Source organism: uncultured Dokdonia sp., assembly GCF_937910895.1.
Lineage (GTDB): Bacteria > Bacteroidota > Bacteroidia > Flavobacteriales > Flavobacteriaceae > Dokdonia.
The window spans coordinates 1-40,448 of record NZ_CALEMI010000030.1 but is presented as its reverse complement, the minus strand read 5'-3'; the positions used below and the strand labels follow the sequence as shown (position 1 = coordinate 40,448).

The 40,448-nt window shown below is 36.1% G+C and carries 28 protein-coding genes, 1 tRNA gene and 1 pseudogene; 10 read left to right on the top strand and 20 right to left on the bottom strand.

The window, feature by feature from the left end:
• The 14 genes from Q0505_RS03285 to prfB all read right to left on the bottom strand — a co-directional run.
• Window positions 1-1,077 (bottom strand): putative inorganic carbon transporter subunit DabA (locus Q0505_RS03285; protein WP_299208739.1); only part of this gene is annotated, 1,077 nt, incomplete at its 3' end.
• A complete protein-coding gene (locus Q0505_RS03280; RefSeq protein ID WP_299208736.1) occupies window positions 1,077-2,561 on the bottom strand; it encodes a proton-conducting transporter membrane subunit in 1,485 nt (494 codons plus the stop codon). The genes Q0505_RS03280 and Q0505_RS03285, both read right to left, overlap by 1 nt.
• Window positions 2,562-3,425: 864 nt before the next feature.
• On the bottom strand, window positions 3,426-5,168 hold the full coding sequence (locus tag Q0505_RS03275; RefSeq protein WP_299208733.1) for a CocE/NonD family hydrolase: 1,743 nt from the start codon (window positions 5,166-5,168) through the stop codon (window positions 3,426-3,428).
• A gap of 187 nt (window positions 5,169-5,355) precedes the next feature.
• Complete coding sequence (locus tag Q0505_RS03270; protein WP_299208730.1) at window positions 5,356-6,813, bottom strand: S41 family peptidase; 1,458 nt, start codon at window positions 6,811-6,813, stop codon at window positions 5,356-5,358.
• A 376-nt stretch (window positions 6,814-7,189) separates the two neighbouring features.
• Window positions 7,190-7,265 (bottom strand) — tRNA-His (locus Q0505_RS03265).
• 112 nt (window positions 7,266-7,377) lie between these two features.
• Window positions 7,378-8,451 carry a M28 family metallopeptidase gene (locus tag Q0505_RS03260; protein ID WP_299208727.1) on the bottom strand — a complete coding sequence of 358 codons (1,074 nt, stop codon included), beginning with the start codon at window positions 8,449-8,451 and terminating at the stop codon, window positions 7,378-7,380.
• Window positions 8,452-8,574: 123 nt separating this feature from the next.
• A complete protein-coding gene (gene dnaN / locus Q0505_RS03255; protein ID WP_299208724.1) occupies window positions 8,575-9,693 on the bottom strand; it encodes a DNA polymerase III subunit beta in 1,119 nt (372 codons plus the stop codon).
• 119 nt (window positions 9,694-9,812) lie between these two features.
• Window positions 9,813-11,477 carry a gliding motility-associated ABC transporter substrate-binding protein GldG gene (gene gldG / locus Q0505_RS03250; protein WP_299208721.1) on the bottom strand — a complete coding sequence of 555 codons (1,665 nt, stop codon included), beginning with the start codon at window positions 11,475-11,477 and terminating at the stop codon, window positions 9,813-9,815.
• 39 nt (window positions 11,478-11,516) lie between these two features.
• A complete protein-coding gene (gldF, locus tag Q0505_RS03245) occupies window positions 11,517-12,230 on the bottom strand; it encodes a gliding motility-associated ABC transporter permease subunit GldF (protein ID WP_299208718.1) in 714 nt (237 codons plus the stop codon).
• A 203-nt stretch (window positions 12,231-12,433) separates the two neighbouring features.
• Window positions 12,434-14,866, bottom strand: coding sequence for an outer membrane beta-barrel protein (locus Q0505_RS03240; RefSeq protein WP_299208714.1), 2,433 nt, complete (start codon window positions 14,864-14,866; stop codon window positions 12,434-12,436).
• Window positions 14,867-14,960: 94 nt separating this feature from the next.
• A complete protein-coding gene (locus Q0505_RS03235; protein ID WP_299208711.1) occupies window positions 14,961-15,314 on the bottom strand; it encodes a hypothetical protein in 354 nt (117 codons plus the stop codon).
• A 50-nt stretch (window positions 15,315-15,364) separates the two neighbouring features.
• Entirely contained in the window at window positions 15,365-15,706 is a 342-nt protein-coding gene (arsC, locus tag Q0505_RS03230) for an arsenate reductase (glutaredoxin) (protein WP_299208708.1), read from the bottom strand.
• Between the two features lie 47 nt (window positions 15,707-15,753).
• On the bottom strand, window positions 15,754-16,371 hold the full coding sequence (locus Q0505_RS03225; protein WP_299208705.1) for an HAD family phosphatase: 618 nt from the start codon (window positions 16,369-16,371) through the stop codon (window positions 15,754-15,756).
• Window positions 16,372-16,443: 72 nt separating this feature from the next.
• A protein-coding gene (gene prfB / locus Q0505_RS03220) for a peptide chain release factor 2 (RefSeq protein ID WP_299208703.1) occupies window positions 16,444-17,548 on the bottom strand; the annotation gives its coding sequence in 2 pieces (ribosomal slippage) (window positions 16,444-17,484 and window positions 17,486-17,548; 1,104 coding nt in all).
• A gap of 247 nt (window positions 17,549-17,795) precedes the next feature.
• Here prfB and Q0505_RS03215 point away from each other — a divergent pair.
• The 3 genes from Q0505_RS03215 (at window position 17,796) to Q0505_RS03205 (ending at window position 22,551) form a co-directional block, all read left to right on the top strand.
• Entirely contained in the window at window positions 17,796-20,195 is a 2,400-nt protein-coding gene (locus tag Q0505_RS03215) for a zinc-dependent metalloprotease (RefSeq protein ID WP_299208701.1), read from the top strand.
• Window positions 20,196-20,249: 54 nt separating this feature from the next.
• The gene (locus Q0505_RS03210) at window positions 20,250-21,269 is read left to right on the top strand and encodes a GntG family PLP-dependent aldolase (RefSeq protein ID WP_299208699.1); all 1,020 of its coding nucleotides are present in this window, start codon (window positions 20,250-20,252) and stop codon (window positions 21,267-21,269) included.
• Between the two features lie 175 nt (window positions 21,270-21,444).
• The gene (locus Q0505_RS03205; RefSeq protein WP_299208697.1) at window positions 21,445-22,551 is read left to right on the top strand and encodes an OmpA family protein; all 1,107 of its coding nucleotides are present in this window, start codon (window positions 21,445-21,447) and stop codon (window positions 22,549-22,551) included.
• A gap of 219 nt (window positions 22,552-22,770) precedes the next feature.
• Here the strand turns inward: Q0505_RS03205 and Q0505_RS03200 are convergent, their stop codons facing one another.
• From Q0505_RS03200 to Q0505_RS03180, 5 genes are read right to left on the bottom strand one after another with little or no spacing between them, the layout of a single operon-like run.
• Window positions 22,771-23,952 carry an aspartate aminotransferase family protein gene (locus tag Q0505_RS03200; protein WP_299208695.1) on the bottom strand — a complete coding sequence of 394 codons (1,182 nt, stop codon included), beginning with the start codon at window positions 23,950-23,952 and terminating at the stop codon, window positions 22,771-22,773.
• A 16-nt stretch (window positions 23,953-23,968) separates the two neighbouring features.
• Window positions 23,969-25,861 carry an OstA-like protein gene (locus tag Q0505_RS03195; protein ID WP_366519364.1) on the bottom strand — a complete coding sequence of 631 codons (1,893 nt, stop codon included), beginning with the start codon at window positions 25,859-25,861 and terminating at the stop codon, window positions 23,969-23,971.
• A 43-nt stretch (window positions 25,862-25,904) separates the two neighbouring features.
• The gene (locus Q0505_RS03190; protein ID WP_299208693.1) at window positions 25,905-27,179 is read right to left on the bottom strand and encodes an adenylosuccinate synthase; all 1,275 of its coding nucleotides are present in this window, start codon (window positions 27,177-27,179) and stop codon (window positions 25,905-25,907) included.
• A 7-nt stretch (window positions 27,180-27,186) separates the two neighbouring features.
• On the bottom strand, window positions 27,187-27,639 hold the full coding sequence (locus tag Q0505_RS03185) for a transcriptional repressor (RefSeq protein WP_299208691.1): 453 nt from the start codon (window positions 27,637-27,639) through the stop codon (window positions 27,187-27,189).
• A gap of 29 nt (window positions 27,640-27,668) precedes the next feature.
• Complete coding sequence (locus Q0505_RS03180) at window positions 27,669-29,873, bottom strand: bifunctional (p)ppGpp synthetase/guanosine-3',5'-bis(diphosphate) 3'-pyrophosphohydrolase (protein ID WP_299208742.1); 2,205 nt, start codon at window positions 29,871-29,873, stop codon at window positions 27,669-27,671.
• 155 nt (window positions 29,874-30,028) lie between these two features.
• Between Q0505_RS03180 and Q0505_RS03175 the strand changes: the two genes are divergently transcribed.
• Together Q0505_RS03175 and Q0505_RS03170 are read left to right on the top strand one after the other, a co-directional pair.
• A complete protein-coding gene (locus Q0505_RS03175; protein ID WP_299208689.1) occupies window positions 30,029-30,973 on the top strand; it encodes a calcium/sodium antiporter in 945 nt (314 codons plus the stop codon).
• Between the two features lie 193 nt (window positions 30,974-31,166).
• The gene (locus tag Q0505_RS03170; protein WP_299208687.1) at window positions 31,167-31,307 is read left to right on the top strand and encodes a hypothetical protein; all 141 of its coding nucleotides are present in this window, start codon (window positions 31,167-31,169) and stop codon (window positions 31,305-31,307) included.
• A gap of 140 nt (window positions 31,308-31,447) precedes the next feature.
• Here Q0505_RS03170 and Q0505_RS03165 read toward each other — a convergent pair whose 3' ends face one another.
• Entirely contained in the window at window positions 31,448-32,458 is a 1,011-nt protein-coding gene (locus Q0505_RS03165; protein ID WP_299208685.1) for a glutamine synthetase beta-grasp domain-containing protein, read from the bottom strand.
• A 205-nt stretch (window positions 32,459-32,663) separates the two neighbouring features.
• Between Q0505_RS03165 and Q0505_RS03160 the strand changes: the two genes are divergently transcribed.
• The 5 genes and pseudogenes from Q0505_RS03160 to Q0505_RS03140 form a co-directional block, all read left to right on the top strand.
• Complete coding sequence (locus tag Q0505_RS03160) at window positions 32,664-34,847, top strand: glutamine synthetase III (RefSeq protein WP_299208683.1); 2,184 nt, start codon at window positions 32,664-32,666, stop codon at window positions 34,845-34,847.
• Between the two features lie 457 nt (window positions 34,848-35,304).
• A complete protein-coding gene (locus Q0505_RS03155) occupies window positions 35,305-36,750 on the top strand; it encodes a hypothetical protein (protein WP_299208681.1) in 1,446 nt (481 codons plus the stop codon).
• Between the two features lie 285 nt (window positions 36,751-37,035).
• A complete protein-coding gene (locus tag Q0505_RS03150; RefSeq protein WP_299208679.1) occupies window positions 37,036-38,481 on the top strand; it encodes a curlin in 1,446 nt (481 codons plus the stop codon).
• A 108-nt stretch (window positions 38,482-38,589) separates the two neighbouring features.
• Window positions 38,590-40,029: a hypothetical protein gene (locus tag Q0505_RS03145; protein WP_299208677.1), complete on the top strand. Its 1,440-nt coding sequence runs from the start codon at window positions 38,590-38,592 to the stop codon at window positions 40,027-40,029.
• Between the two features lie 108 nt (window positions 40,030-40,137).
• A pseudogene (locus tag Q0505_RS03140) lies at window positions 40,138-40,448 on the top strand (hypothetical protein); the annotation flags it as partial.

Here is a 40,448-nt window from a genome sequence, read left to right as displayed (position 1 = left end):
ATCTTTATTGTGCTGTGGTGTCTCACATACAGTATATGCAGAAGATACGATAGGTGGGCATGATTTTCTGGTAAGACCATCCTCCATACTTGTATAGTCCATAGCGATTCCAAAGAAACCTGCATAGCCAAATGTTTCATAATTCCCTTTGGATTCTACATTTCTTCGTATCAGTTCTGAGCGCGTATCTATACAAAAGACCATTTGTGCTTCAGGAGTTGATGCAATGGTTTGGGCATCTTTTGTTAGTTCAGGTTGGTTTTCTAACGTATGAATTAGCTGATTTTGCCAACTTTTTTCCCAAGCTTTTAGTAAGATATATTGTAGTTGTTTTTCAGCATCCTCCTTTTTATTTTCTTTCTCTTTAGGTAGAATGACCATCTTAAGATGTTGTGCGATATATAAGCGTACAGCGAGATAATCCTCTAGATTAATAGGGTATTTTTGCTGCCAAAGCGAATTTGATTCTGCTCTGTAATTCATATACCCTGTCCATCCAGGTAAGGCAGCTAGATGAAAGGTTAACACCTTTGTGTATTCGTCTTCAGGAAAATCTTTTAAAACAGATGCGATCACCTCTACGCTTGTTTTTGGAATGTCTTTGCGATTCTTTATGCCTAGTTCCCCATCATAAGGTGCTAAGTTTCTCCAAGCTTGATAGAATCCTTTTTCTTTACTAGGCATATTCCATTCTGCAAGACCTTCATCCATAAAGGCAGATAACCACTTTACCATAATTCTATCCAAATCGTGATAGGCATTCTTTTCCTTTTTGGTGGTTTGTGCTTCTAAGACAGTAAGGCACTGCTCTGGTGAGTATGCAAGACCTTGCTCATTTAAAAGGATTTGTAATTCATTTTTGTTAATATCTCTTTGTTCCCAAGCTTGGCGATAGACCCATGCTTCTGGAAAAACACGTGCGTTTAATAGTTCTTTGGCGTGGTTTACTGCTTTGTCAAAAGGTAGCTTTTCATATCCTGATAATGGATTAGAAGTGACAAAAGAATATAAGGGCCACGTTGTACCAATAACCTTTGATGCTTCTTGAATACTATGTTGAATGTGTTGCTTATTCATTATGAGTTGGATTTGAAGAGTAAAATGGATTTTTTATTAGGCTGTGAAAGGTTTAATAACTTGACATAGAGCCAAGGGATTTTCTGATAAACTCCTAGTTTCATAATAAAGAAACCAATTAAGAATATAATCCCGAAAATGATCTGTACCATAGAAAGTGGTAAGGCAACGGCTATCATTGGCATATCTGACATCATAAGAGTTACTCCATTGTACAGTAAGGCATATAGGCCTATTCCTGCAAAGAAAAGTACTGGAGGTAATATGATCTTTTGAGTAAGAGAGAGACTTTTTTCCTTTACGATATTATAGGTAACCTGTCCTACGGTAATGGCTACGATCAATGTTAGGAAAATACCACTGTCTAGTTCGGCTCCTTTACCAGTGAGCACTGTAAAAAGCACAGCTCCAAGAAATCCGAATAGAAGCACTACAACAGCTTGTAGAGGCTTGATCTTAATTTCTGGTGGGTTTTGTGGTTTTGTAGCTGCAATTTCCTCTCCTGAAGATAAGAAGAGATATGCTTTATAAAAACCGTGCAAAATCAAGTGTACGACTGCTGCGTTAAAAAAACCTAGTCCACATTGCATAATCATAAAACCCATTTGAGCGATGGTAGAGCAAGCCAGTTTTTGTTTTACGTTTACTTGAAGCAACTTTGTAAATTGAGCGATAATGGCTGTAAGTCCTCCTATAATTAGTAAGATGTCCAATGTATTGGATGTAAAAAGTAAGGTAGAGAATAAGGCTAGAAGTATTCCAGACCCATTTACAAATCCTGCATGCATCAATGCTGAGGCAGGTGTAGGTGATGTCATAGCAGAAAGTAACCAGCGATGAAAAGGATAAATTGCCGATTGGATTAAGGCTGCTACGATAATAAACAGCGCAGCGATAAAAACCATAGACTCAGGTAAGTTCTCAAGTTCACTGAGGATGCCACTTATCGTAAACGTATTGCTTTGGAATGCTAAAAGTAGTAATCCAGCTGCTAGGCAGAGGCTACCAGCTAGGAAGTAACGGAGTGTAAATTTAAAAGCTTCTTGTGCTTCCTTCCATTCTGTATCTACTCCTATTAAGAGAGACATAACCCCCCCCATAAGTAACCAGCTAGCAAGTATTAGAAGAATATGATTCGCCATAACAAGGGTCATAACAGATAGTGTAAACCCAAGACATAGCCACATAAACTTTGCTCTGTAGGTAAAGCCTTTTAAATAATTTTTCGCATAACTGCTAACGATAGCACTAAAAAAGCTGACGGTGGTCCAAATAAGAAAAGTAAAGCCATTCACTTGTATCAAGTTTCCGTCTGTCCATTGAGGCATATCTGGAAAAAAATAGAGGATGTTTACTAGATTTCCTATAAACAAAAGCCATAATAAAGATGGTAATAGATTTGAAATGGAAATAGGATGCGTGGTATTACTTTTTTTGTTAAGGTGATGCCTACTGTTTTCTTGTACGTTTTGGTCAAGTATCATTTCTAGGTTTTTTGATGGATTTAAGTTATTTTTTTTACTCAAATTTGTAATTCAACGCAAGCACTTTTCACTTTGTTAAATTATCTTGGTACAAAGATTATATATTTTTAGCATAAATTTTTATTTATATTAATTATGAAATACATAAGAAAAAGTTATGTGTTAAATATTGAATATGTTCAGAAGGATAATAAAAATGTTCAGTCACAATATTTTACGAGGACTGTTGAAGGAGCTAGCAGATTTAATTTACAGTAATCTTTCAGCTTCTGTTTTTTTAAAAGTAATAACGTGAGTTCGATATGAGCTTTTCTTCTTTTTCTCCAGTATACGACAGAATGTGAATTCTGGGCGAGATGAGACGGGGGCAATTTCCGTTAAAAATTTTTGAAGCCTTGAAAACGACAAAGTGTTAGCTTTGGGCGAGGAGAAGCGATGGAAGAAACTTCTTGTGGTTTTTCGCTTTAAGCGAAAAAATACCTAAGAAATCGAAGATTCATAAGTTCCTATTAACTGAAATAGAAATCACACGCATAAAAAGCGTCTTTTCTTTTGGTTCGGTTTTCTTTGGACGAGCAAAGAAAATGAAAAAATAATCTGATTGTAAGTTGATTACATTAAATTTTTAACATAATTATACTAAAAGACTTATTAATTTCTTATGTCGAACTCACGTTAATAGGGAAGTATGAAATAGAATAGAAGAATATGGAAAGTCTTAAGATCACTTTACTCCATGACTGCATATACATCTTGTTAGTATGTTGATAGGAAATAGGAATCTTTTAAAATGACTTATATGTGCTTATCTTTAGGAAATTATAAATTGATAAGTACCATTATCACCTATTTGCTTACGCAGTTTTAATTTTTAAAAATAGGTATTTCTACAAAACTATTAGCATACCATTTTACTTTTAAAGGCTCATTTGCATCATCAATCGTTTCTTCACTAACTACTTTCCCTGTTCCGTAATTTAATTCAGAAAAGGGATTTTTGTTAACATTTACGTAAATGAGTAATCTACTTCCTTTGCTCAGTTTCTTACTTACCAAATGCGTGTTTGAAAATGGAATTGTTTCAATAGTATTTGGTTTAAGTATTTCTCTGTTTTCTATACTCTTAGCATAACTTGCCCGTCCAATGATATAAGATAAATGGAATAGTTTACCGTCAGGCATAACCTCGTATAGTGTAACTCCATAATCAAAGTCTTTTTTATTAATACTCACATTTAATTCTCCAATGAATGAGCCATTGACTAAAATGGACTCTTCTAAAGGTTTGCTGATAAAATTAAATCCATTACTCATATCCATTTCGTCTCGGATTATTGGATCTGGATAATAGTCATTATTTCCTGTAGATCTGTCTGTAAAATCTACTTCTTGAGATATAAATTCTTTTTTAGAAGGTTTTTCTGGATTTAAGGAATAGATGTCTTCAATTTTTGTATTAGTTAAATACAATTTTAAATGGTCGTTGCTCATATCTGCTATAGAAGTAGCACTTCGCCATTCATTAGCTCCCATTACTTGATAATTTATTTTATTTTTTAATTCTTTTGGTTTTTGACCTTTCCTGAAAATGTAGTCAAACCACCGATACGTTATGTCGTTTGTATTGATTAATGCATCAGAGTCTACTTTGTAACCGTTTATTTCTTCCGATCCGTTTCTTTGTGCCCCAAAATGGCTGTAAGGTCCAATAATGAGATAGTGTTCCGCATTGGCATTGTATTTATAATGTTCTCGTAAGTAATATAAACCTGAATTTTGAGAATCATTATAATACCCATCGATTGAAAGGATTGGAATATTAATTTGAGCAAAGTCGTCTTTATAAGGAGCCATCTTTTGCCAATATTCATCAAATGATGGATGACTTATCCATCGCTGAAACCATTTATTTGGAGTTCCATCAATACTGTCCATTTTGTTATAGGCAACTCCAGTTTCCCACCATTTGTTTTGCATTTCTCTAAAACGTTGTCTGTCATTTCCAGCTACTGTGTCTAAGTATTTAGTATTACCTACATAAAAAGCCCATTCGTAGTTTGGGTTAATGAAAATGTTATTTTCCATTGGTAATCCCATTCCAGGTCTGTTTGCAACGTAAGGAACTATAGTTTTAAGTGCTGGATGTGCCTTTTTTATTGAAGCCCATTGAGTAAATCCGTTATAGCTACCTCCAAACATTCCCACACGACCATCACACCATTTTTGCTTACTTATCCAATCTATAACATCATAGGTATCATTAGCATCGTTCTCATAAGGCCATATTTCATCAGGACTCAAACGTTTACCTCGCGCATAAGCCATTACACCAACGTATCCTCTATCTGCCGATTCTTTTAGTGTAGTTAAATCTCGCCCTTTATCTCTTACATAAATGGAACTTTGTAAGATTACAGCCTGCGGTTCAGTTTCTTGTTTTTTCCTAACGATTAGTGTAGAAATTTTTGCTCCATCTCTGGTCTTGATTAAAACATCTTGAATGGTGTAGTTTTCATTTGTGTTTGTTAATTGAGATGTTTCTTTCTTCTGGTTTGATGAATTACATCCTATTAGAAGAAGTATGCATAAATTAACTATTAATTTCATTAGTCTAGTTTAGAGTAGCGAATTGAAAGTACTTATCATTTCTAATGACAAGATACTTATTAAAATACAAAAAAGGGTTGAGTCTGCACCTGAACCGCTATTGCTTTTATAGACTTGTGCAACGGTTACCACTATTATATGTTTGTTTTTTGCGCCATTTGTCCATATCGGTATTTATCAATAATATTTATTGGATAAAATTTTTAAGGATATACTTCACGGGATCATTCGTTAAATCAATATAATAATCAGGCTCAACCGATTTTAAACTTTCTTCTCTGTTATTCGCTATATTATAAACTGAAGAAACTTGAAATGATAATTTTGAATTAGGTAAAGTGAAATGAGCCAAAGCAAATCCATTAAATGAACATAAATTACCTGTTGGTTGACCTATTATCTTGCCCATTTTGTAATATTTAAACATTTCAGCAAAAATCGACCCAGCTGAAAAAGTGTTGTGGTCTGTGATTAAATAAACATCGCCATTAAACCTTTTCTCTTCTGCTAGAGGCTCATTCATTTCATAATTGACCGTTATAATTTCATTAGGTTTTGAACCATAGAAAATGCTAGAATATTCATTCACTAAGTAAATAGGCTTAAACCATCTTATACTTTTGGGAACAAACTTTCTGTCAAATGCATCTTTAAATTCAGGTGTTATTTTCCAATAAGATTTTGATAATTTTCTATAAGGTTCTTTAGAAAAATATTTTGCTAAATGTTCGCCGTAACGATCAGCTCCTCCCTTGTGACCTCTAAAATCTAATATTAAATGAGATGCATTCTTTTCTTTTAAGAGCTCAAAGGATTGTTTGTAAAAAGCTTCAATTTCTTTTTCATCACCATTAAAGTCAGTTATTTTCATCAAACCAACGTTATCTTCTAAAAAATTGAAAGAGAACAAATCGTTATCGGTTGTAATTGGCTTATTACGCTTTTCCCAATTTATCCCCTTTATGACAATGGAATCTAAATGATTGGAATTAGTAATCTCGTAATGGATTTTAAATTCAGAATCCCAATTGAATGTTTTCCATAAATAAAATCCAAAATCATCAGAAATTTCATGACGTTTTAGGAATTGAGTTTCTTTAGTAGCGTGTGTAAGTAATGCATTTATTATTTCTTCATCGGTTTTTCCATTTATTGATTTAATTTCTGTCCCTAGAGGTAAATTCTGTTTTGAGTTTGCACCACTTGAAATGAGTATTTTATTATTTTTAATTTTTGCAGAATAAGGAAAAAATAGTTTTTCTTTTTTTACATAATCTGTCAATACATAACTATCTTCTGCGTAGGAATGGGCGTCATTGTATTGAATTATAACGCGGTCTATTATTCGCCAAAAACCTATGGTAGTTAAACTATCTGGAAGTTGCCACTTTATGGAATCTATTTTTGAAATGAATTTACTTTTTTCAGTAAATCGATATGGATTAGGATGTATTTTTTCGAATGTGCTTATTAGAGAATCAATATCTTTTGACATTTCTTTCTTACTCAAATAGCTATCAATATCAACAAACTTTAGAGAATCATCTAAAGGTGAATCAGAAAGTGTGGCTAGATAGCCAACTATTAGTAATACACCTATTATTGAAGTCCATAGTATTTTCTTTCTTATTCTTCCTTTTACCAAAATGAATTATTTTCCATCATTTAAAAACTGACAAACAACACGTTATAAAATATATTCTGTAGTTGATATCTATAGAAATATTAGAATATCAATTGTTTTCGTCGGTAGTATCTTGTAAATATAATTTATTTACCAATATATTTAAAGGACTCTGTATTTCACGTAAACTTTTTTGACCTACTTTGTATATAGATCATTTTTCTATTTTGAGAGTAGTGTTAACAAAAAAAGCTCCTCATTTCTGAGAAGCTTTTGCTATTTGGGTGGAAGATGGGGCTTACTTCGTCAGGCTCAGCATAAACTTCTCGCTCTTTTTTCTATTTTGAGAGTAGTATTAACAAAAAAGCTCCTCATTTCTGAGAAGCTTTTGCTATTTGGGTGGAAGATGGGGCTCGAACCCACGACCCTTGGTACCACAAACCAATGCTCTAACCAACTGAGCTACAACCACCATTTTAATTAGCGAATGCAAAGATAACTAATATGATCACATTACCAATCTTTTTATAAAAAAAAAGCTTTGTAAATTTTACAAAGCTTTCAATCTTTTCAAGATATATAGGCTTAAGGTTTCGGTGTCGCCTTGTCTACAACTGGACGCTCTTTTCGATTTACGATTTCCCAAGCCGTTGCAAATACCAGTTTTACACGTCGTTGGTATAATGGATAATTAATTTTATCGGGCGTATCAGAAATTTTGTGATAGTCTTCGTGAACACCATTAAAATAAAATATAATTGGTACGTTATTTTTTGCAAAATTATAATGATCAGAACGGTAGTAAAAACGGTTTGGCTCGTTTTCTACATTATATCGATAATCTAAATTCATATTAAAATACTTCATATTTACCGCAGCAGAGATGTTATGAAGATCGGTACTTAGTTTATCAGAACCGATAAGATAGATATAATCATTGTCATTAGGATGCTCAAAATCATTACGACCAATCATATCAATATTAAGATTAGCAACTGTGTTTTCTAAAGAATATACAGGGTTTTCTGTATAGTATTTAGAGCCATACAATCCTTTTTCTTCACCCGTTACGTGTAAAAAAAGAATAGAGCGTTTTGGTGGGTATCCATCTTTAATCGCTTGTTTAAATGCTTCGGCAATTTCTAATAAGGCTATGGTACCAGATCCGTCATCATCAGCACCATTATATACATTTCCTTTGGCATCTATTCCTACGTGATCGAGGTGTGCAGAAATGACCAACACTTCTTCTGGTTTTTCAGATCCTTTAATAAAAGCAAGAACGTTTTCAGAATCATTGAGACCGCTATTTCGTCTAAAAAACTCTTTAGGAACCTTTTGAAAATAATTGCCGTCTGGGGTACCAGAGTTAATGTTATTGTCTTTGTAATAGGTGCGTAAATACTCAACAGCCTTTTTCTGTCCTGGATCTCCTGTGTTTCTTCCTTCCATTTCATCACCAGCATATACATAAAGCATTTCTCTTAGTTCTTCTTCTGTAATGGTTTCCATATATTTAGGAAGTACTTGATCTCCATCACCTTCCAAAGAGGTCACATCTATATAGACAGGTTTTTCTGGAGTTGCAACGGTTTTTTTTGATTCTTTACAAGAAAGAAGCACAAGGCTACAACCAAGGATAAAAAAAAGGTGTTTCATTTAAAATCAGATTTTTAAAAAAGCTAAAGTACTTAAAAATAATGGGAAATTATACGGAATATAATGCACAAAAAAAGAGCGACTTCACATAAGGAAGTCGCTCTTTCGAAATTAACACTTGATCTAGTTGTTGAGCATAACAGGCATTACAAGCATAGTAACACTTTCTCCTTCGTCCAATCCGTCGATAGGAGTTAAAATACCAGCTCTGTTTGGTAATGACATTTCTAAAGAAACATCGTTGGCATTCATATTATTAAGCATTTCTGTTAAGAAACGTGAGTTAAAGCCGATTTGCATATCGTCTCCTTGATAATCACAGGTAAGACGTTCTTCTGCTTTATTGCTGTAATCAATATCTTCTGCAGAAATATTTAATTCGGCTCCTGCAATTTTTAAGCGAATCTGATGTGTTGTTTTGTTTGAGAAAATAGAGACACGACGTACAGAATTTAAAAACTGATTGCGATCTATTGTGAGTCTGTTTGGATTTTCTTTTGGAATCACCGCTTCATAGTTAGGATACTTCCCGTCGATAAGACGACAAATCAACTCTACATTGTCAAAAGTATATCTTGCGTTTGAGTCGTTGTAAGCCACAGTCACTTCATCATCATTAGATCCAAGAATACCCTTTAATAAATTAAGAGGTTTCTTTGGCATAATAAACTCAGCTGTTTGTGAAGCCGTAACATCAGTACGATTGTATTTTACAAGTTTATGGGCATCTGTCGCTACAAACGTAAGTCCATCAGAAGCAAACTGAAAAAACACACCACTCATCACAGGACGTAAATCATCGTTCCCACTTGCAAAAATGGTATTGTTGATCGCAGTGGCAAGGATACTCCCGGGTATTTTAACAATACTAGGATCTTCTAGCGATACCGCATTTGGAAACTCAGCCCCATCGGCATACGCAAGTGCGTACTTACCATGACTAGAACTTATTTCTACGGTATTATTTTCCTCTTGTGTAAAGGTAAGAGGTTGCTCAGGAAACGTTTTTAAGGTATCTAGAAGCAATCGTGCAGGTAAGGCAATCATTCCTTGATTTTCAGATTCAACTTCCAGCGTTGCCACCATGGTTGTTTCTAAATCTGATGCAGATACGGTAAGCGAATTACCGTCTAATTCAAAAAGGAAATTATCTAATATGGGAAGCGTGTTACTGTTGTTAATGACACCTCCTAAAACCTGTAATTGTTTGAGTAAGTATGAACTAGAGACTATAAATTTCATAGTAAAGTTGGGTTTGCAATGGCAAAATTTGAATTATTTGAAATTGTATTTCTGACATAAAAATACGTCTTACAAATATATTTTAAATGAGACGGTCTATGAAAGAAACTTATCAACAGCTATCTCGCGTACCTACGTTTACGAAGGACAAAAAATACACCTCCAAAAATCAGAAGAAAAACTAACGGAAGCCCTATAGTTAAGGCTTGCCACTTGTTTATGGTGTTGACGACTTTGGGAGTGTCTAGAAAAGGAAGCGCAATCTCTTTGCTCCGTATGTTAATAAGACCATTGTCGTCAAGTAGGTAATTGACTGTGTTCAGCAAAAACTCTTTATTCCCGTATTGTTTTCTGGTAAAATAATCAAAACCTAATTCTAGCGGATTTCCTTTGGAATCAACATCGTTAGAAATAAAATCACCGTCTGCAATAACGACCATTTTTGATGGGTTGGTTGCGCTTTCGCGAAAGCGTACACTGTCTAACGTAAATGGGTGTACACGGTTTTTAAAAGCCGATTCAAAAGCTCCTTCCAATAGCACAGCAAGGGGTTGCGGACCTGCCTGGTAGTCTTCTTCGGTAGGTTCTATGCCAATGTCATCCAAAGAAATCTCTTTAGGAACACCTTCTAATTTTGTGAGTACACTAGAGGTTAATAAGATCGTCTTTTCTACCGAAGGCGTATTGTTGAGTACTTCTATCTGATTGGCATATTGAAAGCGTACAGGGCGTTCTATATTGGTATTTATGGGATGTGTGTTAAACGAAGGCACCACTGGTTGATAAAACCAAGGTAATTCTTGATATTTTGATTGACTTCCATCACCAGTGGCCAAGCTCAAAGGTGCCGAATACAAATCTTTAATTAATACAGGATTGATACGAATCCCGTATTTGAAAAATAAATCATTAAGGTTCAAATCTCTCTGAAAGGCATAAGCTTTCCCATCTGCATTTCGCAAGCTATCATTTTCCATGGCCACAGCGTCAATCAGCCATAAAGAGTTACCACCATTTAGGATGTATTGATCAAGTACAAATTTTTGCTCGTCTGTAAATGCTTTGGTGGGTTTTGCAATGACTACCAAATCAAAGGTATTTTGAAGTGCTTGTAATGTCTTTTCAGGATCTTTAGAGACTGCATCCATCGGGAAAGAAGCAATGCTGTAGGTTTCTCCCAATTTTAGGAACATATCTGCAATCTTAGCATCGGGTAATTCGCCATTATCTTTAAGAACTGCAATACGTTTTGTCTTAGCGTTTAACAGCCGATTAAATCCGTCGATAAAGGCATATTCAAGGTTTTGTATGGATGCGTACACAAACTGTTCTGGAGAAGCTCCTGCAATGTTTTTAATGAGAGAGATTGGAATAGCTTTTCCATTATGATTGGCTGTTGCCCATGGGAAAAGAGTCTGCGTGGTTTGTTCTCCATTTCTTCTTACAGTCAAGGGAAGTGGTGTCATCCCAAAGCTCGCAAATTGTTGCGCTACGATATTGGCATCAGCATCATCTTCGACAGGATTTGAAATGGCAAAAGAGACATTAGGGTTGTAGTTGGAGATTTCTTCTAGTAAATAGCGGGTTTCGTTTTGAAGCTTTTTAAACTCTGGTTGAAGGTCTCCTTCTAAAAAGACATCAATAATCAGCGGACTTTGAATTTGGTCGATGATGGCTTTGGCAGGATCGCTTAGGGTGTATCTTTTGTCTTGTGTGAGGTCATACCGTTGATGCGCTAGAGATGCCAAGTAATTTACGAGGATCAATGCGATAATTGCTATCACAAGCGCGGGTATTTTTTTATACGTTTTCACGAAAGTGTATTATCTCTTTTTTTCAAGGGTATTCTTGGTTAGGTATATAAAAAATGCAATAATGCTCACAAAATAAATAACATCTCTGGAGTCTATAACACCTCTACTGATACTGTCATAATGGGTTTGCATTCCAAGATTTGTAATCAAGGGACTCGTATAACTCGCAAGACCATCGATCCCAAAATAAAAAACAAAGCAGAAAAGTACGGCAAGGATAAAGGCAACAATTTGGTTATCAGATAGGGTAGAGGCATATATGCCCATCGCAATAAAACTGGCAGCGAGAAGAATAAGACCTAAATACGACCCTATGGTAACTCCTATATCTAGATTACCCACCGGGTTTCCTAGCTGATAGATAGCAACCACATAGATAAGTGTAGGGATGATGGTAATGATCATTAATACTAGTGCTCCAAAGTACTTTCCTAAAACAAGTTGCAAGGTGGAGATGGGTTTTGTTAAGAGGAGTTCTAGAGTTCCAGTTTTTTGTTCTTCGCTAAAACTACGCATGGTAATAGCAGGAATCAAAAATGTAAAAATCCAAGGCGCTAGTTGGAAGAAAGGTGCTAAGTCTGCAAAGCCAGAGTTAGGGATATTAAATTCTCCTTCAAATACCCAAAGAAATAATCCAGTGACCACCAAAAATAAGCTAATGACTAAATACCCTATGGGAGAGGCAAAAAACGAATTGATTTCTTTTTTTAGTATCGCTAGCAAAGGATTTATTTTATAAGGGGTGGTTGATCTTGTAAATCTAATGTAGTTTTTTAAACTGTAAAAGTTTTATTTGTAAAACTACTTGATATAACAGATATAGTTTGCAAATATTTTAATAAAATCTAAAAAGAGTCACTCTCACAATGGGAATGACTCTTTTTATAAATTTTTAGGGATGTTTTTTATAGCTAAGGGAGTTTATATTACCCTTCAAAATCTTCATCTCCTCCATTAAATCCACCTTCGCGCTCTCGTTTTTTCTTTTGGTTAAGACGGTAGGTAAAGGATAGGTTGATGGTACGTTCTCTAAATTGGAACTCACTTTCTCCAGGGAAAGGAAATAAAATATCTGATCTTCTTTTACGGCTATTAAAGACATCACTAATACTCAGAGCCAGTGAAGCACTTTCTTTAAACAAATCTTTACTAAATGCAAGGTTGGTAGAAAAAATACCTTTGTTTTTACTTTGTGCTGTAACCGATGGACCTCTATAATCCATGGTTGTTTGCCAATCTATCTTTCCAGGAAGTGTGTATTTGTTGTTAAGGCGCGCTGTCCAGGTAAAGTTACTAGCTCCAAAATCAACACCATCAAATTCTCCAACAATTTCAGAATTAAACACGTTAGCATTTACATTGATTCTCCATTTTTTTGTAGGTGAGTAGGTAAGTGTTGCTTCTGCTCCAATCCTATCATTTCTAGATAAATTAACAGGTGTTCTTGTTAATACAGCTTCTTCTGTGCCATTAACAATGGTGGTTTCGCCTGTATCTAAAAATACAAATTCAAAGGTGTCTTCAGTACGTCTAAAGAAAATAGAACCATTTAAAGTTAAAGATTTACTGATTTTATTAAGATATCCTAAATCAACTCCATTTGATAAACTAGGGTTAAGATTAGGATTTCCTTGAAAAAAGGTGGTCGCACTCGTTCTTGAAGGAAATGGATTTAAAAAGAAACCACGAGGTCTTCTAATACGTCTGTTATATCCTAAACTAACCGTTTCTTTTTCATTGAGTTCATAATTCAAATTTACTGTAGGGAAGAAGTTTGTAAAATCTCTACTTTGAAAATCACTAATCGTTTGTTGGTCAATTTCAATATTAGTATACTCCATTCGTAAGCCTAATAAAAAATTAAATTTATTTATTTTACTTCCGTACTGAGTGTATAATGCATGAATATCTTCTTTAAATAGTAAACTATTAGTAAGGTCAGTATTTAATAGGAAATCTCCATTTGGATTATCTTCATCAACATAATTGTCAAATACGGTAAAATCTGTATTTAATTCTCTTATGTTTCCTCTATATCCTGCTTCAAAACGTGCATTATCTCCCAACGGTTGGACAAAATCTACTTGTGCAAAAATTCGTGTTTGATCTTCTACCGTTTCATTGGTCTCTAATTCATTAAGAGTATCTGTATTGAGGGAGATATTTCTGATATCTACAAATTCTGTTTCTTCTGAATCTTCATATTGAAATTCTACAACAAGACTACCATCATTTTCCCATTTCTTATCAAAATTTAAACTGAATTGTGAGGTAAGATCTACTTCTGTTTCTGGAGCGAGACGTTGAGATAAAAAGATGCTATCACCTGCAGTCTGAGTGATATTATTGATAGCTCCATTATCGTTATCACTATCTCTTACAACTGCAGATACAGTAATACTAGTATTGTCATCTATATAGTATTCAACACCAAAATTCGCATTAAGCCCTCCACGATCTCTCTCAAATTCACTTTGTTCTAATAGCGTTCCACTTTCTAGGATACGACTTGTAAAACTATTCCCTTCAGAACCTCTAATGTTATAACCTCCAGTAGCAAAAATGTTAAAATCACCCGTTCTGTAATTTATATTTCCAGAAAGACCACGGGTTCCAAAATTTCCGATGTTAGCTGTAACAGCGCCATTGATTCCTTGTAATTTACTACGTTTAAGAATAATATTAATGATTCCCGCACTTCCTTCGGCGTCATATCGAGCTGATGGAGAAGTAATCACTTCCACACGTTCTATAGACTCTGCTGGAAGTTGTCTTAGGGCTTCTGTGCTATTTAAACCAATAAGTCCCGATGGCTTTCCGTTGATTAAGATACGTACGTCATCATTCCCTCTTAAGGCCACATTTCCTTCTACATCTACAGAGACAGAAGGAACATTATCCAGTACATCACTCACCGTACCACCTCGTACAGTAAGGTCTGTTCCAATATTATATACTTGCTTGTCAAGTTTGAACTCTACAGTGGTTTTTTCGGCAACGATAGTGACTTCTTCTAGTGTCGCAGCATCTATCTCTAAGCTAATAGTCCCTAAAGAGGTGTCCTTGAATAGTTTTTGTGCTTTTAATGTTATAGGCTTAAAAGAGATATACTCAACCTTAATATCATATATACCAGCCGGAGTTTTGATGGAAAAAGCGCCATTAAAATCAGTAATCCCACCGTTGATAGATTGAGGATTATTGATGTCTGTTAAGGTAATAGTGGCATATTCCAGAGGAATAGCACCTTGTTTGTCTTGAACAGTTCCAGATAGTGTAATTTCTGCTCCTCCAGGAGATTGCGCTTGAAGCGAAATGGCAAAAAGCATTACGAGAATGCTTACGATGGTTGATCTCATTTTTCTTTTAAATATTTCGATCGAAATTACTCCAATAAAAAACGCCAGTTGTTAAACTGGCGTTAATCTGCGTGTTAAATAGACGTTAAAAAAACTACCCTTTTCTAATGTCTTTTGCAAGTTCTTGGAACTTTGCATATTGCGTATCATCAAGGATGTTTTTCATATTTAAATCCTCTCTATCATTGATTTTTTTAAGCTTTTCAGCTTTTACTTCTGCTGTCATTCCTGTAGACTCTTTCACTGTTTTTCTAGACTCAGCAAATACACCCATAATTTTAGTAATTGAGGCAACTTGTTGAGAAGAAAGATTTAATTTTTGAGTAAGCATTTCTACAACTCCTGTTTGTAATGCACTTTTAGTTGGTGATTTCTGAACAGATACTTGAGCTTGCGCTACCCCTAATCCTAGGAAGCAAAGAGCGACTATTGCGATTATTTTTTTCATAATGGATACGTACTATTTGTTTAGATAGAATTTAGTTTTATGGTGTGAATTTACAAAATAGATTTAATATTTGAGGGTGGGCGTCCAATAATTGCTTTTTTGCCGTTTATAACAATGGGTCTTTGTATTAATTTAGGATGTGTTGCTAGTGCTTTTATGATCTCATTATCAGTCAGTTTCTTTCCTTTGTAGCTTTCTTTCCATATAGTTTCCTCAGTTCTTACTAGTTCCATAGGTTTGATCCCTAAGGCATCAATAACTCGCTCTAAAGTAGGGGCAGGGAGTTGTTCATCCATGTATTTTATGATTTGAAAAGGTTTTCCAGAGGCTTCAACAATGGCTAATCCTTCTCGGCTTTTTGAACATTTTGGGTGGTGATAGATTTTGATCATAATGGGTTTGCTTTCGCGAAAGCGTACTAAATATTAATTTTTATTGTTTATACTGTAATTCCTAAAGTTCTTAATTGTATTTCTAATGTCACGGCATCTTTAAAATGAATCCCTTTCATACCAACGGCTTCACATCCTTGAACATTGGCATAACTATCGTCTATAAAAACTGCTTCTTCTGCTTGAATATGATATCGGTCAAGCATAAGATTGTATATAGAAGCATAGGGTTTGCGCATTTTCTCATCTCCAGAAACAAGAATTCCTTCAAACCATTGTAACCAAGAGAATTTTGCAATTGCCTTAGGCCACGTTTCTCCGCTCCAATTGGTTAGTGCTAGGACTCTATATTTTGGATTATCTACTAATTTTTTTAGAATAGAAAGTGTGCCTTCGTGCGTAAATCCTAACATTTCTTCCCAACGTCCATAATACATTTTTATAAGCGCTTCATATTCGGGAAATAAAGCAATACGTTCTTGTGTGGCTTGCGCTATAGGATACCCAGCATCTTGATTCACATTCCAAGTCCAAGCACAAACATGCTCTAGAAACCAGTCCATTTTGGCACGATCTCCTCTAAATTCTTTAAGGTACACATATTCTGGATTCCAGTCTATTAAGACGCCCCCTAAATCAAATATGATGGTTTTTATTTCTTTCATGGTATTTGTATCGTTTTCATGTCTACCGATTGGGAGACGCAAATGCGTGTCATTTATACAGTTATAAGTTATTTATAACTGATCACTTTCTTCTTCTTGTCCCATCGCCATCAGGTAGCTTTTCAAAAAAGCATCGATCTCTCCGTCGAGTACTTTTTCAGGTTGGCGATATTCATAATTGGTACGATGATCTTTCACACGTCTGTCATCCAGCACATAGGATCTTATTTGAGATCCCCATTCAATTTTCATCTTACTCGCTTCAATGTCCTGACGTGCTTCCATACGCTTACGAAGCTCAATTTCATAGAGCTGTGAGCGCAGCATTTGTAATGCCGTAGCTCTATTATCGTGTTGTGATCTACTATCAGAACATGATATTTTTATCCCACTAGGGAAGTGGGTAAGTTGTACTTTGGTCTCTACTTTATTTACATTCTGACCTCCAGCACCAGAAGATCTAGAGGTGACAATCTCGTAATCTGCTGGGTTAATATCAATTTCTATCGTATCATCTACCAGCGGATATACGTATACAGAAGCAAAAGAGGTATGACGTTTTGCATTGCTATCAAAAGGGGAGATACGCACCAATCTATGTACGCCATTTTCTCCTTTAAGCCAACCAAAAGCAAACTCTCCATCTATTTCTAAGGTGACGGTATTAATACCCGCAACCGCGTCTTCTTGAAAATTGAGTTCTTTTACTTTATATCCTTTCTTTTCTGCCCACATGAGATACATACGCATCAGCATGGCAGCCCAATCACAGGCTTCTGTACCTCCAGCACCAGCTGTAATTTGTAATACAGCACTCATCTCATCTCCTTCTTCAGAAAGCATATTTCTGAACTCAATATTTTCTAAAAGGTCCAGTGCTTTATCATATTGATGTTGTACTTCGCTCTCAGAAGCATCGCCTTCTTTTGCAAATTCAAATAATACTTCGAGATCTTCGGTGTGTGTGTTTACAGCCTTATAGTCTTCTACCCATTTTTTCTTAGAACGCAGCATTTTCATAAAAGCCTCGGCTTCCTTTGCATTGTTCCAAAAATCTGGGTCAAATGTTTTTTCTTCTTCGTTAGCAATTTCAATGAGCTTACGATCTATGTCAAAGATATCTCCTTAAGCTTTCTATACGCTCTTGGAGTGATTTTAATTGTTCCGCTGTAATCATAAATGGTTCTAAAATAAGCTCAAAAATAAAAGATTACTAGAGAACTCCAATGATTAAAGCGAGATACTTATTAATTTTTTATAATAAACTACAAATCCTAAGCATCGTGATGAAGCAAATCCATTAGTAGGGGTAAGATCACTCCTTGATATAACACATGCTTATATTTTATATAGGAGAATTTTAATTACGCTTTCGCGAAAGCGTACAAAACCCCTATCTTAGATCACTTCAAAATATAAGTGACATGAGAAAGACAATACTAATAACGATGGCAGCCTTGGTGTATGCTGTGATTGCCAATGCCCAATTCTTAGATGGGAAGACGAATCTTACCACACAAGATGGGTATTTTAAGATGCACTACGATGAAAGTGCCGATAAATTATATCTTGAAGTAAGCAAGATTGATGAAGAGTTTTTATATGTACATTCATTACGTACAGGACTTGGATCTAACGATATAGGATTAGACAGAGGGCAACTAGGAGGGTCTGCGATTGTATATTTTAAGAAAGCAGGTAATAAGTTATTACTCGTACAGCCTAATCAAAATTACAGGGCAAACACGTCTAATGCGTTAGAGCGCAGATCGATAAAAGAAGCTTTTGCAACATCTGTATTATTTGGTTTTCCTATTGTAGAAACAAAAGAGGATACCTATCTAATAGATTTAACACCCTTTCTAATGGAGGATACGCATGGGGTTGCAAATCGATTAAAGGCTCAAAAAGAAGGAACGTATAAAGTGGATAATACGCGAAGTGCCCTTGCTATGGAGCGTACCAAGAGTTTTCCTAAAAACACCGAATTTGAGTCTTTGCTCACATTTAAAGGCGATCCGACAGGAAGAAATTTGAGAACAGTAGCGCCTGATGCTTCTTCGATATCGGTGATACAACATTATTCTTTTGTAGAATTACCAGATGATGGATATACCCCTAGAGCATTTGATCCTAGAGCGGGGAATATATCAACTAGCTTTTTAGATTATGCAACCCCAGTACAAGAACCGATAGAAAAACGATATGCGAATAGACATCGATTAGAAAAAAAGAATCCGAATGCAGCGATAAGTGAAGCCGTTGAGCCTATTATTTATTATTTAGACCCTGGAACTCCAGAGCCAGTACGATCTGCCCTATTAGAAGGAGCACGTTGGTGGAATCAAGCGTATGAGGCTATTGGCTTTAAAGATGCGTTTCAGGTAAAAATGTTACCTGCCGATGCAGATCCTATGGATTTGCGATATAATGTGATCCAATGGGTACATCGAAGCACAAGAGGTTGGAGTTATGGAGCGAGTGTGACAGATCCGAGAACAGGTGAGATTATTAAAGGACATGTGAGTTTAGGAAGTTTACGGATTCGTCAGGATTTTCTGATAGCACAAGCATTGATGAACCAACCGTTTGCGCAAAGTGATTCAAATTATGAACCTATGCTCGAAATGGCATTGGCTCGTATCCGACAGTTGAGTGCTCACGAGGTAGGACATACGATTGGGTTTGCACACAACTTTGCGGCAAGTCCTATCGGTAGAGCGAGTGTGATGGACTATCCGCATCCAACCTTACGATTAAAGAATGGGGAAGTTGATTTTTCTGATGCCTATGCAACAGGAATAGGTGTTTGGGATAAAGTTACCGTAGCCTATAGTTATGGGATTGTGCCTAATGGAGTTACAGAACGTGATTATTTAAACGCTGTACTTGAAACCGCAGAAAAAAATGGATTACGTTACATCACCGATAGTGATGCGAGAGCGCAAGGAGGTGCACATTACAAAGCACACCTTTGGGATAATGGAGTAGAAGCAGATACGGAGTTAGAAAATGTATTGGCATTGCGCAAACAAGCCATCACCAACTTTTCAGTAGATAATATCCGTACCAACGAGCCGTATTCTGTACTGGAAGATGTATTTGTCCCACTTTATTTTTACCATCGCTATCAAACAGAAGCGGCTGTAAAAATGATAGGCGGACTTGATTATAACTATGCTGTAAAAGGTGATTCATATATAAAAGTAACCGAGGTTTTAGATGCGAAACAACAAAAGCAAGCGCTTGCTAGTGTGCTGAAAACACTCAAAGCGGGTACGCTTATGATTCCTAAAGATAAACTAGCGTTGTTTCCGCCAAGAGCACACGGGTACCGTCGTAGCCGTGAGAGTTTCCAAAGTAAAACAGGCGTTGTCTTTGATGCTTTGGGTGCGCCTGCAACCGCAAGTGATATGACGTTAGGGTTATTATTACACCCAGAACGTGCCAACCGACTGGTGCAGCAAAAATCCTTAGACTCAAAACAATTAGGACTACAGGATATGTTAGAGACACTTGTTAAAGAAACGGTGTTGACTTCTGAGAAAGACGCGTACGCAAATGAAGTACAAACAACCATCAATTATAATGTAGTCAAGCATTTATTAAATCTGTATGTACATCCTAATGCGATTCCACAGACCAAAGCAACGGTTAAATATGTATTAAATTCTGTGATAACACCTTCCTTAGATACCAATAACTTTAATGATATGAGTATCAAGGATCAGATAGCGAAGACATTGGAGAAGCCAGAATTATTTAAAGTGATTCCTTCTCCAAAAATTCCAGATGGATCTCCTATTGGGTGTTTTCAGGAATAAAAAGAAAGATAGTTATACTAAGTATTCCACAAATAATCAATTGCTATATTTTTTATGAAAATAGATTTAAGATCAGATACGCTTACCAAGCCTACCCCAGAAATGCTTGATTTTATGATGAAGGCAGAAGTCGGAGATGATGTATATAAAGAAGATCCAACTGTAAACGAATTAGAGCGTCGAATTGCTGAACTGTTTGGGATGGATAGTGCGTTGTATTTCCCGACAGGGAGTATGACCAATCAAGCCGCTATAAAAATTCACACACAACCTGGAGAACAATTAATAGCCGATGCCTACGCACACGTGTATAATTATGAAGGAGGTGGTGTCTCTTTTAATAGCGGAGTTTCTTGTAAACTGCTATCGGGTCATCGAGGGATGATCACTGCTTCACAAGTAGAGGAAGCTATTAATCCACCCGATTTTTACCATAGTCCGCTGACTACTTTAGTATGTTTGGAAAACACAACAAATAAAGGTGGAGGTGCTTGTTATGATTTTGAAGAAATCAAAAAAATTAGAACCGTATGTGACCAGCATAATCTAGGACTTCATTTAGATGGTGCTCGTTTATGGAATGCCATGGTGGCTAATAGCGAAAATCCTAAGGACTACGGAAACGTTTTTGATACGATTTCTGTATGTTTATCTAAAGGCCTAGGAGCTCCTATGGGATCTGTCTTAGTAGGGAAACAGCGATTTATGGATAAAGCCATTCGCGTACGTAAGATATTAGGTGGTGGTATGCGTCAAGGTGGGTATATGGCAGCAGCGGGTATTTACGCACTAGATCATCATATAGATAGAATGCACATTGATCATCAAAGAGCAAAAGAGCTTGGTGCTCAGTTAGCATTGATGGATGCTGTTGCTTCTGTCGAAGCTATCGATACTAATATTGTGATATTTAATCTTGTAGAAGGGCCTTCCAAACAAAAATTTATGGATGCACTATCCAATGAGCATATATCAATAAGTGATATGGGACAAGGGAAATTAAGAATTGTAACTCACTTAGATTACACCGATGCTCAACACGATCATTTTCTATCAGTTTTAAGAAAATTATAGTAAAGATTATGATTTTCTGAGTCAGAAAATATTTTATTTGTGTTTTTTGTCTGTGTTTTTGTGTTTTTTGTCTATGTTAAAGCTTTCTTAAATTGGAAGTTGAATGTGTTAAAATGAATCATATACTTTTGTATTCAAATATGATTACCAACACGTTAACTTTAAACTATCAATTATGAAGAAAATTTTATTATTATGTTCTGTTTTCGGTTTAGCCTTTGCTTCTACACAAGCTCAGGATTTACCAGCAAACCCAGAACCAGGAAAGTGTTATGTACGTTGTACTACTCCTGATATTTATGAAACACAAACAGTACAAGTTCAAAAGACACCTGCTTACAAAGTACTTAAAGTGGTTCCTGCCCAATACGAAACTCAGACAGAGAGTGTATTAGTAAAAGAAGCTTCTAAGCGTCTTAAAGTAATACCAGCTACGTATAAAACAGAAACAGTATCATATCTTAAAAGTACGACTGGTTCTTCTTTAAGAATAGTACCCGCTTCTTTTGCAAATGCATCAGAAACTATTGAAACCAAGTCTGCCTATGCGCAGTGGGAATTGGGTGCACCAGCTCCTGATTGTGCTTCTAGTAATCCTGACGATTGTCGTTACTGGTGTTACAAAGGATATCCAGCAGAATATGAAACAATTCCTACACGTGTACTTGCTGCTGATGCCGCTGTGCAATCTACACCAGGAAGTACTAAAGATGCTACCTATACTAAAAGAGTTGTTGATCAACCCGCTCGTGTAGTAGAAGAAGTGATTCCAGCAGAATATGCTAATATTACTAAAACAGTACTTGTAAAAGACGCATCTACTACAGAAGTAGTGGTAGCTGCAACATTTACAACAGTATCTAAAGAAGTTCTTAAACAAAAAGGAGGATTAACTACTTGGAGAGAAGTAGAGTGTGCTCTTGTTGAGTACCAAGCGCTTCCAATTAACTGGAACTTAAACAGTGCTACATTAACTTCTGAAGCTAAAAGAATTATCGATACTCGTTTATTACCATTATTAGCTCAAAACCCAGGGGTAAAATTAGAGATCGCTTCACATACTGATTCTAGAGGTAACAATGCTGCCAACCAAGACCTTTCTGAGCGTCGTGCACAATCGGTTGCTAATTACTTAATTTCTAAAGGAATTAATAATAGCTTACTAGTTGCTAATGGATTCGGAGAGCGCAGACTTAAAAATAGATGTGCTGATGGAGTTTCTTGTACAGAGCGTGAGCATGCTGCAAACAGAAGAACAGAATTCCGTTTGATAAATAACTAATCGTATTTATTACACACACTTAACCAAATAAAAAAAGACGTTTCTTAACTGAAACGTCTTTTATATTTACAACAATTAGCATAAAGTAATCTCCTGACAAAGAGTATTTTTTCTTAGTACGCTTTCTTACTTCTAACTTAGCTCAGTATAAACTTCTACATAGTTACACTCCTTGAAAGCGTATAAAGTATGTTTTAAGAAACTAATACTATAGAGAATTTACATATTGATTTGATCCAATACGTTTACTAATATAGCACACCCTTCACGGATCTCATCTTCAGAAATCGTTAGGGGAGGCGTGATCCGGATAGCTCTGCCTTCAAAGAGTAACCAAAATAAAATAAGACCTTTTTCTTGACATTTTAAAATAACTTGTGATGTAACCTCAGCACTAGGTGTCAATACTGCTAACATAAGTCCTTTTCCTCGTATCTCGGTAAGTAGTGGATGTACTAACAATGTTCGGAAAAGCTGTTCTTTTTTGAGCGTATCTTCTATAAGAGTGGTTTCTGTAATCTCTTGTAGAGTAGCCAATGCCGCCGCCGCAATAACAGGATGCCCTCCAAAGGTAGTAATATGACCTAACTTAGGATTGTCTGATAATAAGCGCATATTTTCGTATGAAGCGGTAAAAGCACCAATAGGCATTCCACCTCCCATGCCTTTTCCCATGACTAAAATATCAGGTACAACATTATAATGCTCAAAACCAAAAAGTTTTCCTGTACGTCCAAAACCTGGTTGGATTTCGTCAAGAACGAGTAAGGCTCCGACTGCTTGACAACGTGCTTTCACTTTTTTTAAAAAGTCACGTTGCGGTTCAATAAAACCAGCACCTCCTTGTATGGTTTCCAAAACAACAGCAGCTGTTTTGGTAGTGATCCGTTCTAAGTATTTCTCGCAGTTAAATTTGATAAAAGCAATGTCACCTATGACAGGTCTGAAGGGAGCCACACGTTCTTCTAAACTCATGAGACTTAATGCTCCATAAGAATTTCCGTGATAGGCGTCTAGTGCTGCAATAATTTCTGTACGCCCTGTTACTCTTCGAGCTAATTTAATGGCACCATCAATAGCTTCGGTACCACTATTTACCAAATAGGTGCTATTTAAAGAATCTGGTAGGAGTGAAGCTAATAGTTTTGATAATTGTACAGGTGCTTCCTGCGCATATTCTCCATAGACCATGACATGAAGATAGGAGTCTACTTGTTTATGAATCGCCGCTTTTACTCTAGGGTGTTGATGTCCTAAACTACAGGCAGAAACTCCCGCTATAAAGTCTAGATATCTCTTTCCATTTTTATGATAGATATAGCTTCCTTCTGCACGATCAACTTCAAAACTTAAAGGATGAGGTGTTGTTTGTGCTTGATATTTTAGAAAATCAGATTTCATAAATTAAGTATAGCGATTATCCTCCTCCTTTCTTTTTTTTCTTTTTTGGATCTAAAAGACTTGGAGTTTTATTTTCTTTTGTAGAAGATGTCGCCTTATTTCTATTAATTAGATATTCTCTTTGGCGCTTTGTGACTTCATCTTCTTCTTCGGTGCCTAGTTTTGGTTTGTCTTCTTCTCGATTGGATAGCTCTTTCTCAGTAAGGTTAGAAGCACTTGGCGTCTCGAGCTCTCCTTCTTCAGATTCTTCAAAAAAATCACTGTCTATTATTGGTAACGGAATCCCTTGTATTTTTGTGAGTGTAAATGGAGGCTCTCCTTTAAAAATATCTTCTTTACTTAATAGACGTTCATCACCACGCCATTCAAAATTATCAAAGGTTTGCTGTTGTTGTATAAATTGAGATTCTGGCCATATATTACCTCCTGGATTTTTATACTTAATCACTTCATCTATCGCTTTATCTACAAAAAGAATGGTGATAGAAGCAGATTTACTTTTATCAATCCCTTGTAAGGCTCCACTTTCTTCTCGCATATACACAATGCTTTCTGCATTATTGAGAATATTGACAGAGTCAAGCTGATTTTCTTTATTAAAGAAACCGTAGAGTTTTTGTCCTTTTACCTGATTATACCCATCTATAGAATCTTTTTGTATAATAAATGCATTGTCAAAAACCTTTAAAGAATCTAGTTTTTCTGTGACCACATTATTCACAAGATGGATACTATCTCCTGTGATTTGATTTTCATCACTCCATAAAATAGGTCTGCGGATCATCTTGGTAAGCCCCGTTTTTTGATTGACGTGTATGGAGTCACATTTGCCACTCATATCACTTTTAAACATACGTACGTCGTAAAATCCTCGTACAATTCTATTTTCTGGCTTCCCTGTAATAATCAATTTATCTCCGTGTATATAGATAGAATCGCCTTCTTGCTCTGTAATAGCAACCGCTCGCTTTGTAATGAATACAGAATCTTTGGCTCTGTAGACCTCAGCATAATGACCTTTGATGAGGCTTTTGTTTAAAGTATCTTTAACTCTAATGTTATTGGTGGCACTGGCAAAATTGATTGTTCTGTCAAAATAAAGACTATCCCCATACACTTGCCTATTATCATAATCTATACGCGAGTTTTTTACAAAATAGCCATAATCATTTTTGGTGTCATAAAATCCTCGTTCACAATATACTTTTGAGGTTTCACTTGTAATAGTAGTAGGTCCATAGAGATACGCGTGTTCTGTCTCACTATAAAAATCTAATTGCTCACTGTTGATGACATATTCAGGATTGGTCACTACGACATCACTTATAAATGATATTTTATCTTCTTCTAAGTAATAGCGACCTATGCGACTGGTAATTTTACTATTTGGAGAGGTGACAACACCTCCTGTACGATAATACGATTCTTGTTTGATTCGATCAAAGTACATCGTATCTGTAGTGACCACCGTCGTATCTTTCTTAAGCCATACGTTTCCTGCGGCAAATGCAAATTTTGTATTTCCATTATACTCGGCATACCGACTTCGCATGGATACAGAATCTCCTTGTTTTATTTTTACATTTCCCAAAGCCCTTACAAAGTTCTCATCTTTGTAATGAAAGGCAAGGTCACACCACATCTCAATACCTTCATGAATAATATATACTTGTTTGGTGCTTTTATTCATAATAAAGGCGCCAGGATAGTTTGCTTCGTCTATCCTAGAGACATCAGAGGTGATATCAATTTCTTTACGTTCTTGTGTGTACGCTTTCGCGAAAGCAAAAAAAGCAATAACAACCGTAAGTATGTATTTTTTGATATGCATGATAGCAAAAATAAACAAATTGATTTCTGAAAGCGTTAACGAAGTGTCAAAAGGTGCTATTCTATAAAAAACCCGCAATGTATGATGATTGCGGGTTTCTAGTTTTGTATCGATGCTGCACCTATCTCAAGATCGTTTGTGTACGATCGGGTCCTACAGAAACAATTTTGATAGGAGTTTCTAATTCTTTTTCAAGAAAATCTATGTATTCATTGAGAGCTTTTGGCAATTGAGAAGCTTCGGTCATACCTGTTAAGTCTTCTTTCCAACCCTTCATTTCTTTGTAGACGACTTCTACATTTTCTGGTTCGATATTATAAGGGAAGTGCTCAATTGTTTTTCCTTTGTATTTGTAAGAAGTACATACTTTTAGGGTGTCAAATCCAGAAAGTACATCACCTTTCATCATCATTAATTGTGTCACACCATTCACTTGTACGGCATATCTTAGTGCGACAAGGTCTAGCCATCCACAACGACGTGGACGTCCAGTGGTGGCTCCAAACTCATTACCTACACGTCCCATGGTCTCTCCATCAGCATCAAAAAGTTCTGTTGGAAAAGGACCTGAACCCACACGCGTGGTATAAGCTTTAAATATTCCAAAAACCTCACCTATTTTGTTAGGTGCAATTCCTAATCCTGTACAAGCACCAGCGGCTGTGGTGTTTGAAGAAGTTACATACGGATAGGTTCCAAAATCAATATCTAGTAACGATCCTTGAGCTCCTTCGGCAAGAATGGTTTTTCCTGATTTCTGAGCTTGGTGTAAATATTCTTCAGAATCTATGAATTTAAGCTTTTTTAATACTTTAATAGCATCAAAAAACTCTGCTTCAAGTTCCTGTAAGTTATATTCTATTTTGGCATCGTAGAAATCAATCATAGAAATATGCTTATCACGCAACGATGTATATCTATCTTTCCAGTCAGCTAGTTCTAGATCTCCAACACGTATTCCGTTGCGACCTGTCTTGTCCATATAGGTTGGACCAATCCCTTTAAGAGTAGATCCTATTTTTGCTTTACCTTTTGAAGCTTCAGAAGCTGCATCTAGCAAACGATGTGTAGGAAGGATTAAGTGCGCTTTACGCGAAATCAATATTTTTGAGACATAATCAAGCCCTTCAAACTTATCTAGGTTTTGTAATTCTCTTCTAAAAATTACAGGATCAATAACAACGCCGTTTCCTATGATATTCATCGCATTGTCGTGAAAAATTCCAGAAGGAATAGTATGTAAAACGTGCTTGATCCCATCAAATTCTAAGGTGTGTCCTGCATTAGGACCGCCTTGAAATCTAGCGATGATGTCATAATCTTTAGTGAGTACGTCTACAATTTTTCCTTTTCCTTCGTCGCCCCATTGGAGCCCTAGTAGTAAGTCTACTGCCATTCGTATATTAATTAGAGGTGTTTTTCTTTCCGTAAAAGTAAAGAGAGTGTTTGTCTATAGTGATATCAAAAACTTCTTCAATCGTTTTTTTAATAGCTTGAATCCGTGGATCACAAAATTCAATCACTTCGCCTGTTGACAAAATCACATGGTCATGTTGCTTGTCAAAATACGATTTCTCATATTGAGCCTGTGTGTTCCCAAATTGATGCTTACGTACCAATCCACATTCCAATAAAAGTTCTATAGTATTGTAAAGAGTAGCACGGCTTACACGATAGTTTTTATTCTTCATGTTGATATAAAGAGACTCTATATCAAAGTGCTCATCGTTGTTGTAAATTTCCTGTAATATAGCGTACCGCTCAGGGGTTTTACGATGTCCTTTTTCTTCTAAGTATGTTGTAAAAACATTCTTTACAACTTCTTGATCTTTGTTTATTGTAGAATTTACACTCATAGTGCTATTAAAGATGTAAAGTTACGGAATTATACTCGAGTGACTTTGTCAATTCCATTGATTTTTTTAAGATTATCCATTAACTTTTTAAGATGCTCATTGTTTTGCACAACGACCGTAATATTTCCGTTAAAGATACCCCCATTTGTAGTAAAACTAATGCCTTTTATATTTACGTGCATGTGATGAGATATCTCTTTGGTCACTTCATTTACAAGTCCTAATACATCTATCCCTGTAAGTCTAATATCTACTTTATGTCCTTGTGCACTTGAATCTATCCATTTTGCAGGGATCACTCGGTATGCATATTTACTTCGCATGGAGATGGCATTAGGGCAATTATTTTTATGCACTTTGATCCCTTCATTAATGGTTGTAAAACCAAATACAGGATCCCCAGGAATTGGATTACAGCAGTTAGAAAATTTATAGTCTAGTTGTTGCTCATCTACACCAAATACAAGATCATCATATTTATTTGTAATCTCATCACGATCTACATCTTCTACCGTAGTAGGTTTTCTTATTTTATTCTTAAAGAAGCTCACAAAAGCATTACTGCGTTGTGTCGCAAACTCTTTGATCATTTTATTATCAATAGCCCCGATCCCAACACGATAAAAAAGATCTAAACTGGTACCTAGCTTAAAATAAGATACAAGTTCATTAATTGTTCTCTCGTTGAGTTGGATTTTTTGAGATTTTAGCTTTCGCGCAAGAATGACTTTTCCTTCTGAAGCCATTTCTTTTTTTTCATCCTTTAAGGATGATTTGATCTTTGCTCTTGCTCTGGCTGTTGTAGCATAATCTAACCAGTTGTTTGTAGGCTTTGCTTGATCAGAAGTAATGACTTCTACCTGATCGCCACTTTTTAATTCGTGACTTAGTGGTACCAGTTTTCCATTGACACGAGCTCCTCTAGTGTGTAGTCCTACTTCGGTATGAACACTAAAAGCAAAATCTAAAGGAGTAGCGCCTTTGGGTAATGATTTGAGATCTCCCTGAGGCGTAAACACAAAAATCTCTTTATTGTATAAATTAAGTTTGAAATTTTCTACAAAATCAACTGCATTGGTATCTGGATTTTCTAATGCCTCTTGTAATCTACTTATCCATTCATCTAGACCTTTATCTCCATCATCGCCTTGTTTGTATTTGAAATGCGCTGCATATCCTTTTTCGGCGATTTCATTCATACGTTCAGAACGTATTTGAACTTCTACCCATCTTCCTTTAAGACCCATCACGGTAATATGAAGTGCTTCATACCCAGTTGATTTAGGAGAAGATATCCAATCTCTTAAACGGGTGGGATTAGGTCTAAAGTGATCTGTAACGATAGAGTAGATCTTCCAAGCTAAAAATTTCTCATTGGCAACGTCACTTTTGTATATAATACGAATCGCAAATTTGTCATAGATTTCTTCAAAGCTTATGCCTTGATTCATGATTTTACGTCGGATACTGTAAATAGACTTAGGGCGTCCTTTTATTTGATATTCTAACCCTTCTAAATTGAGAGAATCTTCAATTACTTTTTTGAAATCCTTTATATATTTATCTTGCTCTTCTTTACTTTCTTTTATCTTATCCCTAATGTCATTATACACATCTGGCTCTGTGTATTTCAAACTTAAGTCTTCAAGTTCTGTTTTGATGTTATAAAGGCCCATTCTATGCGCAAGTGGTGCATAAATATAGAGGGTTTCGCTAGAAATTTTTGCTTGTTTGTCAGGTCGCATAGCATCCATCGTTTGCATATTGTGTAAACGATCTGCTATTTTAATAATGATCACCCTAGGATCATCATTAATAGTCAATAGCATTTTACGGAAATTTTCTGCCTGTAGCGAAACATCCCTATCTTTTTTCAAATTAGAAATCTTGGTCAACCCATCAACGATGCGAGTAACGGTTTCTCCAAAAAGTTGTTCGATATCGGCAAGCGTATATTCCGTATCTTCAACCACATCATGTAGGAGAGCAGCAGCAATAGAAGTTGCATCTAGCCCTATCTCACTTGCGACTATTTGTGCTACGGCTAGTGGGTGAAATATATAAGCTTCTCCCGATTTACGACGTTGATTTTTATGCGCATCTACAGCAATATCAAAAGCCTTTCGGATCATTTTCTTATCCTCAGTTGTAAGCATTTGATAGCTTATGCGTAGTAGTTTTTTATATTGGCGAGTGAGTTCTTTATTCTCAGCTTCTATGTACTCTTTTGTCAGCTCCATATAATGTAACTAATGTACTGTTTTATATGAAATAGACAAAGCAAAAAGTATTCCCTTATTAACAATGTCATTTACAAAGTGAAAAAACATTATTTTTTGATATATAAAGCAAGATTACTATTTATTATCTTCGTCAAAAAATCAATTGCATGAGTATTTTTTATGTCCTTATAGGATTGTTATTATTGGTCGTAGGTGGGGAATTTTTAGTGCGTTCTTCTGTAGGATTGTCATTTAAGCTTAAGCTCTCTAAAATGGTCATTGGACTTACGGTAGTTTCTTTTGCCACCTCAGCACCAGAACTTTTGGTAAGTTTGCAAGCAGCATACAATGGACTTTCTGATATTGCTCTTGGGAACGTAATAGGCTCTAATATTGCAAATATAGGAATGGTATTAGGGATTACAGCGATTATCTCTTCACTTACAGTAGATCGTGATTTTTATCGCTTTAATTGGCCAGTAATGCTCTTGTTTTCTATCGCACTCTATTTCTTGTTAAGTAATGATAAAATGCTTACTCAAGTAGAAGGGATTGGATTGATCACTTGCCTGTTTGTTTATCTTTTTGTACTTATCCGCAGAGCTCGTAAAAAGAAAGAAGTGAATGAAGATGGTGTAGATGACGGACTTGCAGAAAGCTCTTATTTTAAAATTTTTATATGGCTTGCCATCGGAGGAGCTGCTTTGTATTTTGGTTCGGAATGGCTAGTTAAAGGGGCAACACAACTTGCAAAGGCAGTAGGCGTGAGCGATTATGTAATTTCTGTAACGGTAATTGCCATTGGGACTAGTGTACCAGAGTTGGCAGCATCTGTGATTGCAGCTCTTAAAAAAGAGAAAGCGATTTCCTTAGGAAACCTCATTGGTTCTAATATTTTTAATATTGCATCTGTTTTAGGAGTTACCGCGATAATAAAACCTATCGCAGTGATAGATGATGCAATTTTATCTACCAATATTTTCTGGATGATTGGTTTTGCAGCTATTCTATTACCATTAGCCTTTATTCCGAAACGTTTAGAATTGTCAAGATATAAAGGACTGGTCTTGTTTGTTGCTTATATCGTCTTTGTAGGGCTTACGTTTTTGTAAGGTTGCTTGCATAGTAATTAGAAAAAATGTAAATATCATTATTAAACAAAGTGGGAATCTATTAGAAAACCTTATTAAGTAATGATATGATCAGTAGGCAAGATCTAAGCCTTGGTTTGCGTGCTTATATGTAGATGAAAACTATAGAAATCAGAGATTCGCAAAAAAAAACTGATACAGCACGCACTTTGGTTTGTCAAAAAAAGGATTTGACATGGTACCTCTCTCTATAGATTTACGTGGTTTTTATAAGGAAAAAGGGTGGAACTATAATTCAAAAGGATACGGAGTGAATGGAGATGAAATAAAAATCTATTCCAAAGAGATTGATTAAAGAAAGTTGCTATTAGCTACACATCTTTTTAATCGTTGGTTTTTCTTTATACGCTTTCGCGAAAGCGTACGATACAAAAAAACTCCTGTTAGATAGTATCTAACAGGAGTTTAAGAATTAAATACACAATAAATAACTAATTATACTTTTGCGCTTTTTACAGTAGTCACGATACGACCAGCTACTTTATATGGATCTGCATTTGATGCAGGACGACGGTCTTCCAACCATCCTTTCCATCCTTGCTCTACAGTGATAATAGGAATACGAATAGATGCTCCACGATCGGACACTCCATAACTAAAGTCATGAATAGATGCAGTCTCGTGAAGACCTGTTAAACGTTGATCATTATATGCTCCATATACCGCAATATGCTCTTCGGTAACAGGGCGAAATGCTTCACATATTTTATTATATATTTCTTCAGAACCGCATGTTCTTAATGTCGTATTTGAAAAGTTGGCATGCATACCAGATCCATTCCAGTCTCCTTTTACTGGTTTTGGATGGTACTCAATATACCAACCATATTGCTCTGTAAGTCGATCTAATAAATAGCGGGCAATCCAAATCTCATCACCAGCTTTTTTAGCTCCTTTGGCAAATAATTGGAATTCCCATTGTCCAGAAGCAACCTCTTGATTGATTCCTTCAAAATTAAGACCAGCAGCAATACATAAATCTGCATGCTCTTCGACAAAATCACGCCCGTGTGTATTTCTACCACCTACAGAACAGTAATACATTCCCTGAGGACCAGGATAGCCACCAATAGGAAATCCTAATGGTAATTGTGTGGCAGTATCCATAATAAAGTACTCTTGCTCAAATCCAAACCAGAAATCATTATCATTATCGTCAATATTTGCTCTGTGATTTGAAGGATGTGGCGTTCCATCTGCGCTTAATACCTCCGTCATGACAAGGTATCCATTCTCACGTTGTGGATCTGGGTAAATAGCAACTGGCTTAAGAAGACAATCTGAAGCTCCACCAGAAGCTTGCCTTGTGGAAGAACCGTCAAAAGACCATACAGGACAGTCTTCTAATTTTCCGCTAAAGTCTTCTACCACTTTAGTTTTACTTCTCATGTTTTGTGTGGGTGTGTACCCGTCTAACCAAATGTATTCTAGTTTTGACCTGCTCATAATGGCATATTTTTTTAATTACGGTGCAAATATATAATTAATATGTAACGTGTATATTTTTTTAGGGGGTAATTATTAAAAATTTAATATTATTTATTAACACCCCTAAAAAAGTAGGGGGTAGGTGATAATTGTCTATTATTTTTCAAATACTCGTATATTTGTTTCTTATAATGTAAGATTCTAATTTTCTAAATCTATACCCATGCCTATCCTTAGATTTCAAGCGCTTCAAGATGTACAACATCGTTCTGTTCAACTCCCAAAAGAAGAAGGTCGTAGATCTTTGTCCTATAACATGAATGTATTTGGAGAACAAGCAATGCGTCAACATCTCCCTAAATCAGCTTTTGAAAATGTCATAGAAGCCATACATAAAGGAAAGAAAATAGATCGTATTACAGCAGATGCTGTAGCTACAGGAATGAAAACTTGGGCGTTAGATAAAGGAGCTACCCATTATACGCATTGGTTTCAACCCCTTACAGGCGCAACTGCCGAAAAACATGATGCCTTTTTTGAAATAACAACAGATGGTCATGTCATTGAAAAATTTGATGGCGCACAATTGGTACAACAAGAACCAGATGCTTCTAGTTTTCCCAATGGTGGTATACGTAATACATTTGAAGCAAGAGGGTATACCGCTTGGGATCCTACCTCTCCTGCCTTTATTTATGATACCACATTATGTATTCCAACCGTTTTTGTAGCTTATACAGGAGAAGCATTAGATTATAAAACCCCTTTATTAAAAGCATTGCAAGAGATTGATGTAGCTGCAACAGATGTTGCTCGTTATTTTGATAAAAATGTTAGTAAAGTTCACGGAACTTTAGGATGGGAGCAAGAGTTCTTTCTTATTGATAGTGCGTTAGCAGCGGCTCGTCCAGATATTACCTTAACTGGAAGAACGCTTTTAGGGCACGCTTCCGCGAAAGGACAACAACTTGATGACCATTATTTTGGTTCTATTCCTACACGCGTACTTACATATCTGAAACATCTGGAACAAGAATGTTTGGTTCTTGGTATTCCGATTAAAACAAGACATAATGAAGTGGCTCCTAATCAGTTTGAGATAGCACCCATTTTTGAAGAAGTCAATCTAGCAGTAGACCATAATTCGCTACTTATGGATGTGATGGAGAAAGTAGCAGAGCGTCATTATTTTAAAGTATTATTTCATGAAAAACCCTTTGCAGGAGTAAACGGTAGTGGGAAACACAATAATTGGTCGTTGGCAACAGATACTGGAATCAATCTGTTAAGTCCAGGAACAACCCCTATGAAAAATTTACAATTCCTCACCTTTTTTATAAACACGATTAAAGCGGTTCATTCCTATGAAGCACTATTGAGAGCTTCTATCTCAAGTGCCGGAAACGACCATAGACTCGGAGCCAATGAAGCACCTCCAGGAATTTTATCTGTATTTATAGGATCACAACTTACACAAGTACTAGATGAGCTTGAAAAAGTAACAGATGGAAAATTATCTCCTCAGGAAAAAACCGATTTAAAACTAAATGTTGTAGGGAAAATTCCAGAAATCTTATTGGATAATACAGACCGTAACAGGACATCCCCTTTTGCATTTACAGGAAATAAATTTGAGTTTAGAGCGGTGGGAGCAACAGCAAATTGTGCACATCCCATGACAGTACTTAATGCGATAGTTGCGAGTCAGTTAAAAGCTTTCAAAAAAGAAGTGGATGTACTTATTAATGAATCTTCTATGAAAAAAGATGATGCTATTTTTAATGTCTTACGAGAATATATTAAAGAGAGTAAAAACATTCGATTTGAAGGAGATGGCTATGGCGAGGCTTGGGAGAAAGAAGCAAAAAAAAGAAGATTGAGCCATCATAGGAATACACCAGATGCGTTGGATGAGAAAATTTCGCCTCGAGCAATTGCTTTATTTGAATCCTTACAAATTATGAATGCTGTAGAGATACAAGCCCGGTATGAGATAGAAATTGAAGAATATATAAAAAGAGTTCAAATTGAGAGTAGGGTATTAGGGGATGTTGCTCGTAATCATATTATTCCAACTGCATTGCGGTATCAAAACGTACTTATTGTGAATGTAAAAGGATTAAAAGATATTTATGGAGATGATTATAAGGTTTTAGCAAAAGAGCAATCACTTATTATAAAAGAAATTTCAGGACATATAGATGCTTTAAATGCGTGTATTACAGAAATGACAGAAGCTCGAAAAAAAGCAAATCAAATGAAATTAGTTCCAAAATCTAAAGCTTATTGTGGTAAGGTTCTTCCTTATTTAGATAAAATAAGACGTCATTGTGATAAATTGGAGCTATTAGTAGAAGATGAGTTATGGCCTTTGCCAAAATATAGAGAGTTATTGTTTATTAATTAGAAATTAAATTAAATATTTGATTTTTAGTGATTTAATATTGTTTTTTCCTCATCATAATTGTAGCTTGTACATTTTTTATTAAAAAAAATACATATAACACGTATATGTACGTAGGATATTACTTACAGTGTTTTTTGAGTAAAGAAAATCTACTATTTTTCTTTTTGATGTAAAGTATTGTTTTTAGAGGGAATCATACTAAATAGGTAAAAATAGCAATGTACACTTGATCGAAAAGTTGTTATTACAGTTTGTTTAGTGGTCTTTATTTATATAATTTAGCAGTAGTATTTTACATTTCTCCCCCTTAAAATACATATAATACCCCATATTATAATTAGTAACAAAACTTCTTTTTTATATAGTCAATTCTGTATATGTAAGTTGTTGAGTGTTTATTTTGAAAGTCAGTTGTTAGCAATTTTAATTTATAAAAATTTTAACTACTACTTTTATTATGAAAAAATTATTGGTAAGCGCGATTGCGCTAACATTTAGTGTTGGTATCTATGCCCAAGACACAGGAGCTCAAAAAGCAGTGCAAGTAGCACAAATTCCTGGATCAGCAGCAGGAGCAAATACGGGAGAGTCCATTCAAAATGGATCCAGCAATGCTGTTCAAGTACGTCAAGCTGGAACAGAACAATCTGTATTAACAAACCAAGATGGGACTAGCAACTTAGCTAGACTTATGCAAACGGGTAATGTCAACGGAAATCAAGCGCTAAGTGGTCAATTAAACTTAGCAGAAGTAGATCAGGACGGATATAATAATGAGTCTACTACAGTTCAACAAGGAGATTTTAACAATGCGTACACCAAGCAAAATAATGATGCGGGTGATCAATCATTGGGTAACAGAGCTCAGATCATGCAGGGTACTGCCGATCAAGCAGAAAATAATGATGCTGCTGTAGAGCAAGACGGTCAAGATAACTCTGCATACACTTTACAGACGTATGACAATAGTGATGCTTGGACGATTCAAAATGGAGTAGGGAATACATCTGAAATCAATCAGAATGCTGGTCCAGAAGATAGCGAAGGACACTTTGCTATTGTTGATCAGTTAGGAATGAATAACGAATCTCGTGTCAACCAATCTGGTGCAAACGGAGACCAAGATCGTAACGTAGCTATTGCTCGTCAAACGGGTATTGGAAATGCAGTTGAGCAAATTCAAGTTTCTTCTGGAAATGCAGCAGGAAATACCGCAGATGTTTTACAAGGTTTTTCTGGAGACATTACAGTATATTCAGCTGGACAGGATGATATCTTTGACGCTGTAAATGCTTTTGATCCTTCTCTTGCAGGTGATGATGATGGTGCTGGTTTTGAAGCGACAAATGCAGTTGCTTTTCAAACACAAACAGGTGGTGAAAATGATGCTGTCATTGTACAGTTTGGAGATGGTAATAACGCTGCACAATCTCAAAGCGGAGATAGTAATATAGCACAAGCTATTCAAAACCTAACACCAGATGCAGGATTTGATAATGTATCTACTCAAACTCAAGTAGGTAATGATAATGCAGCAACAATCGTTCAAAATGATAGATTACATACTTCTGTACAGTCACAAACTGGTGACGGTAACACGATCGTAGCCGCTCAAAGAGGGACAGGTAATTATTCAGATGTTACTCAAGAAGGTGATGGTAGTTACGGAAGAACATTACAACATGGTGATTTCAACATGGCTTTCCTTACACAGAGAGATGGTCAGAGTTACAGCATCTACCAAAACCAAAACCAATTTGGTGGTGCAGGAGGAAATCAAGCAGATATTCTTCAAGAAGGACCACTTGGTACAGGAGTACAGAGAGGATTTACTCCTTTCAGTGCGTCGGGCGTAACAGCTCCAGTTCAAGTAGCTACATTTTCATTAGCTCCGATTAATTAATTATTAATTTATTTAGGTAGCGCTTCGCTATCAAATAAATCACAATATGAAATCATAAACCAATAGCAAATAATCTTCAAGACAATTATTTATTGTCTTGAAGGTATTGTTACAAGTTATGTTTTTAAAAATAATGTATTTTAAAATCTCCCCCAAAATACATTTATTAAGTAAATAATACATGTTGGTATACGCATCTGATATCCTAATTAAAGGGTGTATGAGTATGTCTACTAAGTACTATTTATTTTCACTCACATATTTTTTAACTAAATCTTTTTAATTATGAGAAAAGTAATTTTTAGTGTTGTTGCATTAGCTATAGCAAGTGTAGCAATGGCTCAAGACACGGGGGCTCGTAAAGCAGTTCAAGTAGCACAAATTCCAGGATCGGCACCCACAGCAAACACTGGAGAAAGTATTCAAAATGGATCTGCTAATGCCGTACAAGTACGTCAAGCAGGTACACAACAGTCAACATTAACGAATCAAGATGGCGTTGCCAACTTAGCAAGAGTAATGCAGACTGGAGATGTAAATGGAAATCAAGCATTAAGTGGACAGTTAAATCTTGCTGAAGTAGAGCAAACAGGTTTCAATAACGAATCTACAATCTATCAAGAAGGAGACTTTAACAATGCAATGATTGATCAGAATAATGATAATGATACTGCGGCAAACAGAGCTCAGATTATGCAGGGAACTGCTAATCAAGCAGAAAATAATGATGCCAACATTACGCAAGATGGAGAAGATAACTCAGCGTATACATTACAGACGTATGACAATAGTGATGCTGCCACCACTCAGAATGGTGTAGGAAATACTTCTGAGATTAACCAAAATGCAGGTCCAGAAAATAGTCAAGGACAGTTTGCAATTGTAACTCAGACTGGAGAGAATAATGAATCTCTTGTTAACCAAGACAACGCAGCAGGAAGTGATGCTCGTAATATGGCATATACTGCACAAGCAGGTAGTAACAACAGCGCAGAGCAAAACCAGAGTGCTGAAGGATCTACAGGGAATATCGCTGTTATAAGTCAAGGTGTGAGTAACCAAATATTTCAGACGCCAGCATCACAACAGGCTTATTTTGATACAGTAGCTTTAGATCCGTCTATTACAGGAGGTACTAACAATATTTTAGGCTCTGATAATGGTGTTGCTTTCCAACAACAAAATGGTGATGGGAACCAAGGATTTATTGGGCAATATGCAAATACAAATGAATCTAATAATGGAGCTCAAATTCAAGCTGGTGATAATAACACAGCTTCCATGCTTCAAAACGCTTTCGGAAGTCCAAACGGGAATGGTAACACAGGGAGACAAGAACAGTACGGAAATGGAAATACTTCAGGCTTAATGCAAAATGGAAATGATCATCTTGCTCTTCAATGGCAAATGGGTGATAATAACACCGCTATTTCTACACAAAGAGGAAGAAATAATAACCTAAATGTGTTACAAGAAGGAAATGGAAGTTATGCACAAAGTATTCAGCATGGAAAAAATAACATCGCCTTAATCACACAACGCGATGGGCAGAGTTACACAGTTCGTCAAAACGAAGGTCAATTCGGAGCTGGCACTGGTGGAAACCAAGCAGACATCCTTCAAGAAGGACCATTTGGAACAGGAGTTCAAAACACTTTCATACAAGTGAGTCCTCAATCAGTAACTGCACCACATTCTGTGAGTTCATTTACATTGGCTCCTATAAACTAGATAATTAATAAAGAACCTCATCATTTGATCTCTTCTTTTGATGAGGTTTTAATAGATAAAAATTCCCCCGATATTAACTAAGTATTTTAACTAAAATTCAACAAGATTATGAGAAAAGTAATTTTAAGCGTCGTTGCTCTAGCTATCGCAAGTGTAGCAATGGCTCAAGATACAGGGGCTCGTAAAGCAGTTCAGGTTGCACAAATCCCAGGATCTGTAGCAACGGCAAACACGGGAGAAAGTATTCAAAACGGATCTGCTAACGCAGTACAAGTACGTCAAGCAGGAACAGAGCAGTCTACATTAACGAATCAAGATGGTGTCGCCAACTTAGCAAGAGTTATGCAGACTGGAGATGTAAATGGAAATCAAGCATTAAGTGGACAGTTAAATCTTGCTGAAGTAGAGCAAACAGGTTTTAATAACGAATCTACTATCTATCAAGAAGGAGATTTTAACAATGCTATGATTGATCAAAATAATGATAATGATACAGCTGCAAACAGAGCTCAAATTATGCAGGGAACTGCAAATCAAGCCGAAAGTAACGACGCTGCTATAGAGCAAGATGGAGAAGATAACTCAGCTTATACATTACAGACGTATGACAATAGTGATGCGTCCACTGTTCAAACTGGTACAGGAAACATTTCTGAAATCGGTCAAAATGCAGGTCCAGAAGATAGTATGGGACAATTTGCTATTGTAAATCAAACAGGAAATGCTAATGAGTCTCGCGTAGAGCAAGATAATGCTGGAGGAAGTGATGCTCGTAACGTTGCTTTAACTACTCAGTTAGGTGATAATAATAAAGCGGAGCAAATTCAAGAGGCTGAAGGGTCTGTAGGTAACAGAGGACAGATTAACCAAGGTACAAACGGAACGATTTCGGTTTCTTCGGACGCACTTACTAGATTTGGTCAAGTTTCTGGCTTTGATGGTTCTGTAGGTAATTTCCTAGTAGTAGAGAATTCAGAATCAGGTGTTGCATTCCAAAACCAATCTGGAGATGATAATGACGCTTTTATTGCTCAAGCTAGTTCAGAAGCAGGATCTAATAATGCAGCTCAAATCCAAGATGGTAATGAGAACTCTGCATTTATTTCTCAAAGTTTCTTTGCGGCTGGTGGTACAGACAATGTTGGAAGACAAATGCAAACAGGTAATAACAATGCAGCTGGCTTAAATCAAGATGGAGCTGATCATGCATCTTTACAAGATCAGTGGGGATCAGATAACACATCTGTTGTTTCTCAAGCTGGAATGGGTAATAACTCTAATATGTTCCAAACAGGAGCAGGCAGTTACGGAAGAACTTTACAACACGGTGAGTTTAACGTATCACTTCTTACACAACGTGATGGTCAAAGTTATACAATTCGTCAAAACGAAGGTCAATTTGGACCTGGAGCAGGCGGAAACCAAGCTGATGTCCTTCAAGAAGGACCAATGGGAACTGGAAGTCAAAATGGATTTATTCAGATTACTCCACAAGGGGTAACTGCTCCACATACAGTTTCATCATTTACTTTGGCTCCTATTAACTAATAATTAACACAAAAAATCTCATCACTTGATTTGTTCTTGTGATGAGGTTTTTATATAAAGCAATCCCTCATTAACACTCAATTTTTATTACTAAAATTTAACAAAATCATGAGAAAAGTAATTTTAAGTGTCGTTGCATTAGCTATCGCAAGTGTAGCAATGGCACAAGACACAGGGGCTCGTAAAGCAGTTCAGGTTGCACAAATTCCAGGTTCTGCCGCTGGCGCAAATACAGGGGAAAGTATTCAAAATGGATCTGCTAATGCCGTACAAGTACGTCAAGCAGGAACAGAGCAGTCTACATTAACGAATCAAGATGGTGTCGCCAACTTAGCAAGAGTTATGCAGACTGGAGATGTAAATGGAAATCAAGCATTAAGTGGACAGTTAAATCTTGCTGAAGTAGAGCAAACAGGTTT

What these genes read in the sequence shown, in the direction of transcription:
- Q0505_RS03280 (WP_299208736.1), bottom strand. Translation starts at nt 2,561, where the DNA reads ATGATACTTGACCAAAACGTACAAGAAAACAGTAGGCATCACCTTAAC.
- Q0505_RS03275 (WP_299208733.1), bottom strand. Translation starts at nt 5,168, where the DNA reads ATGAAATTAATAGTTAATTTATGCATACTTCTTCTAATAGGATGTAAT.
- Q0505_RS03260 (WP_299208727.1), bottom strand. Translation starts at nt 8,451, where the DNA reads ATGAAACACCTTTTTTTTATCCTTGGTTGTAGCCTTGTGCTTCTTTCT.
- dnaN (WP_299208724.1), bottom strand. Translation starts at nt 9,693, where the DNA reads ATGAAATTTATAGTCTCTAGTTCATACTTACTCAAACAATTACAGGTT.
- Q0505_RS03240 (WP_299208714.1), bottom strand. Translation starts at nt 14,866, where the DNA reads ATGAGATCAACCATCGTAAGCATTCTCGTAATGCTTTTTGCCATTTCG.
- Q0505_RS03235 (WP_299208711.1), bottom strand. Translation starts at nt 15,314, where the DNA reads ATGAAAAAAATAATCGCAATAGTCGCTCTTTGCTTCCTAGGATTAGGG.
- arsC (WP_299208708.1), bottom strand. Translation starts at nt 15,706, where the DNA reads ATGATCAAAATCTATCACCACCCAAAATGTTCAAAAAGCCGAGAAGGA.
- Q0505_RS03225 (WP_299208705.1), bottom strand. Translation starts at nt 16,371, where the DNA reads ATGAAAGAAATAAAAACCATCATATTTGATTTAGGGGGCGTCTTAATA.
- Q0505_RS03215 (WP_299208701.1), top strand. Translation starts at nt 17,796, where the DNA reads ATGAGAAAGACAATACTAATAACGATGGCAGCCTTGGTGTATGCTGTG.
- Q0505_RS03210 (WP_299208699.1), top strand. Translation starts at nt 20,250, where the DNA reads ATGAAAATAGATTTAAGATCAGATACGCTTACCAAGCCTACCCCAGAA.
- Q0505_RS03205 (WP_299208697.1), top strand. Translation starts at nt 21,445, where the DNA reads ATGAAGAAAATTTTATTATTATGTTCTGTTTTCGGTTTAGCCTTTGCT.
- Q0505_RS03200 (WP_299208695.1), bottom strand. Translation starts at nt 23,952, where the DNA reads ATGAAATCTGATTTTCTAAAATATCAAGCACAAACAACACCTCATCCT.
- Q0505_RS03190 (WP_299208693.1), bottom strand. Translation starts at nt 27,179, where the DNA reads ATGGCAGTAGACTTACTACTAGGGCTCCAATGGGGCGACGAAGGAAAA.
- Q0505_RS03185 (WP_299208691.1), bottom strand. Translation starts at nt 27,639, where the DNA reads ATGAGTGTAAATTCTACAATAAACAAAGATCAAGAAGTTGTAAAGAAT.
- Q0505_RS03175 (WP_299208689.1), top strand. Translation starts at nt 30,029, where the DNA reads ATGAGTATTTTTTATGTCCTTATAGGATTGTTATTATTGGTCGTAGGT.
- Q0505_RS03165 (WP_299208685.1), bottom strand. Translation starts at nt 32,458, where the DNA reads ATGAGCAGGTCAAAACTAGAATACATTTGGTTAGACGGGTACACACCC.
- Q0505_RS03160 (WP_299208683.1), top strand. Translation starts at nt 32,664, where the DNA reads ATGCCTATCCTTAGATTTCAAGCGCTTCAAGATGTACAACATCGTTCT.
- Q0505_RS03155 (WP_299208681.1), top strand. Translation starts at nt 35,305, where the DNA reads ATGAAAAAATTATTGGTAAGCGCGATTGCGCTAACATTTAGTGTTGGT.
- Q0505_RS03150 (WP_299208679.1), top strand. Translation starts at nt 37,036, where the DNA reads ATGAGAAAAGTAATTTTTAGTGTTGTTGCATTAGCTATAGCAAGTGTA.
- Q0505_RS03145 (WP_299208677.1), top strand. Translation starts at nt 38,590, where the DNA reads ATGAGAAAAGTAATTTTAAGCGTCGTTGCTCTAGCTATCGCAAGTGTA.